Here is a 55,043-nt window from a genome sequence, read left to right on the forward strand (position 1 = left end):
GCCCGCGGCATGGCGCTGCTCGGCAAATACACGCTGATCGGCGAGGGCGTGCGCGGCTCGCTCGCCAAGCAGCTGATTTCGAAGTTCGATCTGTCGAAAGACCGCGACGTCCAGAAGTTCGGCATCGGCCTGAAAGAGCTCTGGCAGGTTAAGCCCGAGAACCACCGTCCGGGCCTGGTGCAGCACTCGTTCGGCTGGCCGCTCGGCATGAAGACCGGTGGTGGTTCGTTCCTGTACCATCTGGAAGACAACCTCGTCGCGGTCGGCTTCGTCGTGCACCTCAACTACAAGAACCCATACCTCTTCCCTTTCGAGGAGTTCCAGCGGTTCAAGACCCATCCGGCCATCCGCGGCACCTTTGAAGGCGGCAAGCGGCTGTCCTATGGTGCTCGCGCCATCACCGAGGGCGGCTACCAGTCGGTACCGAAGCTGTCGTTCCCCGGTGGCGCGCTGATCGGCTGTTCGGCCGGCCTCGTGAACGTGCCGCGCATCAAGGGCAGCCACAATGCGGTGCTGTCTGGCATGCTGGCGGCTGACAAACTGGCAGAAGCGATCGCGTCGGGCAGGGCCAATGACGAGCCGGTCGAGATCGAGAACGAATGGCGCCAGACCGACATCGGCAAGGACCTGAAGCGGGTCAGGAACGTCAAGCCGCTGTGGTCGAAGTTTGGCACGGCGATCGGCGTGGCACTCGGCGGTCTCGACATGTGGACCAACCAGTTGTTCGGTCTGTCGCTGTTCGGCACGCTGAAGCACGGCAAGAGCGATGCGCAGAGCCTCGAGCCGGCAGCAAAGCACACGAAGATCGATTACCCGAAACCCGATGGCGTGTTGACCTTCGATCGTCTGTCCTCGGTGTTCCTGTCGAACACCAACCACGAGGAGGATCAGCCGGTGCATCTGCAGGTCAAGGACATGAGCCTGCAGAAGCGCTCCGAGCACGACATCTATGCCGGCCCGTCGACGCGCTACTGTCCGGCTGGCGTCTACGAGTGGGTGGAGAAGAACGGCAAGCCGGTCGTCGTCATCAACGCGCAGAACTGCGTGCACTGCAAGACCTGCGACATCAAGGACCCGAACCAGAACATCAACTGGGTGCCGCCGCAGGGCGGCGAAGGCCCGGTCTATCCGAACATGTGAATTTTGCACAGCATCGGCTTATAAAATAGATGATGTCTTCTCCGGCAACCGTTTCGTATGTTGCCTTTAGGCAGTGCACCTCATTCTGGTGCCTCGAAAATGGAGCCCACCAGTTGCCGGCGAGCCTTTCTCCGCAGCGCGCTCCAAGCCAGCCCCTTGCCCAGATAGTCAAAAGGGGTCGGCGGCCATTTCCGCGGCGTCCGGTTGACGATCCAGAAATCGGTGAGGTCGCTGCTGACGTCGTTGAGCATGTGCGAGACGGTCTGGCCGTGCAGATGGTTGATCGCCAGCCCATGGCCCCAGCACCCGCCAACATAGATCACGCGCCGGTCGCCGAGCGTCGTCAGGTGCGGCACCAGGTCCATCGTCCCGGACATGTGCCCGCCCCAAGTATGGGCGATGCGAATATCGCTCAACTGCGGGAAAATCCGCTTGAGATGCTGCAGTGAAACTTCTCCGCCCTCCGCGCTGGCCGTCGGCTCCATTTCGCCGAACATCGAGTGCCCGCCGTAATAGATCCAGTAGAACTGGATACGACCGTCGGCGGTGGGCGCCATGTAGTGGAACAGGTCGAGCGTACTTTCGATCGCATTGCCGCGCTGCCAACCGATCGCCTGCCATTGTGCGGGCGTCAGGCGCTCCGTCACCGCGCCTCGTGCGAAGACCGGGGATTGAAACCGGCGTAACTCGCGTCCGACAGGGCCTTCAAGCATGTGGGTGAAAGCGTTGGTCGCGATCACCACCGTGCTTGCAAGAATCTCCCCGCGCGGAGTGACGATCCGGACGCCCGATGCCAGGCGCTCGATGTGAATGGCGGGGCTGTTTTCGTAGACACGCGCGCCGGCGGCCTCCGCGAGGCGTTTCAGTTCGCGCACCTGCTTGCAGGGGTTAAGCAGGCCAAGATTGGGATCGAACAATGCCGCCTTGAAATTCGGATTGCCGGCAAATTCCGCCTGCAAGCTAGGCCCGTCCATCCACTGCAGCCCCTGCATGCCGAACTCGGAGTACATCGCCTGCAGGGCGCGGGCGTCGTCTACCCAGCGTTCGTCGAAGGCCACCCGCATCAAACCCGGATGCCGGTAGTCACACTGGAGCCCGTTGCTCTCGATGATCTCGCGTGTATAGACCATCGCGCGCAGACAGTAATCGAACGCCGCCTTCGAGCGCTCGAGGCCGTATTTTCGGCGGATAGTGAACTGATCCATACCGAACTGCGGCATGATCCAGCCAGCGGCGCGGCCGCTGGCCCCGAAACCAACGATCTCGCCTTCGATCAGCACGATGCGGCCGGTACCGTCCTTCGCCGCATGCCAGGCAGTGGACATACCGGCGATCCCACCGCCAATGATGGCGACATCGCAATCGATCCGCCCATCCACGGCATGGTTCGGGGCATACATGCCGTAGTCATGCAGCCAGAAGGATTTTCCCGAATGGGGCGCTGATCCGTGAGCCTGCATGATCACAGTGCCTCGTGTCAGTTTGACTGGGGGAGATAGGCGACGGCCGTCGTCTCGACGCGGATCGCCGGGCTGGTAAAGCCGACTACTTCCATGCCCGCGACCGAGGGCCCCTCCTCGCCGTAGAAGGCCTGGCGATGCGGGAACAGCGTCTCGTTGAACTCGTCCACACTGACATTGTAGTAGATGGTTTCGCTGACCACATCGCGCGGCGCGCCGCCGGACTTTGGCAGGATGCTGCCGAGGATCTCGTAGATCCGCTTCATCTGCGCGGCCGGGTCGTCGGCATGGATTTCGTTGCCTTCGTCATCTGTGGACGTCAGGCCACCGATGAAAAGATAATCGCCGGCACGAACGGCCATTGACATACAATAGTGCTTCTCCATCTCAGGAAGCATGTGGAAAAATAGCGGTTTCTTTGGCATGTCAGTTCCTGGTCGAAAATTAAGATATGATCAAGGCAGTGTGGCTTCACTCGATGCGGCGTTAGCCAGTGAGACCGGGCGGCGCCTTAAAGCGACGTGAGGACGTTGGGTTTGAGGCAGAGCGCATTTCAGTTTCCACCTTGTCCGCAGTTAGCAGGCCGGACTCGATTGCGCCGTCCATAAAGCCTACCCAATTTCGCCCGAGATAGTCGCCGGCGAAATGGACATGGCCGTCCGGCGTCTTGAAGGCCTTTGCGATCCGCACGTTCTGTGTCGGCCGCGCCATGTGCCAGGTGCCAAGTGAGAACTCGTCGTTTGCCCAGTCGTGCCCGGTGGTCGAAACGGCCTTCAATTCGGGGTGAAGGCTGGCAAGCACCGCGTTGACTTCGTCGAGGTTCTTCGGGTCGAAAGCCGCGCCATCCGTGCCGAAGCCGACGTAGATGCGGGTTTCGCCCTCTACACGGATGGGGTTGAGGAGGCTAAGTGGTGTGCCGGGCGGAGCGATGACGGCATGGCCGGTGGCTTCGCCTTCCGTGCGGAACAGTACTTTCATGCCCTTTGCGGCATGTTCCTCGTGCGAAAGGACTAGTTTGTCCTGCGCAAGCGCCGGCGTGAACCGGATGTTTTTCAGACAGTTCATCGGGACGGCGCAGACTAGTTTCTTCGCCGTGAAGCGACGGCCGTCACGGGTCGTTGCTGTGACGCCGCGCTCGTCCTGCACCACGTCGGCGACGGGGGAGTTGAGGCGGATGTCGAGATTGGCGCGTTCCGCCATATAGGTGATGAGGGATGTAACGCCACTGTCGACCTTGTAGCGGGCGAGGCAATCGATCATCAGCCCAATATCCCAGCCGGAAATGGACCACCAGCGCAGCTGGGACAGGTATCCGGACTGGTCCAGCGGCGCGTTCGTCTGGGCACTCACCTCAGCGGCGAAGGCTGCTTTCTCGAGCGGCGATAGGCCCATCCGGTCGAGTACGTCCTGAACGCTCAGCGTGTCGAGTTCCTCAGCCTCTGCGATCGCTTCGAGACTGTAGGGCCTGTCCATGCGCGGACCATCCGGCGTATCGCCGGCGAATTTCTTCCAGGCACTTTGAAGGATCGCCCGGAACTCACGGAACTCGATGTCCTGCGGCTTGCCGTCTACCCAGATGGTGAGCGGCGGCAACCAGGGATCTTCATGCAGCTTCAGGCCGGAGCGAACGAATTCTGCCCAGACATAGGGCTGGAACCAGTGGATCCACGTACAGCCCAACTCAACCTTATGGCCGTCGAGGTCCGACGTCCAGGCGCGCCCGCCGATGCGATCTCGCGCCTCAAGCACGGCGACCTTGTGGCCGTTGTTCTTCAATTCGCGGGCCGCCGTGACGCCGGCGAAGCCGGCACCAAGCACGATGACGTCGAAATCGGTTTCTTGTTCCATGCAAATTCCCCCTCAATGACGGCATGCCGTGATCGGTGACGGGCTCGCCGATGCGGCAGTCGCGATCTTGTGAAGCCCGTAAGATCGCCTCCTCAAGCGCCCGAATTTATTATTCAAAGTTATATTACGACTGGGTATACGGCAAGCACCGTTCAATCTCTGCGCGCCATTTAGATGTCGCCGTTTCTAATAAAAGGTTAGCGCGGAAGGCGGGCGATGAGGCTGGGAAACTTGAGAAAATAACTTTTCAATCAATCTGTTGACGCAAATCGCTTTGAGGGCCACCCAAAACTCTCTCTGGCCGGATGGAATAATGAAAGCATTTGGCGTTTGGGGGCTTACCTTGTCTTGATATTTCACGGTATGAATAATTAATGTGGTGAAACCTACTCGAAACAAGGGTCCAGCAAATGAAGCGCTTTCGTATTGGTCAGATCGTTCCGAGCTCCAACATCACGATGGAAACGAAAATACCGGCACTATTGCGGGCTCGCGAACTCGTGTCGCCAGAGCGGTTCACTTTTCACTCCTCCCGCATGCGGATGAAGCATGTAACCGCCGAGGAATTGAAGGCCACAGGGACAGCGACCATTGCCCCTCGAACTTTCGGACGCGCGCGTCGATGTTATGGGTTATGCCTGTCTGGTAGCAATCATGGCAATGGGGCATGGCTACCATCGCCAGTCACGGGAGCGCCTGCACAAGGCGACGGTCGACAACGGCAATCCGGCACCAGTGGTGACGTCGGCCGGTGCGCTGGTCGAGGGCATCCAGGCGATGGGCGCGAAGAAAATCGCGCTCGTCGCGCCTTACATGAAGCCGCTCACTGAGCTCGTCGTGGACTACATCCGCAACGAAGGCATCGAGGTCAGCGTCTGGCGGGCGCTGGAGATCTCTGACAACCTCGCGGTGGCCGCCCACGATCCGATGAAGCTGCCCGGCATCGTCCGTTCGATGGACACAAGCGATGTCGATGCCATCGTGCTGTCCGCCTGCGTTCAGATGCCCTCGCTGGCGGTTGAGCGCGCCATGGATCGTCAATGCGCCGATGAACTGCCGCATCTTCGAAACATGGGTCGACACCCAGCTTGCCCCGACGTTGTCAAAAGGCGATGTCGTCATCCTCGACAATGTCGGTTTCCATAAAAGCGAGCGTGCCGAACAGTTGGTCAAGGCGAAAGGGGCGTGGCTTCTCTTCCTGCCGCCTTATTCGCCGGACCTGAACCCCATCGAAATGGCATTCTCAAAACTCAAAGCGCTTCTGCGAAAGCGAGCCGCTCGAAGCTTCGATACGATTACGCAGGCGCTCGGCGACATCATGGGCCTCTTCTCAGTCGCAGAATTCCTCCGTGAGAAGGCCGAAGGTTACATCGAACTGCGCCACTCGCTCGGCTACTCTTTTCAGCAAACACGCCGGCACGTTGCAGGCTTTCGCCCGCTGCGTTGAACGCGCTCAGTTCGATCCGCCCGCCACCCGGATGATGGCGAGGTCGCCCCACAGCAATCTTGGCTCTCTACTCACGAGGGGATGCTGCAGCGCCAATGCGATGCAAGCTATGCGTGTTTTCATGATATTTTCAAGCAGCCCCATCAGCAAAGCGGACACCACAAACGCCAGATGTATACCGGTCAATACCATGAGCTGGGAGCTCTCGTATTGGCCCGCGTTCAGAAAAATTTGAAGCAGATGTATCGACGAGATAGCAACGATGGATGAAGCGACCTTGATCTTCAAGCTCCCGGAATCAAGCTTACCCATGAACGAGACCTCGCGGTCGTAGTGTTTCTCCGCTTCATCAAATCGACTTACGAAGTTCTCGTAGCCAGAAATCATCACCATAACGATCAGCCCGCCGACCAATGCGCCATCAATCAGCCATAATATAGACAGGATCATGTCTTCTGCGCTGTCATCCAAAACAGAACCCGCTAGCTTGATGAATTTCCATCCGAATGAAACGCTATAGAGCGCCAGCGCTGCAGCTAATCCAAAGTAAAAAATAACGAGTATCCAGCGTCTATACAGAATGACGCGCTCGATGAGCATTTCCAATGACTTCATAACTATACATATCTACTCGGTTTCTGGAGAGGATGCATCGTCGATTTTATATTTGCTTCAGGAGATTAAAGGTTCGGCGCCCGTTCTCTGATTGCAAAGGGAGGCGGGAGTGCCGGTGATTCAGACACTCCCTAAAAGCTCAGCTAGGCTCTCTTTCAGGCATGGCAGAAGAATGATGCGACGAAATCAGCCATTTGCCGTTCTTGAATTCGTAGGTGAAGGTATAACGCGCAGGGACCTCGGTGCCGTCCTTCAACGTAAAGGTGTAGATGCCCGTGTCGATGGCATCGTTGCAGCCGAGTTTGATCGTCCGGCTGTCGATTTCCCCCTTGGGATGCTTTTGCAGGAATTCAGCGAAGTATTCGGCGCGTTCCTTCTGGGTCAGGCGTGGTTTGTTCGAAAGCGTAGGCAGAAGAAGGGCATCAGCTGCATAATTTTCTACGACCTTTTCGGGATCAAGCGTCGATAGAGAGGCATTCCATCGATCAAACAGATGCTCGACCTGTGTTTTAGTGATCGGCGTGCATTCGGTGGCAAGGGCCGGCGTCGCCAGCAGAGCCGCGAAGGAAGCGGCGAGTAAGTGTCTTTTCATCTCAGTCTCCATCAACGTTTGTTTTCTATCCGCAATGCGGAGGCGCGACGTAGTTATCCCAGCCTATGCAGTCCAGATCGTTCCGAATGATTTGTGGTCGCCGGGCGCGAACAGTGCGCGATATGGATAAGTTGAGCGCAATTGGGAGCTCTTCGGCGGCGGAAGTCGGCTCGGCGGAGCGATATCCGGTTGCTTAGTCTTACTGAGTCACAAATCCTGGGATTCTCGCTGAGCAATGCTGTGCTAGCGTAAGCGATTCGTAGTCAGCAGGAGAACGCTGAGATGAATGGCCTGAGCATGGGAAGTGAAGCAGCCTTTGCGGCTTATGTCCATAAGCCGGTCGATGTGATCGGGCACGCCGATCGGGCGGAGCCGCTCAACGATTATTGCCTCGGACTAATGCTACCGGTGGACCGCAAGAGTGTCGAGGCTCTGGCGGCGGCGACGGCGCCAGCGCGGGCATCGGCCAACCGTGTCTGACGAGGCTCTCCTGGCGCGGGTTCGTGACTTGGTGCTGCCGCTGATCGAGCAGAATGGGCGTATTGAGGCTTAGATCGTGGATGACACCGGGTTCCCCAAGAAGGGCAAGCATTCGGTCGGGGTTGCGCGGCAATATTGCGGCCAGCTCGGCAAGCAGGACAACTGCCAGGTCGCGGGCAGCCTCTCGATCGCCAACGTCGCGGCGAGCTCGCCGATTGCCTATCGGCTGTATTTGTCCGAGATCTGGGCCGATGATCCCGCGCGGCGGCGCAAGGCGAAGATCCCTGACAGCGTCGCGTTCCAGACGAAGCCCGTAATCGCGCTCGACCAGATCCGCGCCGCTCAAGCGGACGGAGTTGCGCCCGGCGTGGTTTTGGCCGACGCCGGCTATGGCGCGGACGGCGCATTCCGCACCGGCCTGTCGGCGCTCGGCCTCGACTATGTCGTGGCAACCGACACTTATTAGTGTCTGGCGACCCAGCGAGGAACCATTGCAGCCCAAGCCCTGGCGTGGAAAGGGTCGGCCAACCCCGCTGATGCGTCGCAGTCCTGAACACAGCCCGATATCGGTGAAAGCGATGGCACAGGAGCTGCCGCACGAAGCCTGGCAGACCATTGGCTGGCGGGAAGGAACGAACACTGATCTCAGTTCCCGCTTTGCCGCCGTGCGCGTCAGGCCCGCCTCCAGGGGTTACAATTTGACTGCCCCCGTGCCGAGGAATGGCTGCTGATCGAATGGCCCGAGGGCGACACCGAGCCGCTCAAGTACTGGCTCTCCACTCTCGCCGCCGACGCTTCGCTCGCAACGCTCGTCAGCACCGCCAAGCTACGCTGGCGTATCGAGCGCGACTATCAGGAACTCAAAGCAGGAACTCGGGCTCGGCCATTACGAGGGGGCGCGGCTGGCGCGGCTTCCATCATCATGCAAGCCTTTGCATTGCCGCTAACGGATTCCTCATCTCCCAAAGGGAGAAGATTCCCCCCTCAGCGCCGAACAAAACCAAAAACCGCCCGGAACCTAACGTTCCCGAAGGTTACCGACCCCGCGGATCCCCCGATCCGACCCGAACGACACACGCCAAATTCGATCGCAACCGTCCGTAGGCACTTGACCGTCGCACTCAGTCGCAACCTTCAGAGATGTCCATGCTGCACCAGGATCAATGCCGCTAAAATCTACAAACTTGTGACGCAGTAAGATTAGCAGGCTGTTTAAAAAGAAGCTGGCCTGGAGGCTTTCGCCGTGATTTCACTCACGTCGAGTTTTGGAGTCATGCATGCGCGGCGGCGATGTGAGGGCGGGTGAACTCTTCAGCTATGTCGATCTGGAGGATCGAGTTCGTCGTGATCATCCACTGCGCAGAGCACCGCCCGCCTCATGTCCGTGCCCGGCGTGGGACCGCTATGGCAGTCGAGGCTTTCGCGCCCACCATGGTGACCTTCAATGACGACCAAGAACGAAGATTACAAGGATTCCGCTCTGGCTGCAGCGTAGCAGGTGATGAGCTAAAGTCAGGACGGATCGTCGGCGTGTGAGGAGGTCAGCGAACGGTAAGGACGAAAATCGGTGAGAGTAGGGCTCGTCGAGCTGACTTTGCACGAGGTCCGCGTAGCTCCATACCGGCCAGCGGTCGTATCCGTGGCACCCCTGGTCACGGTGGCTCGTTCAAGTCCGTGAGATGCTGTCCAAAGGGCGCTGATTTTCTGCAGTTATTCTGGTGCTTCCTCTAATCGACTTCTAGAAATCCCTCGAGGATCGATCTGCGAGTCATTGTTGGCGCAGCCTACCGGTCCCGCACGTCGATCTTGCAAGCCTGAAGGCTTTGGCAGGATTGTCGAAAGATGCTCTTGCGTGATCACAATCTGCGTTAATGGGCGCAGCATTGGTCTCTCACGGAACGAGTCGGAGAGATATCCAGCCCCGCCAGTCCATGACATATCAGTTCGATCTGTTTTCGGCCCGGGAAGACAGCGGGGACCCTGCATTGGCCGGAGGAAACACACCAGGCGCTGACGGCGCTCATGGTGTGCGCGTTCTTCGATCACGCAAACTGCGTGGGGGTGCCTCACACCAGAAGGAAGCCGGTCATGATGCATGAGAAGATCGGCCCGCATGAGCGGAAGGCCGTCCTATAAGTTCGGTTGTCCACGGCTCACCAGGTTCTCCACAATCGCGAAAGCGGCGCCCTCCAATATTCCACGCGCGACCGGCTGGCAGCGCCTGGATAGGCGCACATCGACACTACCAACGGGGCGGGCGTCAACCAAGTGCTCATCTGCTGCTTTTTCGGCAGCAGGGAAGAACCGTTTCATGACGCCTTCCGTCCAGTGGAGGAGTGTTACTTGCCGGGGCGGCAGCAAGTTCTTTGGACGTACGCCCGGCGGCTTCGGTTATACTGCCTCCGGCCATTAACCTCTGCTGGTGTCCAAATATGGCGGACCTCGGATTAATTATTCAATAGTATAAAAGATTTCCGCTACGAATCCCCATGTACGTGGACAATTCTTGATGAGGTTGACAATTTCAGCATTGTTAATTATTCAAGAATGGAATAAACATGGGACATGGTACGATAGAGATGTGCTTTTTATCTATTGAACAACCATGCCACCCCGACGCTGGCTCGGTTGGGCGCTCGCAGCAATCGGTGGTCCGCGCGGCAAGGCGATCGTGCCACTAGAAAGTCCAAACCTTGATCATCCGCTTGGCCGTGTTTCCGATGGCTTGAATGCCGCGCCGATTGCGGGGTCGCACGACCCCTTTCGACAGGTCAACTTCGGTCGTCACCGGCGAAGCGGCCTGGATGCGCCCGACGAATTCGGAGGCCGTGCATTACCTCGCAAGCCTCGCTGCCAAAGTTGATAATACACCTCTGGAAGAATTAGGATTTATGGGAATACCCACTTGATGATGTGTGAGATGAAATTCCGACGCCATCCCCGACACGATAGTGGCTTGGATGGACTTTCAAGATTAACAAAGAAACCTCTTACCACGCGATAAACCGATAATTTCGAGAGGTATAATAAGTATGTCAAACAAGGTTGGGGCACCTCGGGAGATCAATACGGGCGAGTCGCGTGTGGCGCTGACACCTGACAGCGCCGTGCAACTTGCGAAACTTGGCTATAGCAGCATCATCGAAACGGGTGCTGGCGTTGCGGCTGGTTTCTCCGATGATGCCTATCGCGCCGCAGGCGTTGAGGTGGCCCCGTCGGCAGAGGCGCTGTGGGCTTCGGCAGATGTGGTCGTCAAGGTACGGCCGCCCGAACCGAGCGAGGTCGCGTATCTGTCTGCGGACAAGACGCTGATCTCGTTCTTTTATCCCGGCCAGAATACCGAGCTGCTGGAGCTTGCCAAGGCGAAGGGCGCCAACGTCATCGCCATGGACATGGTTCCGCGCATTAGTCGCGCCCAGAAGATGGATGCGCTGTCGTCGATGGCCAATATCGCCGGCTATCGCGCGGTGATCGAGGCCGGCAACAATTTCGGCCGGTTCTTCACCGGCCAGGTGACGGCGGCCGGCAAGGTGCCGCCGGCAAAGGTCCTGGTGATCGGTGCGGGCGTTGCCGGTCTTGCCGCGATCGGTGTCGCCACCTCGCTTGGTGCACAGACCTATGCCTTTGACGTGCGTCCCGAGGTTGCGGAACAGATCGAGAGCATGGGAGCCGAGTTCGTCTATCTCGATTTCGCCAATGGTGAGGGGGGAGGTCAGCAGGATGGCGCTGCCACCGGCGGCTATGCGGCCCCGTCTTCGCCGGAGTTCCGCGAGAAGCAGCTTGCCAAGTTCCGCGAGCTTGCGCCTCAGATCGATATCGTCATCACCACGGCGCTGATCCCCGGTCGCGACGCGCCCAAGCTGTGGCTGGCCGACATGGTCGCGGCGATGAAGCCGGGCTCCGTCGTCGTCGACCTTGCCGCCGAACGTGGCGGCAACTGCGACCTGACGGTCGCCGACCAGAAGATCGTTTCGCCGAACGGCGTCACCGTCATCGGCTATACGGACTTCCCGAGCCGCATGGCCGCGCAGTCCTCGGCGCTCTATTCCACGAACATCCGCCACATGATGGCCGACCTGACGCCCGGCAAGGACGGCACGGTCGTGCACAATATGGAGGATGACGTCATCCGCGGTGCGACCGTCGCCTTCGACGGCGCGATCACCTTCCCGCCGCCGCCGCCGAAGATCGCGGCCATCGCCGCGCAGAAGCCGAAGGAAAAGGTGAAGGAGCCGACGCCGGAGGAAAGGCGCGCCGCGGAAGCGGCAGCCTTCAAGGCGCAGACCAAGAGCCAGCTGGTGCTGCTCGCCGTCGGAACGGCGCTGCTGCTCATCGTCGGCGCCTATGCGCCGTCCGCCTTCATGAGCCACTTCATCGTCTTCGTGCTTGCCTGCTTCGTCGGCTTCCAGGTCATCTGGAACGTCTCGCACTCGCTGCACACGCCGCTGATGGCCGTCACCAACGCCGTCTCCGGCATCGTCATCCTCGGCGCGCTCCTGCAGATCGGCTCGGGTAGCTGGCTGGTGGTGGTGCTGGCGGCGCTTTCGGTGCTGATCTCCACGATCAACATCGTCGGCGGCTTCCTCGTCACCCGGCGCATGCTCGCCATGTTCCAGAAGTCGTGAGCGGGAGGAAACTGTCATGACCATCGGTATCGTTTCGGCCGCCTACATCGCGGCAGCAGTTCTCTTCATCCTCTCGCTCGGCGGCCTTTCGGGCCAGGAAAGCGCCAAGCGCGCCGTCTGGTACGGTATCGTCGGCATGGCGCTTGCCGTCATTGCCACGGTCTTCGGGCCTGACGTCGGCAACTGGTTCATCGTCGTGCTGATGATTGCCGGCGGCGCGGTGCTCGGCGCCTATGTCGCCGCCCGCGTGCAGATGACGGAGATGCCGCAGCTCGTCGCGGCGCTCCATTCCTTCGTCGGCCTTGCCGCCGTCTTCATCGGCTTCAACGCCCATATCGAGGCGGCGCATGTCGCCGGTCTCGATGAGGCCGCCCGCTCCGCGCTGACCGGGTTTGCGGCGATCCTCGCCCACAAGGAACCGGTCGAATTGTCGATCATGAAGGTCGAGGTCTTCCTCGGCGTCTTCATCGGCGCCGTCACCTTCACCGGCTCGGTCATCGCCTTCGGCAAACTCGCCGGCAAGGTGGACGGCAAGGCGAAGAAGCTGCCCGGCGGCCATGCGCTCAATGCCGGGGCGGCCCTTCTTTCGCTCGTGCTGCTGGTGCTCTACGTCAATGGCGCCGGAACCTGGACGCTGCTGGTCATGACGCTCGCCGCCTTCTTCATCGGCTACCACCTGATCATGGGCATCGGCGGCGCCGACATGCCGGTGGTCGTGTCGATGCTCAACTCCTACTCCGGCTGGGCGGCCGCCGCCATCGGCTTCACGCTCGGAAACGACCTGTTGATCGTCACCGGTGCGCTCGTCGGCTCCTCGGGTGCGATCCTCTCCTACATCATGTGCAAGGCGATGAACCGCTCTTTCGTGTCGGTCATTCTCGGCGGCTTCGGCGCAACCACGGGTCCGGCCATGGAAATCACCGGCGAGCAGATCGCCATCGATGCCGATGGCGTGGCCGCAGCCCTCAACGACGCCGACAGCGTCATCATCGTGCCGGGCTACGGCATGGCGGTGGCGCAGGCCCAACAGTCGGTCTCGGAACTGACCCGCAAGCTGCGGGCTGCCGGCAAGAATGTGCGTTTCGCCATTCACCCGGTTGCCGGTCGTCTGCCGGGCCACATGAACGTGCTGCTTGCCGAGGCCAAGGTTCCCTACGACATCGTGCTGGAGATGGACGAGATCAACGAGGACTTCCACGAAACGGATGTCGTCATCGTCATCGGCTCCAACGACATCGTCAATCCGGCGGCCCTGGAGGATCCGAACTCGCCGATATCAGGCATGCCGGTGCTCGAAGTCTGGAAGGCCAAGCAGGTGTTCGTCTCCAAACGCGGGCAAGGCACCGGTTACTCCGGCATCGAGAACCCGCTGTTCTACAAGGACAACACTCGCATGTTCTATGGCGACGCCAAGAAGAGTATCGACCAGCTGCTGCCGGCGCTGGCATGAGCGGGGAATTCGCGATGAAAAAAGGGATCCCCGAAAAGTTGGAGCTCGATACGACCGCCTTGTGGCAGGAAAGGCCCGCGCCAAACAATGCAAGCGCGGCACGCACCTCCAACGGGATCGCTCCCGCCACCTAGGCCATCTCGCTCGCGTCGTAGCCGCCCGCTACGGGCAGAGTCGAATATGAAGTTCAGAGGTTTTGGCAGTGAAAGTTGGTGAGTGACTGAAAACTGCGCTTTGAAAGACGATGCTTCGACGAACTAGTTCGTTTGATTGGCCGTTGCAATTCCGAAAATGGGCTGTGTGTTACATTTTTGCTTTTGTGAGATCAGTTGTAGGCAAAGCAACACTGCTCAAATCACCGTCCAGTTCCATAAACTTGATTATGCGATATGATATAACATAACATGTGGATGATTGATGAAAGCAAGTATGCTTCCCCCTTTTGAAAAGGCCTGCCTTCGGTGGGTGGCTCAAGGAAAGACACTCGCCGAAATCGCCTTGCTTGAGGGCAAGAGCATCTCTGAGATCGAGCTTTCCCTTGAGCGCGCCCTTGTGTCGCTTGAGGCAAAATCAATTGCGGAAGCCCTTAGGAAAGCAAACCTTTCTGAGTCCGATTGATTTGACAGGATCGCGATGTGGGTACCGCGTGAATGTGGGGATTGCCTCAGGTCTGTAAGCGCGAAAGCCGTGCGGCGAAGGTTGGGTCCCAAACGGAAGCAAGCCAATCCCGCTCCCTTTTGATGGCGTCCTGGCCCGGTTCCGGATCTTCCACGATCAACCCACGAGGGGTCCGCTAGCAAGCTGCGGCCGCTTCCGCTTCGCGTCGCGGTGATCGCGCCCGGACCCCGTGCCTTTTGAGGAGCCATCGAGCGGGAATTGGCCCGCTCCCGAAGGAGCCTCTCACATGTCGCACGATCTCTCTCTCGCCCAGTCCCACGCCTTCCAGCTCTCCCGTGACCTAATGGTCCCGGTGACCCTCTTCGAGGTCGACGGCGAATACGGCGTCCTTCCGTCCGACGAGATCGACGCCGACGACGACCTGGCGGTCGTGCATGAGTACATGCCCTGGCCGGCCCATTGAGCCGGCTTTACGCCCTTGGCGTGCCGCTTGCGAGCGGCAGGCCGCAAGGGAAGCTCCGCCGCGGCCGAGCGCTGGCTTGCATGATCCGACAATTGCATGCCCGCGCCCTTGCGGTCTTTGCTCTTCGCGGCCTGCCGAAAGGCGTCGGTGAACCAACGGGCAGGCAAGGATTATGGAGGCCGATCGCTGGGCGATCGGAAGAAAGATGAAGAGAAGAGAGATTGAAGCGCTGCGCGAGCAGGTCAGTTGTGCGGCGGTGCTTGAGCATGCCGGGTTTGCAATAGACGCGAAGGAGAGCACGCGGCGGGCGGTCAAGTTCCGGCGCGGCGGCGAGATCATTATCGTCACCTATGAAGGGCGCGGATGGTTCGACCCTCTGTCCGAAGCGAAGGGCGATGTGTTCCGGCTCGTCGAACACCTCGATCATGTCGGTTTTCTCGAAGGCGCCGGGCGGGTTGCAGATCTCGTCGGGTTTCAGATCACGGAGCCGGAGTGGCAGCCCGGAAGGGATGGCGAAAGATGTGACCTCTCGCTTCCCGATCGTTGGCAAGCTCGCCGCCGTCCCTGGCCGGATTCATCGACATGGCGCTACCTCAACGCTGAGCGTTACCTTCCAACCTTTTTGCTCAAAGCGGCGATCAAAGCGAACCTGCTGCGGGAAGGTCCACAAGGCAGCATGTGGGCGGCGCACAGAGACCATGCCGGGGTTCTGACCGGCTGGGAGTCGCGCGGTCGGCAATACCGGGGTTTTGCCTCCGGAGGAATGCAGGTCCTTTTCCGTCTCGGTTCAGACAGCGCATTACGCCTGGCTGTCACGGAAGCCGCAATCGACGCCATGAGCCTCGCGGCGATCGAAGGTTTGCGGGAGGGCACACTTTATCTCAGCACTGGTGGCGGCTGGTCGCCGACCACGGAGGCGGCGATGCGGGAGTTGGCTGCAAGGCCTGGCGTCCAGATGGTTGCGGCGACCGACGCCAATCCTCAGGGCGACATGTTTGCCGAGCGACTGCGGGCGCTCGCCGAGGATGCAGGCTGCGACTGGGCGCGGCTTCGGCCGCCCGAGGAGGATTGGAATGAAACCCTGAAGATCAGGGAGGAGGAAAAGAGGGAAAGGAAAGAAGGAGAAGGCGTGCCGGATTCGCGCCGCCCGCGTCAAGGGAGGCTGCGCCCGGCTTAAGCCGGCCCTTGACCCCGGCAGCTGCGATGCCGGCGGCCCGGAAGTGGTCATGAAGGACTGAAGAGGATGGCAAGGTCGTAAGGACAGTGCTGCGCTTCGGTCCGCCTCCGAAGGAGCCGCAGATGAACCCCTCTCCCGCAGTCCGAAAAGTCTTCCAGGGCACCGCAAATCGTTCGCAGATGTTCCGCATGTTCGACCGTCATCACCAACGGCCCAACCGCTGGGACGACGACGCCACGCCGCTCTATGCCGGCGAGTGGTTCGAGATCGGCGAGGCCGAGCACGACTATATGTTCGAAATCCTGCCGCCGCTCTGGATCCGCGGTTCGATGTTCGCGATGCGCGAGTTCCTCACCGGCTCGGTCACGAGTGTCTTCTTTGCACTCCGGATTGACGAAGCGATCCGCTATTTCCACGGCTATTGCGACCTTGCCGATCAAGCCTCCGTCGAGGCCATGCGCGTTGCGATTATCGAGCGCGAGAGCCGCCCGGTCCGGGCCATGACGCGCGAGGAACGGCTCGAGCATATCTGGAGCAGCACGGCGGACGACTATCGCGGCTATGCCGGCGAGCGCTGGCCGGAGGCCTCGCGCGGCAAACGCACGGTGATGCTCTACGGCGGGAAAGGCGGCACGTTTCTGAAGCTGCTGGAAGACCTCAGCGACGACGAGATCGCCGCGAAGCTGCCGGTGCAACTGCGCCACCTCCCCGCGCCGATCGCGGCTTGAGAGGAGCAACCATGCTCACCTTTCCGGTTGCATCCGTGCGCGAGGTGATCGCGCGTGGCCGCGCCGATGCCGAAGCCAATGGCGGCTTTCGCAACCCCTATTATGGACTGAAGCCTGGCAAGGACGAACAGCCGGGCGTCTTTCTGGTCGGAGATCAGGGGGTCTATCTCCTCTCGAACGGCAAGCTTGCCGGCGGCCAGAAGCCCTTCGTCGTCTATGCCGAGGAATGCAATCCTGCCACCAACGACGACTGGTTCGAGGTCAAGCGCCGGACGTTCGGTGGCGACGACGGTGTCGATTTCCTCGACGCCGGCCAGCTAGAGGCGATGATTGCGGCAAGCCCCAATGCCACGCATCTCCGCATCGCTTTCGTGGCCGACACCATGCAGCTGTTCTTGATCGGGCGCGACTAGCACTCGGTCGACCATAGCCGCGCCGCCCATGCAGGCGGCGGCACCTTCCACCTCTTCGCGTTCCCTCGACCGTCCCTTGCGGCGGCTCGATGACGCTCGCTCACAAGGAGCTTTCGATGAGCAACGATCCCTTCGGTCTCGATATATCAGGCAGCAGCGCATTGTCATCAGGCCTTGGTCTTGGCGTCACCGCGTTCGGCGGTTTTGCCGCCAATGACGACGAGCCCGATCCGACGCCGCCCTCTCCTACGCCTGCGCGGGCTCTGCCGGCGGCCAACCGGCCGCTCCCGCGAAAGCAGGGCCAGCGCGCCAACTTCTATCTCGACGACGGTGATCGCAAACTTGCCGCGACCTGGAAGGAAAGGGCGCGCATCAACGTTGCCGCGATCCTCACGGCACACGAACTCGAGAACCTGGACTTGCCCGCAACTCCGGAAGCCCAAGTGAGGCTGATCCGGTTCACCGGCTTCGGCGCCGGCGAACTGGCAAACGGCATGTTCCGGCGGCCGGGGGAAACCGACTTCCGTGACGGTTGGGACGATCTTGGTACATCGCTAGAATCGGCCGTCAGCGAGGGCGAATACGCGTCGCTTGCCCGATGCACGCAATATGCCCACTTCACGCCCGAGTTCATCATTCGCGCGATCTGGGCGGGCTTGCAGCGGCTAGGCTGGCGTGGCGGCCGCGTACTGGAACCGGGGATCGGAACAGGCCTGTTTCCGGCGCTGATGCCGAAAGAGTACCGCGGGTTGAGCTACGTCACCGGTGTCGAGCTCGATCCCGTCACCGCGCGCATCGTCAAACTGCTGCAGCCGAAGGCGCGCATCATCAATGGCGATTTCGCGCGTACCGACCTCAATGCGATTTACGATCTTGCCATCGGCAATCCGCCTTTCTCCGATCGGACGGTTCGCTCCGACCGGCACTATCGTTCGCTCGGTCTACGCCTCCACGACTACTTCATCGCTCGGTCGATCGATCTCCTGAAACCGGGAGCCCTGGCCGCCTTCGTCACCAGCGCCGGCACGCTGGACAAGGTGGATAGCACCGCACGCGAGCACATCGTCAAGTCCGCTGACCTGGTCGCCGCGATCCGACTGCCCGAAGGCAGTTTTCGGCGTGAGGCCGGTACGGATGTCGTGGTCGACATCCTCTTCTTCCGCAAGCGAAAGGCAGGCGAGCCGGAAGGTGACCTCTCCTGGCTCGACCTGCAGGAGGTCCGGCCAGCGATCGAGGACGAGGATGCAATCCGCGTAAACCGATGGTTCGCCCAGCATCCGGAGTTGGTGCTCGGCGATCACGCCCTGACCTCCGGCCCATTCGGCGAGACCTATACGTGCCGGCCACGCTCCGGCGAGGTGCTCGACGCGGCGCTGACGGCAGCGATCGCTCTTCTCCCGGAAGACCTCTATGACGGCGAGCCGACCGCCATCGACATCGATCTGGAGGACGAGCTTGCCGAGATCGTCGATCTGCGCCCCGACAATGCCAAGGTGCGCGAAGGCAGCTATTTCGTCGATGTCAGGCATGGCCTCATGCAGGTCGTTGACGGCGCACCGGTCGCGACGCATGTGCGCAAGGCTCGAAGCGCCGAGGGACTTTCGGAAAAGCACGTCCGCATCATTCGCAAGCTCATCCCGATCCGCGATGCGGTGCGCGAGGTCCTGAAAGCCCAGGAACTGGATCGCCCATGGCGCGACTGCCAAGTGCGGCTGCGGATCGCCTGGTCGAACTTTGTCCGCGACTTCGGGCCGATCAACCACACGACCGTTTCGGTGACCGAGGATCCCGAAACCGGAGAGGTGCGCGAAACGCATCGCCAGCCGAACCTGCAGCCATTTCGCGATGATCCCGATTGCTGGCTGGTCGCCTCCATCGAGGACTATGACCTCGAATGCGCAGCTCCGGCTCAAGGCGTTGCATCATCTCGATGTCCCATGGCTGCCCTCTCACATCGAGCAGCGCGAGGGCCGGATCGTGCGCCAGGGCAATCAGCACGATGAAGTCGATATCTTCGCCTATGCCACGCAAGGCTCGCTCGACGCTTCGATGTGGCAAAACAACGAACGCAAGGCCCGCTTCATTGCGGCAGCACTTTCCGGCGACACCTCGATCCGGCGGCTTGAGGATCTCGGCGAAGGGGCGGCCAATCAATTCGCGATGGCCAAGGCGATTGCCTCCGGCGACGAGCGGTTGATGCTGAAGGCAGGTCTCGAGGCGGACATTGCCCGGCTCGAACGACTGCGCGCCGCCCATGACGACGATCAATATGCGGTTCGCCGGCAGATCCGTGACGCCGAACGCGATATCGAGATCTCGGAGCGACGGATTGCGGAAGTCGGCAAGGACATCGATCGCCTTGTTCCGACGGCGGCCGACGCCTTTGCCATGACTGTCATCGGTGGGCTCTTCGACGAGCGGAAGGCCGCCGGTCGCGCCTTGATGAAGGAAATCCTCACGCTGGTCCAACTTCAGCAGGAGGGCGAAATCGCCATAGCCGCGATCGGCGGCTTCGATCTGGTCTATTCCGGCGAACGCTTCGGTAAGGGCGATGGCTATCGCTACACGACCTTGCTTCAGCGGACGGGCGCCGATTACGAGATCGATCTGGCAGTCACGGTGACGCCGCTTGGCGCGATCTCCCGCCTCGAACACGCGCTCGACGGATTTGAGGAAGAGCGGCAGCGTTATCGTCATCGACTGGACGAAGCCCACAGGCGGCTGGCTTCCTATCGCTCCCGCGAGGGCGGCGTGTTCGCCTTCGCCGAAGAACTTGCCGAGAAGCGCCGGCAGCTTCGGGAGGTCGAGGCCGCGCTTGCCGCGGAAGCGCGCAGTAGCGCCGAGCAAGACGCGCAGGCTGCGTGAGGGCAACGCGACCACCAAGAAGATCGGGGATCTGGGTGCAGTGCAGCATGTGCATGGCTGCATTGCACAATAAATGTTTCCCCTCTGATCAATAATCAGGCATTGTGCATATAGCTGATGCACATGGCGGTTTTCCTCCCAGTGCCGCCGCACCAGCTGTTCCCCTCTGGAGGTTTATTGACCTTCACACTTCATGGGCCGCGGTTTCCGCTGGCCCATTTTTTTTTGTCCTATCCATCCAGCGCTGACGCGCTCATTTCCGTTCGCGACGCGAGAGGAAGGGAGAAAAGAAGGGGAGGAACCCGGTCGCAGATCGGTCCACCGGTCGCCGCTTCCGCTCAACCGCCGTCTCCGCATCCCGGCCACTCGTCCTTCGCAAGGCGCTTCGCACCCCGCTTGTCCTTCGCAGCCGGGATGCTCGACCGCAGTTGCACCCGGCCGCCCGCTCCGCGGTCCGGAAGGTGTCTTCAGGAAAGAATGAAGACTGGAAGGACCGGCAGGAGCCGCGTCCCAAATCCCGGAAAAAGGAGCATCCCATGTATCTCATGAAGGTCGATCCGCGTGCGCTGAAGGACAATCCCGACAACACGCGCCAGTCGAAGTCGACGCCGCAGGCGGACGCCCTGCTGCTGGCGACGATCAGGGCCGTCGGCATCATCCAGCCGCCCGTCGTCTTCCCGGAGCGCGACGGCGGCAATGGTTTCATCATCGAGGCGGGGCATCGCCGCCGGCGTCAGGCGGTTGCCGCGGGCATCGACGAGATCGAGGTCCTGGTGGTCGAGGCCGCCAACGACAACGGCGCCATGCGTTCGATGGTCGAGAATATCGCCCGCGAGCCGCTCAACCCGGTCGACCAATGGCGGGGGATCGAGCGTCTCGTCGCGCTCGACTGGACCGAGGAGGCCATTGCGGTCGCCCTGACCCTGCCGGTGCGTCAGATCCGCAAGCTCCGGCTCCTCGCCAACGTCCTGCCGGCCATGCTGGATCATATGGCGAAGGGCGATATGCCGTCGGAACCGCAGTTGCGCACCATCGCCGCTGCCGCGCTCGATGAGCAGAAGGAAGTGTGGAAGGCGCACAAGCCGAAGAAGGGCGATACGGCGTCGTGGTGGTCGGTTGCCAACGCGCTTTCGAAGAAGCGGATGTACGCCAGGGATGCCAGCTTCGGTGACGACCTGCGAGAAGCCTACGGCATTGAGTGGGTGGAAGACCTCTTCGCCCCGGCCGACGAGGACAGCCGCTACACCACCAATGTCGAGGCTTTCCTCGGCGCGCAGCAGGAGTGGATGACGATCAATCTGCCGAAGAAGGGCGCGATTGTCGAGGTCAACAACTATGGCCAGCCCGACCTGCCCAAGAAGGCCGAACGCGTCTATGGCAAACCCGGCAAGGGCGACAGCACCGCCATGTATCTCGATCGCGAGGGCAAGGTTCAGTCGGTGCACTACCGGATGCCGGAAGCCCGGAAGCCGAATGGGCAGACCGGCTCGTCTGCCGACGGTTCGACAGGGGCCGATGATGAGGAAATCTCGGTCTTGAAGACGCGTCCTGACGTCACGCAGAAGGGCCAGGACATGATCGGCGATTTCCGCACCGATGCGCTTCACGAAGCACTCGGCCGCGCGCCGATCGAGGACGACATGCTGATGGCCTTGCTCGTGCTCGCCTTCTCCGGCCAAAACGTTCGTGTCGATTCCGGCGCCAACGATACTGTGTTCGGGGCCAAGCGCATGCAGCGCCACGCTGCCCGGCTCTTCTCCGAAGACGGCAGGCTCTCGTTCGACATGGAGACGGTTCGCGTCGCTGCCCGGTCCATCCTGGTCGAGGTCCTGTCGTGCCGGCGCAACATTTCGAACAGCGGCGTGGTCTCGCGCATCGCCGGCGAGGCGATCGGCGCCGATGGCTTCCTGCCGAACATGGGCACAGAGGATTTTCTCGTGTGCCTGTCGCGGCAGGCGCTCGAGGCGGCGGCAAAGGAGGCGAATGTGTATCCCCGTCCGCGGGTGCGCGAAACCCGTGCGGCCCTTGTCGATCATTTCAAGGACGTCCAGTTCGTGCATCCGGCGGCTCTCTTTTCGCCCGATGCGAAGGACGTTGCCGAATTGGTCAAGCATGCCGACCATCTCGACGATGATCGCGATGGTGATCCCGCGGGTGGCTCAGACACCGATGACGGTATCTCCTCGTCCAACGTTGCTGATCCGGATGCCGAGCAGTTCGAAGAGCCGGCAGACGGGTCCGAGAACACAGACGCGGACGAAACCGCCTATGGCATCGCGGCGGAATAGCCGCATTTCCACATCCAGCTTCACCGATCCCGCCGCCGGCCATCACCGGCGGCGCTTTCGTTTTCACAATCCGCAAAACCTGAAGGAGAAAGCGCATGTCTGCGTCCTTGATCTATGATCTCGCCCCAATTGGCTCCATCGTCGCCTGGTCGGACGGCACGCCGCGCCCGCCGGAACGCCACAAGAAAAAGCTGGCAGCCTGGGAGAACCGTAACAGCAAGGGTCGCTTGATCCGCAAGCAGGGCAAGCGCGGCATCGGCAATGTCAGCCTGTCGCCGGATTTTACCCTTCATGAAGGCGGCTTTGGCGCGGGCGGCGTGATTGCCATCCGCATTCACCGGACCTTCTCGCTCGACAGCGATCTCGCCTTCAAGGTGATCGAGCGGCCCGCGCTGGGATCCGTCCGTGTGTTCGACCGCGCTGGTGCAAACGCGGAACTCGTCCATCTGGCGGACAATCGGCAGGCAGCCGAGGCATGGCTGAGCCGGCATGGCTATCCCAATGCCGTGCTCGAGGAGGTGACCGCCGACGAGGTTGCCGCCGATCATGTCGAAGGGAGGGCCGCGGCATGAATACGCTCGTCTCCCAATCCTCCGAACTCTCCACCCCTGAACCTTCAGGGGTGGAGTTTGGTCGAAGTGCCGATGGCTTGCCTGTTGCGCGCATCGGCGATCTCGTCTTCGCGATGGTGCCGGCGCGTGACGGCCACTATTTCCTCGCCAGCGCCTGGCGCATGACGCGGCCTCTCTCCGACCTAAAGCGCGACGACTTCCATTCGCACCACGGCTCAGTCGAGGATGAAACCGCCTTCCGAGACCGCATGGTTGAGCAGGCGGAACATTGCCGTGAGTTTCGGGCGCTTGCTCGCCAGTCCGTCCGAATGAATTGCAGCACGCCCTGGGGCTCTTCCCAAGGGGCCACTATCTATGCCGACGGGATTGTCTCCCACACCACGGCCGGACATGGCGGCTTCAAGTTGTCCGCCCCCCACAACGCCTCGGTCCACCCGACGCTGCGGGCGGATGATGGCTGGTACGAGGAAGACGCCGCGTGGGCGATCGTGGCGCTGACCTTTCCGGATTTGTTCACGCGCTATGAGCGGAAGTGCGCTGACAAGACGGTCCGGGACACCTGGCCGGACGCTTGGGAAGCGATCCATGGTCGCTCGCTCCTGCCTGGCGAATCTCACGAGAAAGACGGCCAGGCATTCGTGCAGGTGCATGCCGGGGACTGGATCGTTATCTCGGCACTTCGTTCCGACCATCATCCCGGCATGACCGAGGTAATTGCCACCATTGGCGGTAAGCGCGACGAACGGGCGGAAGAAGGCCGTTTCCTGGTGCCGAGCGACGATTACGCTGTCGGCCGGTTTGGTTTCGTCATCGATGAGACGAAGCATGCTGCCTATGATGGCCCATCCAGCTTCGCCAGCTGGCGTGGGAGGGCCGCGTAATGTTCGGTTTCGCAAAACACGCCTCACAGCTCACCCGCATGGAAGCGGCGCGGCGGCAGACGCAGCATCAACTGGAACTGATCGATCGCCAGATCACGCGCCGAATGACCGCGCTCCTTCCGCTGCTTGGCCGGCGTCACGCGGGCTACCGTCGAGGCAAGCCGCCAGAGCCAGCTGCTTTCCTCGAACGCTACCGGTCGAACCTGGCGGCGCTGACCGCCGAGCGTCAACCGGAGGTCGATGCGCTCACGCGCAAACTTGTCCGGCAGGACGCCGCCATCGCGGCCATGCGGGCGCGCCGTCGGCTGCCCTTGCATCGGGTACGGGGTGGGAGTGTCCCAAGAGGAGGTGACCGCCCATGAGCACGATTGGCGAACTCGAGCGAAGGGCCGGTATCGGCTCCTCGCCTGAAGATCGGACAGCGTTCTGGATCCGCTTCCATCATCTCGAAGGGGCTGAATGCCTGAGGGCCGGTGTGGCGGAGCTCAACAGGCTGATTGCCGAGAAGGAGGCAACGCCGGTCGCGGCAAGCAATGGCACTGCGACGCGACACAAGAGGGAGAGGCTTCCGCCCTTGACCGAAGGGGAGGAGGAGGCGCTTCAGGCTTATGCCGCCAAGCACGGCCGGCGATGGAAGAGCGTTCTCAACCATGTCTGGATGGGTGGCGCTCCATATGACGACGGGGGCACGTTGCGCCGCCTGCGCAATTCGCACGGTCCGTCCTGGCTTCACTCCTATCGTCTGCCGAAGCCGCGCCCCGGCGAAAAGGCGGGTTCAGAGCCCCAGCCGGACGTGCCGGAAACATGATTCGCCGGTCAGTGTGCAGGGCTCCGGCGTCCAGCCCAGCCCCTGCAATACTCAATGCCGCGACCGCCTCTCTGGCAGTTGTGAGCCGGGTCCGCGGGGTGGCACTCCTCGAGCGGCTGCCTGCTTCAGGTGGGATCCGAGGGCTGCGGCTCGCTGAGGGCTTCCTGTTCAACGACGTCCATCGCCGGACCAGTTCCTTGCCGGCCTCCCTTCGGTTTTGTTGCGGTCTGAACCGGCGGCCGTCAGTTTCAAGGCCGCTATCGCGCCGCGGGGCGGCCGGACCACGCCGTCTTCTTCAAAGCAGGGCCGCGCGCCGCGCGAGGTCAATTTGACCTGCTTGCGCGCAGCCCGGCTCTGCTCGTCCTGGCGGGTCCGGACCCTGAAACGCCCGTCTTCTGCCGGCTCCTTTTGACCGCACCGAAGGGCAGACCGGCAAGGGCCGGAACCGCTTCGGAGGACAGCATGAAAGGAACAGCCCATGGCAAAGCCCGCAACCCAATCCCGCCACTCCGCCCGCGTCGTGCCGCTTCGAAAGGGCGCCACACTCGAAATGGTCCGGCTCACCTGCCCTGACGCCGCCCAGGCGATGGCGATCGCCGAAAGCTTCGGCACGGCCGTGATCGACGGCGACGGGATCCGCGACCTGCACGAACGCCTGATCATCGAAACTGCCGAGAGCCTCTCGGAAGGCCTTGGCGAACGGGCGATGCAGATCCACCTCCAGCGCATCGTCGGCGCCTATGTCGGATCCGCCCATGGCGCCGGACAATTCTATTCCCGTGCCGTCAGCGAGGCACGCGACGCCACCGCCAAGGCAGCTAATGACGCACGCGACGAGGATCTCGATGGTCCGGTTGGCTACGACAGCGCCGCCCAGCGCAAGCGCGAATTCGCAGCCGACATGGGCGTCCAGGCCCATTCCCTTCGGATGGCCGCGGAAGGTGCCGTTGCCGCCTACGAGCAGATCGTTGGAGAGGTCTGGAAGCCCTTCGATCGCCCGGTTGAAAATCCCGGCGCATCGCTCGACCGCAAGGCGGCATCCGCACAGTTGGCGGCCTTCGACTGACCGCAACGGCGGGGCTTTGGCCCCGCCTCCTCTTCTCTTTCCGATCGACAGCTGGTCCGCCCGGGCCAGCCTTTCGCATGTCGAAGGCAAAGAAAGAAGATGATCAGCTTGCCCGCCATCACGGACCCGTCCGGCTTCGGTCCTGCCGGGGTCGGGGGATTGAGCCGCAAGGGCTTCGCCCTCCTCCACATACGTTCCGGCGCGTTCGCGTGCGCCCTCCCCTCGGCCCCGGCCCTTGGACCGCCGTAACGGGGCCGCGATCGGCGCGGCCCGGAAAATGGAGGTATGGAAAAATGAGCAGGGTACCAGACGCGCAACGTGTGGACATCTATGGCCGGATCACCGACCGGATTGTCGAGGACCTGGCCCATGGCGTCAAGCCGTGGATGAAGCCATGGCACGACCGCAACATGAGAGAGCGGATCACCCGTCCGCTCCGGCACAACGGGCAGCCCTACTCGGGCATGAATGTACTGCTGCTGTGGTCGGAAGGCATGGCGCGCGGCTTCTCGTCGCCGATGTGGATGACGTTCAAGCAGGCGCTTGAGCTCGGCGCGGCCGTCCGCAAAGGCGAGACCGGGTCGACCGTCGTTTTCGCCAGCCGCTTTACCAAGACCGAAGCCGATGGCAGCGGCGGTGAGGTCGACCGGGAAATCCCGTTCTTGAAAGCGTACACGGTCTTCAATGTCGAACAAATCGATGGTCTGCCCGACCATTATCACCATCGACCGGCGCCTGTTGCCGATCCTGTCCAACGGATCGAAAATGCAGATCGCTTCTTTCGCAACACGGGTGCCGTTATCCGCCACGGCGGCACACAGGCATATTATTCACCGGTTACGGATCACATCCAGATGCCGCCATTCGAGAGCTTTCGGGACGCGGAATCATACGTTGCCACGGTCAGCCATGAAAGTTGCCATTGGACTGCGCATCCCGATCGTGTCGGCCGCGATCTCAGCCGTTATGCTAAGGACAAAACGGAGCGCGCCCGAGAGGAGCTGATCGCCGAGCTCGGCAGCTGCTTCCTAAGCGCCGACCTCGGCATTGTACCGGAGCTCGAGCCACGGCCCGATCACGCGTCTTACCTCGCCTCGTGGTTGACCGTGCTTTCCGAAGACAGGCGAGCGATTTTTCAGGCGGCCGCTCATGCGCAGCGGGCAGTCAACTTCCTGCACGGTCTGCAGCCGGATGCTGCCGAGGAGAAAGTCGCGGCCTAGAAATCAGAGTCGGTCGTTGTCGCCGCCAACGGCCGACATCTCTCTCGGCTCTCTATCCGTTGGCGTTCCCTGTTCTGGTGTCAGGTCCAGCTTGCCCCAGATCGAGGTTTTGCGGTCAGTCGATTTGAGCTTTCGCGATTGCTTGATTTCGATGGTAAACGGCTTTGTCTGCTGATGCATATATCCTCCAGGCGACGAATCGCGCGCACACGATACCGGGTTGTTTATTGGAGGCAACTCCCAGGCCGGCCGGTCCGTCGTCGCCGAACTAACGGCCCGGACATTGGGAGAGAGCAACGGTCTCACCACAGCAATGGTCCGCTTGGGTGGGGCGGTGGCACGTTGCCATCGCCGCGTTCCTCGGATCCATCGGCATAGGCCACGTCCTCCGCGGGCTCGATGAGGCATGTCTGATCGGAGAGCGGCTTCGCCTCGATCGTCTTACCGCAACGGCCATCCAAAACTTTCTTCCCCTGCCGGAACCCACCCCACTCGACAAATCGAGTGGGGACCCCAGGTCGCCGCCATTCCTCGCGCGGCAACAAAGTTTCTCCCGGCCGCCCTCCATTCCATTCCGGCCCTGCGGGTGCGGTCCGATCGTCCCCGATCCTTGCGACAGCCATCGAGGCCGCGAAGGGCGCGGCCCGAAACCAACGAAAGGAACACCACAATGGCAACCATCGGCACCTTCACCTCCACCGAAACCGGCTTCAACGGCTCGATCCGCACGCTCGCCCTCAACGTCAAGGCCCGCATCGCCCGCATCGAAAACCCCTCCGACAAGGGCCCGCACTACCGCATCTACGCCGGCAACGTCGAGCTCGGTGCGGCCTGGCAGAAGCGCTCCGAGCAGGACCGCGATTACCTCTCGGTCAAGCTGGACGACCCGAGCTTCCCCGCTCCGATCTACGCAACCCTCACCGAAGTCGAAGGCGAGGACGGCTACCAGCTGATCTGGTCCCGCCCCAACCGGGACTGAGATCCGGAACGGCCCCGCCCGCGAGGCGGGGCCAATCGGCCGAATTGAGAAACCGGAAGCGGGCGTCGAGCCCGCTTCCGGTTTTCCTGGTGCCATACGGGACCGGAAATGTCTGTTCAGATCGCTTCAGTGTGCCGTGCCGGCATGGCGGCCTCAAGGACGAGTGGTCAACCCCCAATTTTGCCTCCGCTGCGGTTCCCGCCGCTCCAACAAAATCGGCTCCCCCACCCGCCGCCGCTGGCGGTCGCGTACGCGATCCCTGACCCCGCCATCCCGTCCCGCCCCGCATCGTCGTCTTTCACGAACTCAAGGAGATGAGACGATGACGATCGAACAGCACATCGAGGAGCTGCGGCTGGAATTGAAGAACGCATGGGACGTGGCCGAGCGGCGCCAGATCGAGACGGAGCTGCAACTCGCCGAGGCTGATCTCGCCGTCATGCTTGCGGAACAGGAGGGTGCCGTCGACGTCGAGCCGCCATTCTGAGGCGGCTCATTTGTCCTCTTATCTGAGCCGGTCCGCCGGATCGACCGGCCTCCCGGCTGTCAGGGATTTCACCCCTCAACGCTCCCCTCCGGCTCCCGCCGGATACGGTCGCGGCCCCTGCGGGTCCGCGGGTCTGTTCTCTTTCTTCCGTCCTAATTTACTCCAGCAAATCCGGCGTCAAGGACGGCGCGGTCTCCCCCAATTTTTCCGCCGCTCCCGTTGCACTTCTCTTCAGAAAAATCGGCTCCCCCGCTTGCTAGTCGCGTACCACGATCCTTGACCCCTCTTTGCTACAGAGTGGCCGATCTCCGTCATCAACGAAGGAGATCACATTATGACAACCGATCAGAACCTCATGCTCTACACCAAGCTTGCCGGTTTCCGGCTCGTCGTCCTCGCAAACCGGTTCGGCTGCGACAGCGAGTTCTCGCGAGACCTTAATGACCGCCTGGTTGAAGGGCTGGAGGCAGCAATTGGCCGCGTGCGGATCATCATGTCGTTGGAGCGGAGCGTTCTCGCCGGAGAGGACGAGTTCGCCGAGTATCAGTTGGATGGGGAGACCGAAATATTCGGGCGCTTTCGCATCAGCTTGCTGGACGATCTCGAAATCGATTTCGACACGTACGAATACCGCATCAACGGCGGCGATTGGGCGATCGCTTTGACGGCGGACTATACCGGCGTCGACATCGACTATCCGGAGCTGATCGCACTCACCGACGACGAACTCGGCTCACTTGCGCCGATCATCGAGGGTATCACGTCGGAAACCGGGATCGCGGTGAATGCGTCCCGTGCCAGCTACATCAGGTGCGGGGGATCCTGATCGGTCCTTCGGTGCGGTCTCGATAATCCGAGGAGCGCGAGGGCAGCGTCTCAGTTGAGACTCTTCCTTTCGACTCGGCTGTCATCTCTCATCGGGGATGTTGCAGCCCGTCCGTCACGACGCAACCTGCCGCCGCCAGAATTTTCCCCGCCGCGGCGCGGCTCCTCGCGAAACAAAATTCAGTCGACGCCACGTCCTCCACTTCGTTGCGGCCCCTCGGGGTGCGTCCCTCCTTTCCGGTCTGCCGGCTATCCCCGCGATGACCGCAATTCGAAAGGAGAAATACCATGCAACAGCTCGCCCAATTCCTCGCCGCCACCGGCCGCCGGCTCCGCACCCTCGGCAAGGTGCTCAGCCACTTCTTCCGCAAGGGAAAGCTCGGCCTCAAGCTCGCGATCAAGATCCCGTTCCTCGTCGAGATTGAAGTATCGTTCGAGACTGACTGGAACCGGCGCCGCTGAGGCGCTTTCGAAGCCCGCTTCGGCGGGCTTCTCTCATTTCGACATCGAAGCGCGCGGACGATAGCCGCGTTTTCGCTTTTGTCGGAGCAGGTCGAGAAACAGTCGGACTGCTTCTTCTTCCCGACCGAAATGGTGGACCATCATCTGTCCCTTGGTGCCAATGCGGCCCCACTTGCGCAGCAGGCAGACGTCTCCGAAGAGGTTGGGTTCGATTGACATGGCGTAGTAGCGGGCCATGTTCTTCGAGGCGTCCGAGCGTTCGACATAGAGATGATAAGGCTGCGAGATCATGGGCGAAGAATCGCTGATCGCGGAAAGCCCGTCCAACGACACTTATGAATCAATCGCCATGGATCGATTCACATCGGTGATGATACCGGAAAAGCCGTAACAGGCTTGGGCGAGTCGCCTTCGCGCACGGCTCTACTCGCTCACGCTCCCCGAACCCGCCGGGCGGTTTCGGCCATTCGGTGACGATCCTCTCGCTGTTCTCAGCCGCACCATCCGTGTCTGGCACCGTCCCAGCGCCTGGCGAGGCCCTCGTCGACGAGACTGGCTCCGAGCGAACGCCCTGCTCGCATCACCGTGCGAAGCTTGCGGCCGTACTTATCCCCGTCACGCAGGCCGGCCGACAGCGAGAACTTGCCGTCATTGAGCAGCGCCAGCAGGCGTGCTTTCGCTGCCTCGCCTTTGATCCTTTCTGCCTCGCACCGCGGTGGGCTGAGCTCCGGCGTGTCGATATCCGCGATGCGGATTTTCTCGCCGTCAAACCAGAAGGTATCGCCGTCGACGATGCAATCCACCCGGCGATCGGCGCCACAGAACGAAAACGCGGCCGACAGGGAATCTGATGTCGTTGTCCTGGCCGCAGCCAGGAGTCCGGACAGGTTGCCGCCGCCATTGAAGGCAAGCCAGCCGCCCGCAGCAATGAGCACGACGCAGAGGATTGCAGCCAGTGGTTTGCGCGGGCGACTCGGTCCCGATCGGGGTGACCTTCCCTGCCAGCGATGTCGATCGTTCTTGCTGCCGGGCTTGCCCGGCTTTCTGAACGGAACCACGTTCGATTTCGCCACCCTCGGTCCTCTCCTGTTCGCCTCAAACTATCTCGCCGTCGGTTTCATCTGCGTTTACGGGCGGGGATTTCAGTGGGAGTGCGAGATGCGAGGCGCAGTCGATCCCGCCTCCCCTGGCGGGCCGCTATGCTGAGGCTCCTGCGGCTGCGCTTTCACCCGCTCCTCGCACGACGAGAATTCCCGAAATCCCGCCCTTTCGTGCGGCCGCTATGCTGATTTCTCCGATGCTCTTCATTGTCCCCGATCGCCCTTGCTTGCTGCGCTGCGCGCCGGCTCGACCAGGGCGTTCAGTTGTGCTTCTCGACTTGTGAACCTATTCTCTCCTACACACGCCTTCCCAGATGAGGCACAAACAGGGAGCCGCGTGGGTCGTCACGCGGCTCATTTGCATTTATGCCTGATCGAAGAATTCGACGGCGCCGGTGTCGAGATGGTAGTACGCGCCGACGATCTTGATGCGGCCTTCCGCCAGCGGTTTGAGCAGGAGGGGATCGCTCTCCTCGCGCAGATTGCGCACGACGCGGCGAACATCCTGTTTGACGGCGTTTTCGAGTGCATCACCCTGCTGGCCACGTGCCTCCAGGACCGCTGGAATGATAGGCTCGATCATATTGTCGATCTGGCCGGGGAAGCGCGCATTCGTTTCGACCACTAACATGGCGGCCTTTACCGCGCCGCAGCTTTCATGCCCCATGACGACGATCAGCGGTACGCCGAGTTCTGCCACGGCATATTCGATCGAACCCATCGCCACCGTATCAACGGTATTGCCCGCGTTGCGAATGATGAACAATTCACCGAGGCCACGCCCGAACAGCAGTTCCGGCGGGACCCGGCTGTCTGAGCAAGAGACGTAGGCGCAGAACGGCGCCTGACCCTTGGCCAGCTCAAGACGGCGCGCCTCGCTTCTATCGGGCAGGACGATCTCGTCACGCAGGAAGGCTTCGTTGCCACGCTTGAGGAGGTCGAGTGCTCCATCAGGCGTCAAGGCTGACTTGCCGTCCTTGACGGGCGCGGGTTCAAGGGGCGTTGTTTTGCCGCTCGTCGTTTGAGCGTGCGCGGCGGCAGGCAGCACAGCGACGGCGGAAGCGGCAGTCGCTGTCATAAACAGGCGGCGGGATACATTACACATCGATAGATACTCTCCGTTAGACGGCGCAGTCGCCGTCAGGGTTGAAAAATCAACGAGCATGTTCGGAGAGACGGAAGTTTAACCCCAAGACTGCACCGAGCACGCTCGATGCGGTCCGACATCAAAAAGGCAAGCCTTGATCAGAGGGGCCCGGTCCGCAACCACGATGTAGGGAGTGGGAATAGCGTTTCAATAGCCGTCAGCCGAAACGGAGCTTCCAAAAAACCGACGTCGGGCGGCATTTTAAAAAGCGGAAAATTTTGGATGCAAGGCTCTTGAAGGGGCAGGGCGGCGTTCCCAATTGTCGATCAACCCGCTGGTCCGGGCCCCTCTGGTGAGAGCCGTCGGCGCTTTCATGATGTCGGACCCTTCCGACATCATGCGCCGACAGAGGTTCTGTTTCTTGGAAACATCGTTGTTCTTCGTGGAGTGGCTGGGCAAGCCGCTCTGGATGTGGGCTGGCTTTCTCGGCCTCGTGATCGCAATTCTGTCGTTCGATCTCGGCGTGCTCCATAAGGAAAATAAGGAAATTGGTGTCGGCGAAAGCATCAAGCTTTCCGTGCTCTACATCTCGCTCGGCCTCGCCTTCGGCGGCTGGGTATGGTGGTATCTTGGAGCGGAATCCGGCCTTGCCTACATGACGGGCTTCGTCGTCGAAAAGACCTTGGCCCTCGACAACGTCTTCGTCATTGCCCTCATCTTCTCCTTCTTCGCCGTGCCGCGCCTGTATCAGCACCGCGTGCTCTTTTGGGGCATTCTGGGTGTCATTCTCTTGCGCGCCATCATGATCGGCGTCGGCGCGACGCTGGTCGCCGAGTTCTCCTGGCTGCTTTACGTCTTTGCCGCGTTCCTGATCGCGACCGGCATCAAGATGCTTGTCATGAAGGATGCCGAACCGGACGTGTCGAAAAACCCGCTCGTTCGCTTCATGCGCAGTCGCTTCAACGTCAGCGACAGCCATCACGGAGAACGATTTTTCGTGAAGCAGGCGCATCCGCAAACCGGCAAAATGGTCTGGTTCATCACGCCCCTGTTCATGGCCCTGGTCCTGATTGAAGTCGCCGACGTCATCTTCGCCGTGGACTCGGTTCCCGCGATCTTTGCGATCACGACCGACCCGTTCATCGTCTACACGTCGAATATCTTTGCGATCCTCGGTTTGCGCGCCCTCTACTTCGCGTTGGCAGCAATGATCCACCGCTTCAAATATCTGAAGCCGGCCCTTGCGATCGTCCTCGTGTTCATCGGCTCGAAGATCTTCGTCGCTGACATGCTGGGTCTGGAAAAATTCCCGGCCGCTCTCTCCCTCGGCGTCACCTTTGCGATCATCGCGAGCGGTGTCGTCTGGAGCCTGCTCAAAACCCGCGCCAAGCCACAGCCTTCCCGCTGATCTGCCCGGCACACCGCTCGGCCACCTCACAACTCAACGAACCTGAAGGAGCACATCCATGTTCTCAGAAATTGTCGCTGCGATTTTTTCAATGTTTTTCATCGAACCGCTGCAAGCCGAAATAGCGGAGCGTGTGGCGGCGGCCAAGGCGCCCACCGAGATCGTGCGCGCCTCGCAAGATTGCCTGGCGGCAGAGGCGCCCCGCCTTCTCGATCGCGCAACGAGGGACATGGGTTGGGCGGTTTCCAATGCCGTCAGCGTTTCGCTTGGCTGGAGTGATCCATTCGATCTCTTGGACAGGAGCGCGCCGGGTTGCGCAGCATTGGTGACGACTCTGAAACAGAAGGCGGAAGATAGCGCAGTATGACGGGACGGAGCGAACAGCGGCCGCAGAGCGAAGGGATTGCATCCACCCGCCTCCGCGAATTGGCCGCTATTGGCCAAGCTGAAGGCAGCATTGAAATCGGAAAGGCTTTGTCCCTCATGGGGCAAGCCGGCACTGCCCTCATCATCCTGCTTCTGACGCTGCCGGCGCTGTCGCCCATTCCAGGACCGTTCGGGATGATCTTTGGAACGGCGCTTGCGCTGGTGGCGCTTCAGATTGCTTCCGGATGCGAGACCATCTGGCTACCGATAAGCCTTAAAAGACGCCGACTGTCATCAAGCACGATCGATGTCACCCTTCGCTACGCGGGTCCTTTGATCGCTTGGGCGGAGAAAATCATGCGCCGCGACCGGCTTGCTGTTCTGACCAGCAAACCAGTCCAGATGTTGTTGGGCTTCCCCATTTTCCTGCTGGCAATCGCCATCGCCCTGCCCATACCCTTTGGAAATTTCCTGCCGGCCTTCGCCTTGATCGTCATTGCCGTTGCCCTCTTGGAACGCGATGGGCTCGTCACGCTGATCGGGCTGATCTTGTCTGTCGCAGCTTTGGCGGCAACGGCGGCTTTGGCATATGGCGTCCTTGCCGTACTTCCTTGAAGGGGAGACCTGAAACCCTGAACTGAAGACGCCAAAAAAACGAAAGTCACAAGTTTTGCTGCAACACGATCACAGCACTGGGAAGGTACTCGGAGAAAGTTCACTGTTGTTCGAGCTTATGAAACCTGTTCGTTCCGACACAGGCCTTCATGTCGTCACGCCGAAACCAGATCGCTCGCCCGCATCTGAGCGGCGCGTTCCCCGCTGTGAAGACGATCTGCTCATCGGCGCGCATGCGAAGCACCTCGTGTGGCTGGATCAACGGTCGTGCGGCCAACTGCTTCGATCGCGTCCGCGACGATCCTTTCATTTGCGAACTACGGCTGACCTGGTCGATCTCGACTGTCGTCATGCCGCAGCGGCGGGAAATGTAGTCCGCCGTTTCCGGGTCGTTGATCGCCGCGAAACTGATCCAGCTCGCGCTCTCGAACCATTTGCTTGAGGCGTCCCGCCCCCCATAGGTTTCGCGCATCTGGCCGATCGACTGATAGATCATGGTCAGCGTGATGCCATACTTCCGGCCGGCGTCGCGCGCAGTTTCCAGGATCCGCATATAGCCAAGCCGCGCGACCTCATCGAGAAGAAACAGTGCTCGGCCGGGCATCACCCCATTTCGGTTGTAGATTGCGTTGAGGAACGAGCCGATAATGACGCGCGCGAGGCCCGCATGTGTCTCCAGAGTCTTCAGATCGATGTTGATGAAGACGTCGGTGTTTCCCTCGGCAAGATCCCCCGTCGAAAACGTCTTTCCGGAAACCAGCGCGGCATAGTTCGGATAGGACAGCCAATGGGTTTCCTTGATCGCATTGGCGTAGACGCCGGAGAAGGTTTCGGGCGTCATGTTCACGAAGGCCGCGACGTTCTCCTTGACGAAATCCGAGTCCGAATTGTCGTAGATTTCCTGCAGACGTTGGCGCAACTGCGGCTCGGGCTCGGAGAGATTGGCGCGAACCTGGCGAAGCGTCTGGTTCTGTTTCTCCGTATGGCCGGACAGGCAAACGTCAGCGATCATCGCCGTCAGCAACTGCAAGGCGGAAGCACGGAAGAAGTCGTCGCGAACACCGCGCGTGCCGCCGCTATCGCTCATGATCCATGAGGCGACGGAGGCGATATCCTCTTCCTTGGTGCCGCCGAATTGTCCGATCCAATCAAGCGCATTGAAGCCAGTCTCCGGCTTCTTCGGGTCAAGGACGAACAGATCCCGGTTCGCGCTGCCTCGGTGCACTGACACCATAGGGGCAACTTCGTTCGACGGGTCCAGGACGATTAGCGAGCCGCCCCATTTCAACGCCGTCGGGATCGTCACCGACGTTGTTTTAAAGCCGCCCGAACCCGCAAACACGATGCCGTGCGACGAACCGAACGAGCCGTCGAAGCACAGCAGCGGCGACTGGCCACCGATACCCCATGTGTCGGGATCGTCAGCGCGAAACGCGCGCGTTCCTACGCTGTCTTTGTCGACGCGATATCGTTCGCCGATGACTATGCCGCCGGCGTCCGAAAACAGGTTCGCCGCCTCCTGCATGTTCATCCAGTCGGCCTCGCCGTGCAGCGCCCGTTTGCCGCGTATGCGTTTGGGTTCAGCACTGGCGAAGGCCGCGTTGCCGGCGAGCGCGACACGTAGGGCGAAGCAGGCGGACATCGCTACCGCCGCCGCGCCGATCAGCATCGCGGGATCGACATAGGAGAGGATCGACTTGCCGACCGGAACATGGCTCCCGAATGCCGACAGCCTGATCGCCTCGCGAGCGATGGCGACAATGATTGTCGCTACACCGCCGGCAACGACGCCCCATCCTGCTGTCTTGATCCTGATCGCGCCGGCGCTCGCAAAGAGGAAGACAATGCCGATTGAGGCCGCGGCGACATACGGCAGGGCAATGCCCGCGCGACCGAGCGTCTGCCGAGCAGCCTCCGTCTTGCCAAAGCCGGACAGCCAGTGTTCGACCCCGGTCAATCCGATCGTGACCAGGAACATCAGCGCGACAGGCGCGATGAAAAGAATGATCCTATTCATCGCTGTTGCCAAAGGCCTCCGCGCCGATCGCCATTAGGCGCGAGCGTTCGGTGTTGTCGGATTTGAGCCGTTGGCTCAGCTCGATCAGCGCGCCGAGCAGAAGCGCTCGCTTCTCGTAGCGAAGACCGGCTTTGACGATCAAACCGCCGAGCTCGATCTTTTCCCGCGTATCTTGTCTGCGGGCGTCGGATGTGGTCGTGCGCGCCATCCGCTCAAGCCTCAGCAGACCCGCCCGCAGCCGCGCCAAACGCGTCCTGCGTGGACGATGCGCTGCTTTCGCCGGCGTTACCTCCCCTTTTCCCTCCGGTCGTGGCGGCCTTTCCTCCACGAAACCGTTTGGCCAAATCCTCGAAGGCCGCCTGCAACACTGCCTCGTCGACCTCGATCTCGCCAAGACCGGCCTTAAGGGCGATCCGGCCGATACGCTCGGCCTCACGGGTCTCGGCGGCCTTGAGCTGCTCCTGGAGTTTGGCGATTTCGTCGCGGATTCTTGAGGACGGCTTCTTCATTTCCTGATGTCTCCTTGATGAGAATTCGCGTGATACGGAGCTCAGTCTTTCCGATCGGCGTGCGGAACGCACTAGGTGGATCATGCAATCGCCAGCGGCGATGCTTTCGTGAATGATCCCGGCCGTTCCGAAGGAGCGGATCCGAAGGGCGCAATTATACGTCGCTGATGCGACGCTCTGCTTTGGCCTTGGGCCGAGGCCTTCCGCTTCTGACGAACCTGTTGATTTCGTTCGCAACCGGGAAAGAACTCGCCGTGGCCGTCCCTCACTTCTCCGTCAGCGTTGTCGCCCGTGGCTCCGGCCGCAGCGCCGTCCTGTCGGCGGCCTATCGGCACTGCGCCAAGATGGACTACGAGCGCGAGGCCCGCACGATCGACTACACCCGCAAGCAGGGATTGCTCCACGAAGAGTTCGTTATTCCCACCGACGCTCCCGAATGGCTGCGGACGATGATCGCGGATCGTTCAGTCGCCGGCGCCTCCGAAGCCTTCTGGAACAAGGTCGAAGATTTCGAGAAGCGCTCCGATGCGCAGCTTGCCAAGGACGTCACCATTGCTCTGCCGCTCGAACTGACGGCCGAGCAGAATATCGCGCTCGTGCGGGATTTCGTCGACCAGCACATTACCTCGAAGGGCATAGTTGCCGACTGGGTCTATCATGATGCGCCGGGCAATCCGCATGTCCATCTCATGACCACCTTGCGGCCGCTGACCGAGGACGGTTTCGGCGCCAAGAAGGTCGCGGTGACAGGACCGGACGGCAATCCGATCCGCAACGATTCCGGCAAAATCGTCTATGAGCTCTGGGCCGGCAGCATCGACGATTTCAACGCGTTTCGCGACGGATGGTTTGCTTGTCAGAACCGGCATCTGATGCTGGCCGGTCTTGACCTTCGCGTCGATGGACGGTCCTTCGAAAAGCAGGGGATCGATCTCGAACCGACTATCCACCTTGGCGTCGGGACCAAAGCGATCGAACGGAAATCGGACGGGGCCTCGAAGCCGATCGAGCTTGAGCGCATCGACCTGCAGGACGCGCGGAGAGCCGAGAACGCGAAACGGATCGACCGGAGTCCGAAACTCGTCATCGACATGATCATGCGCGAGAAGAGCGTCTTCGACGAGCGTGACGTCGCCAAGATCCTCCACCGCTACATCGACGACCCGGACCTGTTCCAAAGCCTCATGGTCCGGATCATCCTGCACCCGGAGACCTTGCGTCTTGAACGCGAGCGGATCGACCTCGCCACCGGCTCCAGGCTGCCCGCCAAATACACGACACGCGAAATGATCCGGCTCGAAGCGGAGATGTCCAATCGCGCGATCTGGCTCTCTCAGCGTTCGTCGCATGGCGTTCGCGACGCAGTGCTCGCCGCGACTTTTGCCCGTCATGACCGCCTGTCGGAAGAGCAGAAAACCGCGATCGAGCATGTGGCAGGACCCGAGCGGATTGCGGCCGTGATCGGCCGCGNGACGACGATGATGAAGGCCGCGCGCGAAGCCTGGGAAGCTGCCGGCTATAGCGTTGTCGGCGGCGCACTTGCCGGCAAGGCGGCCGAGGGACTGGAGAAGGAAGCCGGGATCATCTCTCGGACACTTGCGTCGTGGGAGCTTCGCTGGAACCAAGGCCGTGATCAGCTCGATGGTAAGACGGTGTTCGTTCTCGACGAGGCCGGCATGGTGTCATCGCGGCAGATGTCGCTGTTCGTCGAAGCGGTGACGAAAACCGGCGCCAAGATCATTCTCGTCGGCGATCCCGAGCAGCTTCAACCGATCGAGGCAGGAGCCGCCTTCCGCGCCATCGCCGATCGTATCGGCTATGCCGAACTCGAAACCATCTACCGCCAGCGCCAGCAATGGATGCGGGATGCCTCGCTTGATCTTGCCCGTGGCAAGGTCGGCAAGGCGGTCGAAGCCTACCGCGCCAATGGCAGGATAATCGGGTCGGACCTGAAGGCCTACGCGGTCGACAACCTCATCGCCGCCTGGGACCGCGATTACGATCCAGCGAAGACTTCGCTGATCCTCGCTCATCTGCGCCGGGACGTGCGCATGCTCAACCAGATGGCGCGCATCAAACTCATCGAACGCGGGATTCTCGATCAGGGGTCCACGTTCAAGACCACCGACGGCGAACGTAACTTCGCCGTCAGCGACCAGATCGTGTTCCTGAAGAACGAGGGATCACTGGGCGTTAAGAACGGCATGCTGGCCAAGGTCGTCGAGGTGGGACCAGGACGGATCACCGCGCGGATCGGCGATGGGGAGAATGCCCGCCATGTGCTGGTCGAACAGCGCTTCTACAACAACCTCGATTATGGCTATGCCACGACGGTCCACAAGAGCCAGGGTGCGACAGTTGATCGGGTCAAGGTGCTGGCGTCATTGTCGCTCGATCGACATCTCACCTATGTCGCCATGACGCGTCATCGCGAGGACCTGGCCGTCTATTACGGCCGCCGATCCTTCGCCAAGGCCGGCGGCCTGATCCCGATCCTGTCGCGCAGGAACGCCAAGGAAACAACGCTCGATTACGAGAAAGGCAGCTTTTACCGGCAAGCCCTACGCTTCGCCGAGGCTCGGGGCCTCAATCTCGTCAACGTGGCCCGCACGCTCCTTCGCGATCGGCTGGAATGGACGATCGGGCAAAAGCAAAAGCTCATCGATCTTGGTGCGCGCTTGGCCGCGGTTGCCGGCAAGCTCGGGCTGATCATCGGCTCTGTGAAATCTCCACTCCAGGACACTGTCAGGAAGGCAAAACCCATGGTTTCCGGCATCACCACCTTCGCAAAATCAGTCGACCAGGCGGTCGAGGACAAGGTCGCGGCCGATCCCGGCTTGAAGAAACAGTGGGAGGAGGTTTCGACCCGTTTCCACCTCGTCTATGCGCAGCCGGAAAGCGCGTTCAAGGCTATCAACGTCGACGCGATGTTGAGGGACGAGGGCGTTGCGAAATCCACCGTTACAAACATCGCATCGAACCCTGAACACTTCGGCGCGCTGAAAGGCAAGACCGGGATCCTCGCCAGCCGCGCCGAGAAGCAGGAGCGAGAGAAGGCTGAGACCAACGCGCCGGCACTGGCCCGCAATCTCGAGCGCTATCTGCGTCAGCGTGCCGAAGCCGAGCGCAAGTTCGAGGTCGAGGAGCGGGCGATCCGCCTCAAGATCTCGATCGACATTCCGGCGCTCTCGGCAAACGCAAAGCACACCCTCGAACGAGTGCGCGATGCGATCGACCGGAACGACCTGCCGGCCGGTCTCGAATATGCGCTTGCCGACAAGATGGTGAAGGCCGAGCTCGAAGGTTTCGCCAAGGCTGTATCGGAGCGTTTCGGCGAGCGGACCTTCCTGTCTCTGGCCGCCAAGGACTCCAACGGACAGACCTTCAATGCGGTTACGTCAGGGATGACGGCCGGACAAAAGGCCGAAGTGCAATCGGCATGGAATTCGATGCGGACGGTGCAGCAGCTGGCCGCGCATGAGCGCACGACGGAGGCGTTGAAACAGGCCGAAACCCTGCGTCAGACGAAGAGCCAGGGGCTCTCTCTTAAATGACGGCGCAACTGTCTGTACGTCGGATGGGACCTGCGCAAAGATCGAATGCCATCCTGCTCTTGCTGGTGGCGACAACCATCCTCGGGGGCGGTGTTGCTGCGGCCATCATCGGCGGCTACCGCATCAACCTGACACCGAGCGAACCCCTCGGGCTCTGGCGCATCGCCGCGCTTGATCGAGTGGTGTCCGCAGGCGACCTCGTCTTCATTTGCCCGCCGCAAACGCTCGTCATGCGAGAGGCGAGACGGCGGGGCTATCTTCGCTTCGGAACCTGCCCGGGCGGGGTCGCGCCGCTCATCAAGACGGTCATCGCGCTTCCCGGGCAACACGTCGCAATCGGTGCGAGCGTAACGATCGACGGGCGCCCGATAGCATTCTCCGACCTGGCTCAGCGCGACGGCAAGGGTCGGCCGATGATGCCTCATTCCGGCGGCGTCTTGCCGGCACAAAGCGTCTTCCTCCATTCACCGTTCAGGAGCTCCTATGACTCCCGCTACTTCGGACCCCTTCCCGTCTCGGGCATCCTCGGCCTGGCGCAACCGGTGCTCACCTATGCACCGTGAGCACATTCGGCCGATCCTGTTGATTACCGATTCAATAATTGCCGGAACGGTTGCTTGGAGCGGTCAAGTCCTTCTCCTTCCGCTCGCATTCACGTTTCCGACCCTCTGGGCGCTTGCGCGAACGAGACGGACGGCTGCGTGTGTCTCAGCCGGCTACTTTCTCGCTGCATCACGGGGTCTGCCGCAGGGCGTTGCGACTTTCTATTCCTCGGACCTCTGGCCTGGATTATTGCTTTGGCTATGTGCGTCCACCGGCTTCGTCATCGTGCACACCGTCCTTTGGACCAAGAGGGAGGGTGCTCGTCCGCGTCGCTATCTCCTGGCAGCGGTTCTCATGGCCATTCCGCCATTGGGCATTACCGGCTGGGCGCATCCGATCACTGCCGCGGGCGTGCTGTTTCCAGGATGGGAATGGTGGGGCCTGGCTGCCGCGACAGCCGGCCTTATGGGCCTCGTATCCCGCATGTGGCCAGCTGTCGCGATTGTCCTGGCAGGCTTTTGGATCTGGTCCGCCGCAACCTGGGACGAGCCGACGCTACCCCAACGCTGGCAAGGCGTCGACCTTGAAATGGGCGGATCACTGGGGCGCGACGCCAGCATGCAGCGCCACCGTGATCTGATTGCCACTGTGACAGATCGGGCATCGGGCGGCGCTGGCATGATTGTTCTTCCCGAAAGCTCTCTGGGCTTCTGGACGCCGACCGTCGAACGGCTCTGGGTGCGAGTTATGCGGGGGACTGACATTTCCGTTATCGCCGGCGCGGCAGTTGTCGATGCGGAGGGATACGACAATGTTCTGATCGCCATCTCCGGCGACGGCGCTCGGCTACTTTATCGCGAGCGCATGCCGGTGCCGGGCTCGATGTGGCAACCTTGGCGTCCCTTGCTCGGTGAGAGCGGCGGCGCGCGGGCGCACTTCTTCGCGAATCCGGTCGTGACCGTTGCCGGCGATCGGGTCGCACCGCTGATCTGCTACGAGCAGCTGATCGTCTGGCCCGTCCTGCAGTCCATGCTCCACGATCCGGACGTCGTCGTTGCTGTCGGCAACGGCTGGTGGACCAAGGGCACATCCATCGTGGCAATCCAGCGCACCAGCACGCAAGCCTGGGCGCGCCTGTTCGACAGGCCCGTCGTTTTCTCCTTCAACATCTGATTTCCCAGGAGCCCAACATGCTCGATGCCGCCCTGATTCAACAATGCGCCGACCCTTCACTGAAGCCCGCGATCGTTGAGCAGTTCGTGACCGCTGCGGGCGCGAATGATCCACTTGCTGTCACTGTCAAATCGGGTGGTCGATTGATCCTTGTTCCGAAGGCGACGTCGCCGGACGAGGCAATGGCGATCATCCGGCAGTATGTCGGCCAGGCGGTGGTGCGTGTCGGCCTGACGCAGTTTCCGGCTGGCGTCGGTGTGAAGGACGCGGCTGATTTGAAGCCCGATCTCGTCGATCCTTGCGAAAGCCTCCGCAAGGGAACGGCGATGTTCGCAAAAGTCTTGCGAATTGTGGCCAAGTGGTACGGCAATCCGAAGAGCGCAGATGTCTTCCCCCAGATCTTCGAGGATGCCGTCTATGCCTGGAAGACTGGCGAGTTCGAGGGCGTGAGCGTGTTCCAGGCAGAAGATCCAGGTGGCCCAGTCGTCAATCAGCGCGAGCCGATCGACAGCGAGACTGATGCAGCGCCTGAAGACGCGTCCCCGCCAGCCGATGCCGAACGTCAAGATGAGAGGGAAGTTGGCACAGCGGGAATGCGGATCGATCTGTCGCGGATCGGTGGAAAATGACCAATTTGAGCCAAGGCCATACCCTCGGAAGTAAATATGGGTGAGGCCGCCAATTCGACAACGCTTTGGCCTACCTGCAGTCCACACGTAAATCGTTCGCGGCCAACGGTTTTGGACACTACCGCGAGGCCTCTCAGGATGGCAAATTAAACTGACTGAAAGAGCGTTCCAGGTCTTCGCCGACCTCTTGTCTCGTGTCGGGTTTTTGCATATATTGCGTGTCGGGTGTTTGTAGAAAGATGAGTGCCATGCACCAGCCGAAGACATTGAAACAGAAAATCCAGAACCGAGTCGCCAGAACAAAGAAGACCGACGTCTTTCTTCCGCGAGATTTCGCTGACCTCAGTGGCGAGGATCAGGTTTTGCGCGCTCTCAGGTCCCTGGTTCACGATGGGGCTCTGATGCGGCTGGGTTACGGTGTCTACGCCCGCGCGGTACGATCGCGCATTTCAGGCCGGCTGATGGTCTCTAGTTCCAACGGCTTTCACAGCGCGGCACTGCAGGCGCTTAACAAGCTTGGTGTGCCTTGGGAGCAAACCGAAAGCACCAAAGCCTATAATGAAGGCCGTTCCACTCAGATCCCGGTAAACCCGACAGTCAAAGTCAAGGCGCGGTTCAACCGACGGCTTTCCGATGGCCGCACGGAGCTTCGCGTTGAACGATAAGCCAGACCAGAAAACTCTTCTGGAAGTACAGGAATATTTTGGCCTTCCTTCACCAGCTCTGGTCGAGAAGGACTGGTTTGTCGTTCGCGCCTTGGCTGCGATACACGATGCGCAGGTCGATGGGCTGTCTCTGGCGTTCGGCGGCGGAACAGCACTGGGGCGCGCCTATCGCCTGCTCGAACGGATGTCCGAGGACATCGATCTGCGTATTATTGGCGAAAAGGCCAACTCACGCAGCGCGCTCAAGCGTCTGCGCGGCGAGGTGAATGATCGGCTTCAGGCGGCCGGTTTTGCGGTAGAAGGCCACTACGCCGTTAAGCAAAACGACCGATATGTCCGCTACGATCTGCCCTATGAACCCATAGCAAAAGGAGAGGGCGTCTTGCGCCCGGAGATCAAGATTGAGATCTCCGCTTTTCCCATTTGTACATCCCCCGAACCGCGTTCGGTCTCATCCTTTGTGACGGAAGCGAAAGGCGCTGATGCCGAGGCAACAGACGTCGCGTGCGTGAGACTGGTAGAAACAGCGGCGGACAAGTTCGTTGCGCTCGGGCGCCGAGCCGGTTTTGCTTTAACGGGGCTCGGAGACTTGGACCCCACCCTTGTTCGCCATGTCTATGATTTGTCACGCATGGACGGACACTATGATGCGGATGAGGCTGCCGCGATCGCTCTCCAAACGATGGTGGCTGAAGCGGAAGGGCGTGCTGACGACTATCCTGCCTACAAGGCGGACCCGAGGGGCGAAACCCTTCGCACGTTTGAAGTGATGGGCAAGGATGAGAAGTTCGCTCAGGGCTACGCAAAATTGCTCGGTGACATGGTTTACGGCCAAAAACCTGAATTTGCAGCAGCCTTCGAAGCGGTGCAACGCTTCGCTGATCGGGTCCGGGATGCCTAGAATTCCTTCAGGCGGGTGAAGATGTCGCCCCGGCCTTGGTTAAGGCCGTTATCGAGAAATACGCACCTGATCTTGATGACGCGGAAGTCATTGAGATTGGGCGCGACCGTTCCTGATTGCTTACGCAATGGCGCATCTGCTGAGCGGACCGTCGTGACGGTCGAAGCGTCAAAGCTCACCGCGAGGCAAGCATCGCCGCATCCCGGACGTCTGATCTCGATGTTAGGTGGTGCAATAGCTCCGAAATGACGACGGCCCTGAATTTCACGACGGGTTACCGATCCGGAATCTGATACGCGTCGACACCGTCAGGTCGGGCTTGTTTTCGCCAGGAACTCCCTTGGATCAACATCCAGCGCTTCAGAAATCTGGCCAAGGACCGTGAGGGTTGCCGACATCTCGGCACGCTCGATGGCACCGATATGGCGTGTGCTCAGGCCCGTGCGATGCGCCAGTTCCTCCTGCGTCAGTTTCTTGCCATGACGTATTCGACGCAAATTACTCGCCATGACCTCGTTGAGATCCATGACGCCAGCGGAACCAGAATCGGAACTATTGTTCTAGGAACTATAGTTCCGATTCGTCCAAGCCTGTGATATTGCCGGATGATCAGATGTTTACTCTTCAGAGGATCGTCTGACATAGGAGACAAGAGACGCGAACGCGAATATCAAACGGTCGTGCCAATCTATCGTTCTGGGAAGGACAAGAAATGGAAGATGCGGGCTCCTCGCAAACCGAAGGAGATCAGAGGAAACCTCGGTACGATCTGATGGATAAGGCGGAATTGGAGACGCTCACTGTGTCCGCCATTCGCGAACATCGCCGTCTCCTCGCCGCCGACCAGGCCGTGTACGACGAATGGACACGCGCAAGCGAGGATCCTTCAATCGCCAATTCGGTCGTGGAGACCCTTCAGGAAGAGCATTTCGCGCGCCAAAAAAGGGCGGCAGCTCAGCAGGACGAGCTTTCGGATATGCTAGACGTACTCGGTTTCGTGCCGGAAGTACCGGTCGACGATGAGGCTAGCTAGGAGGCAGCAAACCACGATCCTTGGCGATCGCTACCAGTTGTGGCACCGACTCGGCGCCGAGTTTCCCACGGGCCTTATCGAGATGATGCTGCACGGTTCGGAAAGCGATGCCGACCAGATTGGCGGTTGTGAGTGTACTCTTCCCCTTGGCAGCCCAGATCAAGCAGTCCATTTCACGAGGCGACAACGCCTGCTTCGGATTGAGTGCGGTTTTGCCGCCGATCATCATTAGCCGGTAATGGATCATCATCACCAATTGCACTGCTCTCTTCGGGTCGAAGGCGACCGGTAGGTCCACTTTCCTTTCGGAGGATGCGAAGGTCAGCATCATCGATGTGCCGTAGCTGCCTTCAACTGGAATAGTCATGCCGCAACGGATCCCATGCTCGATGGACCCATGGCGGAACCTTCTGAGCTCAGACGAGCCGCGCGCCCTCCAATCGTCCGCCGTCCAAAAAAATATGTCGCCTTTCCGTTTCGCCTGCGTCACCACTGGATCGATATTGGAGTAGTCGGCCGAGAGATAAATGCGTTCCCATGGCTTTGGATAGGTGTTGAAGGTCTTGATCTGAGCGCCTTCCTTTTGAAGATAGGCAAACCGCTCGTACCCGCAGGACCGCGCGAAGCGCTTCATGGCACCTTTGATCGTGAGCTCGTCCTGCGCCGCTTCCAACATGTCCACGAGTGAGCGAAATTCTCCATCCAACAGCGTTTCTCCTGTCTTATCGACCTGTAGGTCGGCCATGATCTTGCACGTCGAGACACTCAAACCGCCTTGCCGCCTGGCGGCCAAGCCATGGCAGTGTCAGCCACAGGCGTCTCGACGCAACCCACGCTACGGGAGCAACAAGCAGCAGTCCCTCTAGCCGTGTACGTCTAGCACTACCTGCGAAAAGCCAAGTTGCAAGTCTCCCTGAACTAAAAAGATGACAAACTCAGAAAAGTTATTGCGGGGGATAGCAATGTTGCACCGGNGCCGGTGAACTGATATGCGGCAAAAGCCGGGCGCTGTTCGTCAGTTTCTGCCGTAGGTCGACGGGAATATAATATCCTGGTCAACGAGCACATTGAACTTGTAGCCGGGGCGGATCTGGATGGTCGGCTGCACATTCAGGTTCTTGGAAATGGTTTGCTCGGCGACTCTGCCGAAGGATTCCGCGAAGTTGCGCCGAGCCGCATCCGAGGCGGTTTCCTGTGTTGCGAGCGTCGAGCTTTGCGGCATCGACATGTCGATCCCGGCCCCGATCAGTGCGATGAGTGCCGCAGAACTCCACGTGTGCCAGAGATGGCGATCGACCTTATCCTTGAAACCGCCATAGCCTTCGGCATCGGTACCGGCCATGCCGCCAATCTGCAGGGTTGATCCATTCGGGAAGATAAGGTCGGTCCAGACAACGAGGACACGCTCCTGCCCGAACGAGACTTTGGAATCGTAGCGGCCAAAGAGCTTGGCCCCCTGCGGGATCAGGAGCCGGTAACCGGTGGCGCTGTCATAGACGTTCTGACTGACCTGCGCAGTGATCCGTCCGGGAAGGTCGGAGTTGAGACCGGTGATCAGGGTGGCGGGAATGACGGAGCCACGCTTGAGTTCGTAGGCAGACATCTGCGGCACGACCCGGTTCGGCAGGTAGCCAAGGTCCTTGATGTCCTGATTGAAGAAATCTTCCTTCGAGGTTTGAGCGTTTGGATCAACGTTCTGGCCCATCAGACCGGACTTCATGGCGGCGGCATAGAGGTCCGAGGTGCTGTTGGCAGTCGTCGTCTGCCGGTCCATGTCTGCAGAGTTATTGACGGCCTTGTCGACGTCGGAAATATCCACCTTCAACGGCGAGTCCAAAGCCGTCGCCCGCGCCTGTAGCCGAGCCATGCGCTGCCGTTGCACTTCACGGATATACTGTTCGTCCTGCTCCCGTTTCAGGCGCGCTTTCCATTCCGCTTCAGATTCAAGCCTCGAGCGCGGCTCCTCTCGCTGTTCGGGCGTCCGATCGACAACGGCGGTTTCCTTCGTGACCTTCTGTTCGACGGCGGGCGTCGGCTGGAACACTTCGCGTTGTTCCGGATCACCAATAATGCCATCGGTGACACCACGCTTGAGCTGGTCGCCGAAGTTCGTCGCGGGAGCATTTGATGTGCTGTCGAGATCGTTGTTTCGATTGAAAGGGAGCCCGCGCCATGAAAGTCCGATGACGACCACGCCGACAAAGATCGCGACGATTACGATGGCAATGATCATCGGCAGCCGGTTCAGACGGCGCATGCCCTTCTGATCGTCGACCTGGCTGGCGGTGCCCAGTTGCAGAGATTGGACCATGCTCGCCTCCCCTCAATTGCGCTGCATGATCGAGAGCGGGCTTGCGGGCACAGCACCCGCAGCCGTCGCCGTGTAGGCCCGGCCAAGCGCGATGGATGGCGTCGAGAGCCTCGCGAGTACCTGGCCGTCGACGCCGTCGATCGAATAGGCGAGCTCGACGGGTTTCACGTCCTTTCCGGCTTTGCCGTCGGTGATGACCGTATAGCCCCATCCTTTCAGCGCCGCCTCGAGTGCCGCCGCATAGTCCGATGAGTCCTTCTCCATCTTGATGGTTGTCGTGCCTGAAGGACCGATCTGCTCGGCAAGCCGGCTTGCCATGTCGCCCGCAATCGCGCTTGCGGCCGGACCTGTGACGGTGGTGGGAGTCGAATTGGTGATTAGCCCGTCCTCGGCTGTCTGGCAACCGGAAAGCATGGCGGTGGCGATGATGATGGCAATACGCTTGCGCATGATTCAGCCTCCCCGCCGGATTGTGATTTTCTGCTGGCGCCAGCCGACGCCGGAGACGAGGATCGCTTTTTCGACAGCATAGTCGACGATCATCATGTCGTTCTTCATCCGATAATTTACGATGCGGTTCTGGCCGCCGCTGACGACGAAAAGAACCGGCGCATCCTGGCTCGAGACCGATTTCGAGAACTGGATGTAGGTCTTGGCGCCATCCGAATAGACCCTCTTCGGCTTCCAGGGCGCGCTGCCGCTTATCAAATAGGAAAAGTTCAGCTTGTCGGGCGCGGCGCCAGGAATGCCTGCGGTCTCCAGTCGCGAGTTGATATCGGCCAGCTTGGTTGACACGTCCTCGGGATACTCGAAACCAATGCGGGCCATGTATTGGCTCGGATGCGATTTCAGCTGGATGTGATAGGTGCGCCGCGAAGTCGTGACGACCATGGAAGTGACGAGCCCCGGTTCCGATGGCTTGACGATCAGGTGGATGGCCTGCCCGCCCGTAGCGCCGGAGGTTGCCGGCTCCACCTTCCAGCGAACGGTATCGCCAACTAGAACATCGCGAACGATTTCGCCACCCTGGAGCTCGATATCGCAGACTTGCAGCGGTGAGCAGACGACCGACGGCTGCGTCTCGCCGAAGAGGAAGATGACCTTGCCGTCCGGGCCGGTCGTGACCAGGCCAGGTGTACCGCGCCACTTCCTCGAAATGTTGGTACCCTTCACCTCGTTGTTCGTCATGCTCTGCGCCGCAGCGCCGCTGACAAAGGCGAGTCCGGCCAGGCAGCCCGCGGCTGCGATCAATCCTATTCTTTTCATGTAGGTGAATTCCCTGCCCTTAAAGCTGTGCTGTCCAGTCGAAGTCCCGGACATAGAGACCGATGGGGTTGAGACGGATGGTTGCCTCGTCCTGCGGTGCGGTGAGCGTGACTGTCGCGATCCCGCGGAACCGGCGCGTGCCGATTTCCTTGCCCTTCCGGTCGCGTTCGTACTCTGTCCAGTCGATCTGATAGGTCTGGTTCGAGAGCGCCACGATGTTGTTGACCTCGATGGCAACCGTCGACGATTTCGCTTTCTCGAACGGCGAGTTGCTCCGGAACCAGTCGTTGATCTTCTGCGTCGACGGATCGGAGGTCCGAAGCAGCGCGTAGGTCCGGTCGATGTATTGCTTCTGCACCACCGCGTCCGGCGTGATCGAACGGAAGCTGGTGACGAAATTGCCGAGCGTGGCGCGCACAACTCGGACGTCGGCATATTCGATCTGTTCGGGGAAACCGGCGGTTACTGCGGTACCGAGTTTATCGACCTGGACAATATAGGGCACCAGCTTGACCTGGGTGCTGAGATACATCGCATATGCGAAGCCAATCACTGCCATAGTCAAACCAAGGATGCCGACGAGCCGCCACGCGGCGGCGGACTGCACATACGAACCATATCGCTCGTTCCATTCCTGACGCGCGGCAAGGTAGGGGTTTTCGGGGGCGCGGTTCGCTGCCATCGATCGATCACTTTCTGATTGCTGTTAGTCTTTGCGTTCGGGAGGTGATTTTGGTCCGCTGTTCCCACTGCGCGCCTGATCGAGCTTGGAATTGGCGAGACCCAGGATAGACCCGGCATAGGCGCCGGGAGAGCCGATGGCCTTCTCCTTGGCAGCTGAGCCGGCAGCTTTTCCCGCCGACCCGATCCCTGCACCGAAGCCACGAAGAGCGGCACCTGCGACGGATGAACCCGCCGCTCGCGCGGCCTGGGCAGCCGCAAAGCCTGCACCCGCTGCACCCGCTGCGAGAAAGCCGGCACCCGTGGCGAAAGATGCCGCTTGGCCGCCATGCCGGATCGCTTCCATGCCGCCTGAGACGGATGCGCCCTGGACGACCCCTTGCATGATGTTCGGGACGTAGATCGCGATGATGAAGACGACCACAGCAATGCCGGCGATCGCGAGTGCCGTTTGGAACTGGTCGCCAATGTCGGGCTGGTTTGCCAGTCCGATCAGAACTTCCGATCCGATCCGCGAGATCATGACGAGTGCCATGAGCTTCATTCCGACCGAGAAGGCATAGACCAAATATCGGACCGCAAAGTCCTTGGTGTAGGACGAACCGCCCAGGCCAAGCATGATCATACCGGCGAGCAGGCCAATATACATTTCCACCATGACCGAAACGAAGATTGCGGCGACGAGCGAGAAGGAAATAACCACCACGACCATGGCAAAAGCGGCCGAGATCGCCAGCGCGTTGTCCTCAAACAGACCGAACTGAATCTTCTCCGACATTTTCGTTGCAACAGCGAGCCCAGCATTAAAGACGTCGGCCGGCGAGGCCGTGCCGCCGCCAGCGCCAATCTGGAACAGGCTATCGACCACGGCCTTCGCGAAGGTCGGTCCCTGCGCCAGCACAAAAGCGAAGAAGCCGACGAACATGATCCGCCGTACGAGTTCGGCGAACCAACTGTCGAGCGATGCGGCCTGGATCGCGAGCCAGACTGCAGCAATGCCGATCTCGATCGTCGCCAGGATCCAGAACAGCGATTTCGCCGCATCCATTACCGTGGTCTCCCAACCCTTTGCGGCCGTGGTGATCTGGCTTTGCAGTGAGGTGAGCACCGAACCTTCCTGCGCGAGGACCGGCTGCGCCACCAGCACGCCCAAGGCAGTAAGCAGCATGGCGGATCGAAGTCGGTGAAGAGATATCGCTGTCATGCCGCTACCACTCGACTTTCATCTTTTCGCCGCCGGAGGTCGGGTACTTCTGCGACGAGCCGAAGAACGTTTCACGGCGCTGCTGCGCAGCCTGCTTCTCAGAAATGAGAAGCCAAATACCAGCACTGCCGGCCGCCATGAACGCTGCAGTCGCGAGGAGGATCAATTTCGTGCTCACCATTCCACCTTCATTTTCTCGCCGCCGGACGTGGACGGCGCTGTCGCGCCGAAGAACTTCTCGCGCCGCGCCTGGGCAAGGTCCTTGTCGGTTTGTTCGGTCTGAAGCCAGGTTCCCATCATCGTCATCTGCTGGGAGACGAGGCCGCGAAGCTTTTGCATTTGCGCGACCTGCTGCGCTGCAATCTCGTGACCCACCTGCAGGGCCTTCATTTGGCCGTCGGCGGTCTCAGACATCGACCGCAGAGAGGACATTGTGCCCTCTTCACTATCGAACTGGTCGGCGGTCAGACTCGCCGCTTTCAACGTGCTGGCGATCGTATCCCTGTTCGTATCGGACCACGTTTGGTAGCTCGAAGAAAAGCTTGTCGCGTCCGGCAGGTTGGTCTTGAGGCGCGAATAGCTTTGGAAGCGCTGCTGCAACACGTCGTCAGCATTGCCCATCGAAAACGAGATGCTTTGACCCTGATCGACGATCCTGCGCAGCTCATTGAGGTCGCTTTCGACCTGACCCCACATATGCGACGGGAGCGTCGCGGTGTTCTGCAGCAAGTTTTGATAGATGTTCAGCTGCGTTTCGATCTGTTGCGCCAACTGGCTGATCTGGGTGAGCTGGTTCTGGACTTGCTCGCCGGACTTCCCGACCAAAGCGACCAACTCACCGTTGTTCAGGACCTGCGTCCACTCCGTTGCGGCGCCAGTTGCGGTGCCCGCTGATGCTGGCGACATAGTGCCGGTCATCAATGCAACTGCCGCCAGACCAGCGAGCAATCTATTCGAAGTTGAGCAGGGCTTCGGCATCGTGAACTCCTCTCGTTTGAAGCCAGTGGATTGGCCAGTCGCGGCCATGTTCGGAATTGAGCGCGCGGATACGCTTCAAGTGTTCCTTGCCCGATGCGCCGACGAAGCTGAGCGCCACAGGGCCGAGCGACATGTCGAACAGCCGCCGGCCCTCTGGGGTAACGACGTAACATTCGCACTTGGGGATCGCGTTCGAAACGATCTCGATCTGCCGCTCGTTAAAGCCGATCCGCTCGTAGAATTCGCGCGTCCCTGGTTCCCGCGCGGCGCCGTTCGGAAGGCAGATCTTGGTCGGGCAGGATTCCTTCAGGACATCGATAATTCCGGAACGCTCGGCGTCCGAGATCGATTGAGTGGCGAGGACGACCGCGCAGTTCGCCTTGCGTAAAACCTTCAGCCATTCTCTGATCTTGTTGCGGAAGACTGGATGGCCGAGCATCAACCAGGCCTCGTCGAGGATGATCAGGCTGGGCGAGCCGACAAGGCGCTTCTCGATCCGGCGGAACAGATAGGTGAGTACGGGCACGAGATTGCGCTCGCCCATATTCATCAAATGTTCGACCTCGAACGTCTGAAACGCACCGAGGGTCAAACCGTCCTGTTCGGCGTCGAGCAGTTGACCCATTGGTCCGTCGACCGTGTAGTGGTGCAGCGCGTCCTTGATCTCGCGCATCTGCACTCCACTGACAAAGTCTGACAACGATCGACCGGATGCGCTCGCCATCAGCCCCACCTGGCGAGAGATAGCATTGCGATGATCAGGGGTAATTGTGACACCCTGCAGCGCCACGAGCATTTCGATCCATTCCGTCGCCCATGCGCGATCACTATCGCTCGCGAGGTCCGAGAGTGGGCAGAAGGCCAGAACCCTCCCTTTGTCTCCAGCGTCACCGCCGATCTCATAATGATCGCCACCCGCCGCGAGCGTCAGCGGCAAGAGCGAGCTTCCCTTGTCGAAGGCGAAGATCTGCGCCTCGCGATAGCGCCGGAACTGCGCCGCAATCAGTGCAAGCAGTGTGGACTTGCCCGAGCCGGTCGGCCCGAAGATCAGGGTGTGGCCAACATCGTCAACATGCAGGTTCAGCCGGAACGGCGTGGAGCCGCTTGCTACCTGCATCAGCGGAGGCGAACTCGGTGGATAAAATGGGCACGGGGCGACGGGGTTGCCCGACCAGACAGAGTTGAGCGGGATGAGATCGGCAAGATTGCTGGTGTTGATCAGGGGCTCCCGGATATTGCAATACCAATTGCCCGGCAGGCTACCGAGAAAAGCGTCGGTGGCGTTGAGCGTTTCGATCCGCGCGCCGAAACCCTCTGCCTGGATCAGCCGGCGGATCGCCTCTGCCTTTTCCTGCAGCGCCTCGCGATCGTGATCGAAGAGAACGATGACGGGCGTGTAATAGCCGTATGCCACCAGTTGCGAGGACGCCTGGGCGATGGCGTCTTCCGTCTCGGCCACCATGGTCATGGCATCCTGGTCGACCGAACGGCTCTGCGTCTGAAAGAGCTGGTCGAAGAATGGCCGCACCTTCTGCTGCCATTTCTTGCGGGTCCGCTCCAGTTTCTGCCTTGCTTCCTGCGCATCGAGGAAAATGAAGCGCGAAGACCAGCGATAGGTGAGGGGCATCAAGTCGAGGCTGTTGAGGATCCCCGGCCAGCTCTCAGCCGGCAGACCGTCTATCGCGACAACGCCGAGGAAGCGGCTTTCAACCTTTGGGGTCAGGCCATGCTCGAGCTCAGCCGTCGCGATCCAGTCGAGATACATCGGCGCATCGGGCAGTCGGATCGGATGGTTCTCACCAGTGATGCAGAAGCGAACGAATTGCAGCAGTTCGTCGTAGCGGGCGAGCCGCTCCCCTCCCCTTTCGACGACCTCGCGTGTTTCCATCCGGCGAATCGAAAGGGTGTTGGCGAGGTACTGCTCGATCTCGCGCACAGCGTTCTTGAAGACGAACAGTACCGTGTCGGCATAGCTCTTCTTACGGCTCTCCTCGTCCGAGTAGATGTATTTGCTGAGCGCCGTTTTCTTGGACTCGAGCGGCCGATATGTGAGGACGAGCGCGTGTTTGCTCTCGAAATGTCCCTGCTCGCGCCCGAAATGCGCGCGCCGCTCGGCGTCGATCGCGCGGGTAATCGGATCGGGGAAATGGCATCGATCATCCGACGGATAGTCGAATGTCGGGATGCGCACTGCCTCGACCTGGATCATCCAGCCGCTTCCGAGCCTCGACAGGATCGTATTGATCTGGCGAGAGAGTTCGTTGCGCTCCAGGTCAGTCGCGCTTTCGGAGTCCGGCCCGGCAAAATACCAGCCTGCCATTAGACTCCCGTCCTTCAATAGAAGGACGCCATTGTCGACCAGACCGGCATAAGGGACGAGATCCGCAAAGGATGGGCCGGTGGCCCGGAAGCGTTTGAGAGCGACCATGTCTTCCCTCAATACCGGCGCCATGGCGAGGAGGTCGCCTTGTAGTAATGCTTGTAGGAGATGTGGCGAATATAGACCTGCCGCATCAGCGGGTCCGCCTTTGCCATCATTCTCAAGAAACCAACGATGACGATCCAGATGGCAACGCCGAACAAGGCGGAGTATGCCGTCAGCACCACGAAAATCAGAATGACAGAAGCAAGCCCAGTGAGCAGCACAAGTTCCCTGTCCGCCCCCATCAACAGGTTCGGGCGTGACAGGGCACGATGAATGCGGTTGCGTTGCAGTCCCGATGAGGACTCAGCCATGAGCCCCCTCCCCTTCTCCGCTTGGATCGATGGAGGTGGCTCGCACGTCGGAGAGCCCGATAGAGGCGCCGGTGGCGCCGAATAGGCCGACGATGGTGGTGGCGCCGAGCAGAATGCCGGCGACGAGCACGACATAAACCAGTCGCCGCGCGAAATCGTTGAGTTCGCCCCCAAATATCAGCATGCCGCCGGCGATCGCTACTGCTGCAAGTGCGATGGCACCGGCAACCGGGCCGGTAATCGACTCCTGGATTTGTTGCAGCGGACCTTCCCATGGGAGGCCGCCGCCGGAGCTCGCGAGTGCCGGGGCGACTGACGCTAAGATGATGGGCGCTGCAAGGAGTGCTGCGGCGATAACAGCGTTCTTACGCGACATGGCGGGCCTCCTGTTCTTCCGTGAGCTCATCAGACTCGATTTCGTATTCACCGTGGGCGTAGCGCTCGACCTGTATGACGTCGCGAACCCGCCGACCCCTTGCCGTTCGCTCGATCGAGATGATGAGATCGACCGCTTCTCCGATCACATCCTGCATCGGCTGCTGACTGGCTTCAGCTGTCAGTTGCTCGAGACGGCGGAGCGCCGACATGGCGGTGTTCGAGTGAATCGTGGCAACGCCTCCTGGATGGCCAGTATTCCAGGCCTTGAGCAGTGTAAGCGCAGCGCCGTCACGGACCTCGCCGACGACGATCCGGTCGGGACGCAGGCGCATCGTGCTTTTCAACAGCCGCGCCATGTCGACTGTATCGCTTGTGTGGAG

Annotated in this window: 55 protein-coding genes and 4 pseudogenes (1 of these 59 running past the window's edge); 33 read left to right on the forward strand and 26 right to left on the reverse strand. The window is 60.8% G+C overall.

Annotated elements, in window-relative coordinates:
• Window positions 1-1,140, forward strand: a 1,140-nt coding sequence (locus tag ACTJKE_RS22865; RefSeq protein ID WP_440692554.1) for an electron transfer flavoprotein-ubiquinone oxidoreductase, incomplete at its 5' end; no start/stop codon positions are given.
• 80 nt (window positions 1,141-1,220) lie between these two features.
• Here ACTJKE_RS22865 and ACTJKE_RS22870 read toward each other — a convergent pair.
• The 3 genes from ACTJKE_RS22870 to ACTJKE_RS22880 form a co-directional block, all read right to left on the reverse strand.
• Entirely contained in the window at window positions 1,221-2,600 is a 1,380-nt protein-coding gene (locus ACTJKE_RS22870) for an NAD(P)/FAD-dependent oxidoreductase (RefSeq protein ID WP_427143581.1), read from the reverse strand.
• A 17-nt stretch (window positions 2,601-2,617) separates the two neighbouring features.
• Entirely contained in the window at window positions 2,618-2,968 is a 351-nt protein-coding gene (locus ACTJKE_RS22875) for a RidA family protein (RefSeq protein WP_440637129.1), read from the reverse strand.
• 118 nt (window positions 2,969-3,086) lie between these two features.
• The gene (locus ACTJKE_RS22880) at window positions 3,087-4,448 is read right to left on the reverse strand and encodes a flavin monoamine oxidase family protein (RefSeq protein WP_427143579.1); all 1,362 of its coding nucleotides are present in this window, start codon (window positions 4,446-4,448) and stop codon (window positions 3,087-3,089) included.
• Window positions 4,449-4,906: 458 nt separating this feature from the next.
• On the opposite strand from ACTJKE_RS22880, the pseudogene ACTJKE_RS22885 reads away from it, so the two are divergent.
• Together ACTJKE_RS22885 and ACTJKE_RS22890 are read left to right on the forward strand one after the other, a co-directional pair.
• Window positions 4,907-5,489, forward strand: a pseudogene (locus ACTJKE_RS22885) (maleate cis-trans isomerase family protein); the annotation flags it as partial.
• 7 nt (window positions 5,490-5,496) lie between these two features.
• Window positions 5,497-5,895, forward strand: a complete 399-nt coding sequence (locus ACTJKE_RS22890; RefSeq protein ID WP_440637126.1) for a transposase — start codon at window positions 5,497-5,499, stop codon at window positions 5,893-5,895.
• Between the two features lie 6 nt (window positions 5,896-5,901).
• Here the strand turns inward: ACTJKE_RS22890 and ACTJKE_RS22895 are convergent, their stop codons facing one another.
• Together ACTJKE_RS22895 and ACTJKE_RS22900 are read right to left on the reverse strand one after the other, a co-directional pair.
• The gene (locus ACTJKE_RS22895) at window positions 5,902-6,510 is read right to left on the reverse strand and encodes a YqhA family protein (RefSeq protein ID WP_427143578.1); all 609 of its coding nucleotides are present in this window, start codon (window positions 6,508-6,510) and stop codon (window positions 5,902-5,904) included.
• A gap of 139 nt (window positions 6,511-6,649) precedes the next feature.
• Window positions 6,650-7,102, reverse strand: coding sequence for an SgcJ/EcaC family oxidoreductase (locus ACTJKE_RS22900; RefSeq protein WP_064334239.1), 453 nt, complete (start codon window positions 7,100-7,102; stop codon window positions 6,650-6,652).
• A gap of 297 nt (window positions 7,103-7,399) precedes the next feature.
• On the opposite strand from ACTJKE_RS22900, the pseudogene ACTJKE_RS22905 reads away from it, so the two are divergent.
• The 13 genes and pseudogenes from ACTJKE_RS22905 (at window position 7,400) to ACTJKE_RS22965 (ending at window position 23,662) form a co-directional block, all read left to right on the forward strand.
• Window positions 7,400-8,686, forward strand: a pseudogene (locus tag ACTJKE_RS22905) (IS701 family transposase).
• Window positions 8,687-10,614: 1,928 nt separating this feature from the next.
• Window positions 10,615-12,207 carry a Re/Si-specific NAD(P)(+) transhydrogenase subunit alpha gene (locus ACTJKE_RS22910; protein WP_440692556.1) on the forward strand — a complete coding sequence of 531 codons (1,593 nt, stop codon included), beginning with the start codon at window positions 10,615-10,617 and terminating at the stop codon, window positions 12,205-12,207.
• Window positions 12,208-12,223: 16 nt separating this feature from the next.
• Window positions 12,224-13,657 (forward strand): NAD(P)(+) transhydrogenase (Re/Si-specific) subunit beta, encoded by a 1,434-nt coding sequence (locus ACTJKE_RS22915; protein WP_440692558.1) that lies wholly within the window; start codon window positions 12,224-12,226, stop codon window positions 13,655-13,657.
• A 417-nt stretch (window positions 13,658-14,074) separates the two neighbouring features.
• Entirely contained in the window at window positions 14,075-14,275 is a 201-nt protein-coding gene (locus tag ACTJKE_RS22920; protein ID WP_427143198.1) for a LuxR C-terminal-related transcriptional regulator, read from the forward strand.
• A 286-nt stretch (window positions 14,276-14,561) separates the two neighbouring features.
• Entirely contained in the window at window positions 14,562-14,738 is a 177-nt protein-coding gene (locus tag ACTJKE_RS22925; RefSeq protein ID WP_183940258.1) for a hypothetical protein, read from the forward strand.
• Window positions 14,739-14,910: 172 nt separating this feature from the next.
• Window positions 14,911-15,915, forward strand: a complete 1,005-nt coding sequence (locus tag ACTJKE_RS22930; RefSeq protein WP_427143199.1) for a DUF3991 and toprim domain-containing protein — start codon at window positions 14,911-14,913, stop codon at window positions 15,913-15,915.
• A 122-nt stretch (window positions 15,916-16,037) separates the two neighbouring features.
• On the forward strand, window positions 16,038-16,643 hold the full coding sequence (locus tag ACTJKE_RS22935) for a DUF1419 domain-containing protein (RefSeq protein WP_427143200.1): 606 nt from the start codon (window positions 16,038-16,040) through the stop codon (window positions 16,641-16,643).
• 11 nt (window positions 16,644-16,654) lie between these two features.
• The gene (locus ACTJKE_RS22940) at window positions 16,655-17,056 is read left to right on the forward strand and encodes a DUF3085 domain-containing protein (protein WP_427143201.1); all 402 of its coding nucleotides are present in this window, start codon (window positions 16,655-16,657) and stop codon (window positions 17,054-17,056) included.
• Between the two features lie 116 nt (window positions 17,057-17,172).
• Window positions 17,173-18,951, forward strand: a pseudogene (locus ACTJKE_RS22945) (lactate dehydrogenase); the annotation flags it as partial.
• A pseudogene (locus ACTJKE_RS22950) lies at window positions 18,950-19,921 on the forward strand (lactate dehydrogenase); the annotation flags it as partial. The pseudogenes ACTJKE_RS22945 and ACTJKE_RS22950, both read left to right, overlap by 2 nt.
• Window positions 19,922-20,457: 536 nt before the next feature.
• A complete protein-coding gene (locus ACTJKE_RS22955) occupies window positions 20,458-22,209 on the forward strand; it encodes a ParB N-terminal domain-containing protein (protein ID WP_427143202.1) in 1,752 nt (583 codons plus the stop codon).
• 95 nt (window positions 22,210-22,304) lie between these two features.
• Window positions 22,305-22,781 carry a hypothetical protein gene (locus ACTJKE_RS22960; protein WP_427143203.1) on the forward strand — a complete coding sequence of 159 codons (477 nt, stop codon included), beginning with the start codon at window positions 22,305-22,307 and terminating at the stop codon, window positions 22,779-22,781.
• The gene (locus tag ACTJKE_RS22965) at window positions 22,778-23,662 is read left to right on the forward strand and encodes a DUF7007 domain-containing protein (protein WP_427143204.1); all 885 of its coding nucleotides are present in this window, start codon (window positions 22,778-22,780) and stop codon (window positions 23,660-23,662) included. Before ACTJKE_RS22960 ends, ACTJKE_RS22965 begins: the two co-directional genes overlap by 4 nt.
• Before the next feature lie 23 nt (window positions 23,663-23,685).
• On the opposite strand, the gene ACTJKE_RS22970 is transcribed toward ACTJKE_RS22965, so the two are convergent.
• A complete protein-coding gene (locus ACTJKE_RS22970; protein WP_440637115.1) occupies window positions 23,686-23,979 on the reverse strand; it encodes a hypothetical protein in 294 nt (97 codons plus the stop codon).
• A gap of 41 nt (window positions 23,980-24,020) precedes the next feature.
• On the opposite strand from ACTJKE_RS22970, the gene ACTJKE_RS22975 reads away from it, so the two are divergent.
• From ACTJKE_RS22975 to ACTJKE_RS22985, 3 genes are all read left to right on the forward strand, one after another.
• On the forward strand, window positions 24,021-24,470 hold the full coding sequence (locus tag ACTJKE_RS22975; protein ID WP_427143206.1) for a hypothetical protein: 450 nt from the start codon (window positions 24,021-24,023) through the stop codon (window positions 24,468-24,470).
• A 478-nt stretch (window positions 24,471-24,948) separates the two neighbouring features.
• Entirely contained in the window at window positions 24,949-25,536 is a 588-nt protein-coding gene (locus ACTJKE_RS22980) for a hypothetical protein (protein WP_427143207.1), read from the forward strand.
• A 293-nt stretch (window positions 25,537-25,829) separates the two neighbouring features.
• Entirely contained in the window at window positions 25,830-26,756 is a 927-nt protein-coding gene (locus ACTJKE_RS22985) for an ArdC family protein (RefSeq protein ID WP_427143208.1), read from the forward strand.
• 3 nt (window positions 26,757-26,759) lie between these two features.
• Here ACTJKE_RS22985 and ACTJKE_RS22990 read toward each other — a convergent pair whose 3' ends face one another.
• Window positions 26,760-26,936 carry a hypothetical protein gene (locus ACTJKE_RS22990; protein ID WP_427143209.1) on the reverse strand — a complete coding sequence of 59 codons (177 nt, stop codon included), beginning with the start codon at window positions 26,934-26,936 and terminating at the stop codon, window positions 26,760-26,762.
• Between the two features lie 490 nt (window positions 26,937-27,426).
• On the opposite strand from ACTJKE_RS22990, the gene ACTJKE_RS22995 reads away from it, so the two are divergent.
• The 4 genes from ACTJKE_RS22995 to ACTJKE_RS23010 all read left to right on the forward strand — a co-directional run bounded on the left by ACTJKE_RS22995 (window position 27,427) and on the right by ACTJKE_RS23010 (window position 29,509).
• Window positions 27,427-27,735: a DUF736 domain-containing protein gene (locus ACTJKE_RS22995; RefSeq protein ID WP_011427435.1), complete on the forward strand. Its 309-nt coding sequence runs from the start codon at window positions 27,427-27,429 to the stop codon at window positions 27,733-27,735.
• A gap of 322 nt (window positions 27,736-28,057) precedes the next feature.
• Window positions 28,058-28,222, forward strand: a complete 165-nt coding sequence (locus ACTJKE_RS23000) for a hypothetical protein (RefSeq protein WP_427143210.1) — start codon at window positions 28,058-28,060, stop codon at window positions 28,220-28,222.
• Window positions 28,223-28,556: 334 nt separating this feature from the next.
• Window positions 28,557-29,048 carry a hypothetical protein gene (locus tag ACTJKE_RS23005; protein WP_427143211.1) on the forward strand — a complete coding sequence of 164 codons (492 nt, stop codon included), beginning with the start codon at window positions 28,557-28,559 and terminating at the stop codon, window positions 29,046-29,048.
• 287 nt (window positions 29,049-29,335) lie between these two features.
• Window positions 29,336-29,509: a hypothetical protein gene (locus ACTJKE_RS23010; RefSeq protein WP_427143212.1), complete on the forward strand. Its 174-nt coding sequence runs from the start codon at window positions 29,336-29,338 to the stop codon at window positions 29,507-29,509.
• A gap of 33 nt (window positions 29,510-29,542) precedes the next feature.
• Here the strand turns inward: ACTJKE_RS23010 and ACTJKE_RS23015 are convergent, their stop codons facing one another.
• The 3 genes from ACTJKE_RS23015 to ACTJKE_RS23025 all read right to left on the reverse strand — a co-directional run bounded on the left by ACTJKE_RS23015 (window position 29,543) and on the right by ACTJKE_RS23025 (window position 31,774).
• Window positions 29,543-29,800, reverse strand: a complete 258-nt coding sequence (locus tag ACTJKE_RS23015; protein WP_427143242.1) for a WGR domain-containing protein — start codon at window positions 29,798-29,800, stop codon at window positions 29,543-29,545.
• Window positions 29,801-30,000: 200 nt separating this feature from the next.
• On the reverse strand, window positions 30,001-30,582 hold the full coding sequence (locus ACTJKE_RS23020; protein ID WP_427143213.1) for a thermonuclease family protein: 582 nt from the start codon (window positions 30,580-30,582) through the stop codon (window positions 30,001-30,003).
• 391 nt (window positions 30,583-30,973) lie between these two features.
• Window positions 30,974-31,774 (reverse strand): carbonic anhydrase, encoded by an 801-nt coding sequence (locus ACTJKE_RS23025; RefSeq protein WP_440692562.1) that lies wholly within the window; start codon window positions 31,772-31,774, stop codon window positions 30,974-30,976.
• Window positions 31,775-32,093: 319 nt separating this feature from the next.
• On the opposite strand from ACTJKE_RS23025, the gene ACTJKE_RS23030 reads away from it, so the two are divergent.
• Genes ACTJKE_RS23030 through ACTJKE_RS23040 form a run of 3 tightly spaced genes read left to right on the forward strand, consistent with a single transcriptional unit; the run spans window position 32,094 to window position 34,085 of the window.
• Window positions 32,094-33,104, forward strand: coding sequence for a TerC family protein (locus tag ACTJKE_RS23030; RefSeq protein WP_427143243.1), 1,011 nt, complete (start codon window positions 32,094-32,096; stop codon window positions 33,102-33,104).
• Window positions 33,105-33,162: 58 nt separating this feature from the next.
• A complete protein-coding gene (locus tag ACTJKE_RS23035; RefSeq protein ID WP_427143215.1) occupies window positions 33,163-33,471 on the forward strand; it encodes a hypothetical protein in 309 nt (102 codons plus the stop codon).
• The gene (locus ACTJKE_RS23040) at window positions 33,468-34,085 is read left to right on the forward strand and encodes an exopolysaccharide biosynthesis protein (RefSeq protein ID WP_427143216.1); all 618 of its coding nucleotides are present in this window, start codon (window positions 33,468-33,470) and stop codon (window positions 34,083-34,085) included. Before ACTJKE_RS23035 ends, ACTJKE_RS23040 begins: the two co-directional genes overlap by 4 nt.
• A gap of 100 nt (window positions 34,086-34,185) precedes the next feature.
• Here ACTJKE_RS23040 and traG read toward each other — a convergent pair whose 3' ends face one another.
• From traG to traC, 3 genes are read right to left on the reverse strand one after another with little or no spacing between them, the layout of a single operon-like run.
• Complete coding sequence (gene traG, locus ACTJKE_RS23045) at window positions 34,186-36,102, reverse strand: Ti-type conjugative transfer system protein TraG (RefSeq protein ID WP_427143217.1); 1,917 nt, start codon at window positions 36,100-36,102, stop codon at window positions 34,186-34,188.
• The gene (gene traD / locus ACTJKE_RS23050) at window positions 36,095-36,310 is read right to left on the reverse strand and encodes a type IV conjugative transfer system coupling protein TraD (protein WP_427143218.1); all 216 of its coding nucleotides are present in this window, start codon (window positions 36,308-36,310) and stop codon (window positions 36,095-36,097) included. Before traD ends, traG begins: the two co-directional genes overlap by 8 nt.
• 4 nt (window positions 36,311-36,314) lie before the next feature.
• Window positions 36,315-36,611 (reverse strand): conjugal transfer protein TraC, encoded by a 297-nt coding sequence (gene traC, locus ACTJKE_RS23055; protein WP_427143219.1) that lies wholly within the window; start codon window positions 36,609-36,611, stop codon window positions 36,315-36,317.
• 254 nt (window positions 36,612-36,865) lie between these two features.
• On the opposite strand from traC, the gene traA reads away from it, so the two are divergent.
• The 6 genes from traA (at window position 36,866) to ACTJKE_RS23085 (ending at window position 44,076) form a co-directional block, all read left to right on the forward strand.
• Complete coding sequence (gene traA, locus ACTJKE_RS23060) at window positions 36,866-40,165, forward strand: Ti-type conjugative transfer relaxase TraA (protein WP_440692564.1); 3,300 nt, start codon at window positions 36,866-36,868, stop codon at window positions 40,163-40,165.
• A 23-nt stretch (window positions 40,166-40,188) separates the two neighbouring features.
• Window positions 40,189-40,728 (forward strand): conjugative transfer signal peptidase TraF, encoded by a 540-nt coding sequence (gene traF, locus ACTJKE_RS23065; RefSeq protein WP_427143245.1) that lies wholly within the window; start codon window positions 40,189-40,191, stop codon window positions 40,726-40,728.
• Window positions 40,718-41,881 carry a conjugal transfer protein TraB gene (locus ACTJKE_RS23070; protein ID WP_427143220.1) on the forward strand — a complete coding sequence of 388 codons (1,164 nt, stop codon included), beginning with the start codon at window positions 40,718-40,720 and terminating at the stop codon, window positions 41,879-41,881. Before traF ends, ACTJKE_RS23070 begins: the two co-directional genes overlap by 11 nt.
• Before the next feature lie 17 nt (window positions 41,882-41,898).
• The gene (locus ACTJKE_RS23075) at window positions 41,899-42,510 is read left to right on the forward strand and encodes a TraH family protein (protein ID WP_427143221.1); all 612 of its coding nucleotides are present in this window, start codon (window positions 41,899-41,901) and stop codon (window positions 42,508-42,510) included.
• 248 nt (window positions 42,511-42,758) lie between these two features.
• Entirely contained in the window at window positions 42,759-43,175 is a 417-nt protein-coding gene (locus ACTJKE_RS23080) for a DUF6088 family protein (protein ID WP_427143222.1), read from the forward strand.
• Entirely contained in the window at window positions 43,165-44,076 is a 912-nt protein-coding gene (locus ACTJKE_RS23085; RefSeq protein ID WP_427143223.1) for a nucleotidyl transferase AbiEii/AbiGii toxin family protein, read from the forward strand. Before ACTJKE_RS23080 ends, ACTJKE_RS23085 begins: the two co-directional genes overlap by 11 nt.
• A 308-nt stretch (window positions 44,077-44,384) precedes the next feature.
• Here the strand turns inward: ACTJKE_RS23085 and ACTJKE_RS23090 are convergent, their stop codons facing one another.
• Complete coding sequence (locus tag ACTJKE_RS23090; RefSeq protein WP_025582042.1) at window positions 44,385-44,603, reverse strand: helix-turn-helix domain-containing protein; 219 nt, start codon at window positions 44,601-44,603, stop codon at window positions 44,385-44,387.
• A 185-nt stretch (window positions 44,604-44,788) separates the two neighbouring features.
• Between ACTJKE_RS23090 and ACTJKE_RS23095 the strand changes: the two genes are divergently transcribed.
• Window positions 44,789-45,109: a transcriptional repressor TraM gene (locus tag ACTJKE_RS23095; RefSeq protein ID WP_427143224.1), complete on the forward strand. Its 321-nt coding sequence runs from the start codon at window positions 44,789-44,791 to the stop codon at window positions 45,107-45,109.
• Here ACTJKE_RS23095 and ACTJKE_RS23100 read toward each other — a convergent pair.
• The 12 genes from ACTJKE_RS23100 to trbB all read right to left on the reverse strand — a co-directional run.
• Window positions 45,102-45,815, reverse strand: coding sequence for an autoinducer binding domain-containing protein (locus ACTJKE_RS23100; protein WP_427143246.1), 714 nt, complete (start codon window positions 45,813-45,815; stop codon window positions 45,102-45,104). The genes ACTJKE_RS23095 and ACTJKE_RS23100 overlap by 8 nt on opposite strands.
• 309 nt (window positions 45,816-46,124) lie before the next feature.
• A complete protein-coding gene (gene trbI / locus ACTJKE_RS23105) occupies window positions 46,125-47,420 on the reverse strand; it encodes an IncP-type conjugal transfer protein TrbI (protein ID WP_427143225.1) in 1,296 nt (431 codons plus the stop codon).
• 12 nt (window positions 47,421-47,432) lie between these two features.
• Entirely contained in the window at window positions 47,433-47,870 is a 438-nt protein-coding gene (gene trbH, locus ACTJKE_RS23110) for a conjugal transfer protein TrbH (protein ID WP_427143226.1), read from the reverse strand.
• A 3-nt stretch (window positions 47,871-47,873) separates the two neighbouring features.
• Window positions 47,874-48,686, reverse strand: coding sequence for a P-type conjugative transfer protein TrbG (trbG, locus tag ACTJKE_RS23115; protein ID WP_427143227.1), 813 nt, complete (start codon window positions 48,684-48,686; stop codon window positions 47,874-47,876).
• A gap of 19 nt (window positions 48,687-48,705) precedes the next feature.
• On the reverse strand, window positions 48,706-49,368 hold the full coding sequence (locus ACTJKE_RS23120) for a conjugal transfer protein TrbF (protein WP_427143228.1): 663 nt from the start codon (window positions 49,366-49,368) through the stop codon (window positions 48,706-48,708).
• A 24-nt stretch (window positions 49,369-49,392) separates the two neighbouring features.
• On the reverse strand, window positions 49,393-50,571 hold the full coding sequence (gene trbL, locus ACTJKE_RS23125; protein WP_427143229.1) for a P-type conjugative transfer protein TrbL: 1,179 nt from the start codon (window positions 50,569-50,571) through the stop codon (window positions 49,393-49,395).
• Window positions 50,572-50,575: 4 nt separating this feature from the next.
• A complete protein-coding gene (gene trbK / locus ACTJKE_RS23130; RefSeq protein ID WP_427143230.1) occupies window positions 50,576-50,752 on the reverse strand; it encodes an entry exclusion protein TrbK in 177 nt (58 codons plus the stop codon).
• Complete coding sequence (trbJ, locus tag ACTJKE_RS23135; protein ID WP_427143231.1) at window positions 50,746-51,549, reverse strand: P-type conjugative transfer protein TrbJ; 804 nt, start codon at window positions 51,547-51,549, stop codon at window positions 50,746-50,748. The genes trbK and trbJ overlap by 7 nt, the downstream gene beginning before the upstream one ends.
• Window positions 51,521-53,977 (reverse strand): conjugal transfer protein TrbE, encoded by a 2,457-nt coding sequence (locus tag ACTJKE_RS23140; RefSeq protein ID WP_427143232.1) that lies wholly within the window; start codon window positions 53,975-53,977, stop codon window positions 51,521-51,523. Before ACTJKE_RS23140 ends, trbJ begins: the two co-directional genes overlap by 29 nt.
• An 8-nt stretch (window positions 53,978-53,985) precedes the next feature.
• On the reverse strand, window positions 53,986-54,285 hold the full coding sequence (locus tag ACTJKE_RS23145; protein WP_427143233.1) for a conjugal transfer protein TrbD: 300 nt from the start codon (window positions 54,283-54,285) through the stop codon (window positions 53,986-53,988).
• Window positions 54,278-54,661, reverse strand: a complete 384-nt coding sequence (locus ACTJKE_RS23150) for a TrbC/VirB2 family protein (protein ID WP_427143234.1) — start codon at window positions 54,659-54,661, stop codon at window positions 54,278-54,280. Before ACTJKE_RS23150 ends, ACTJKE_RS23145 begins: the two co-directional genes overlap by 8 nt.
• Window positions 54,651-55,043, reverse strand: partial view of a P-type conjugative transfer ATPase TrbB gene (gene trbB, locus ACTJKE_RS23155; protein WP_113334007.1) — the end only. Its footprint extends 585 nt past the window's final position; 393 of the gene's 978 nt are visible here — the last part of the coding sequence; its start codon lies beyond the right edge, outside the window; the stop codon is at window positions 54,651-54,653. The genes ACTJKE_RS23150 and trbB overlap by 11 nt, the downstream gene beginning before the upstream one ends.

Origin of the sequence: Ensifer sp. 22521 (assembly GCF_052044795.1) — a bacterium.
Classification (GTDB): Bacteria; Pseudomonadota; Alphaproteobacteria; order Rhizobiales; family Rhizobiaceae; genus Ensifer.

What these genes read in the sequence shown, in the direction of transcription:
- ACTJKE_RS22870 (WP_427143581.1), bottom strand. Translation starts at nt 2,600, where the DNA reads ATGCAGGCTCACGGATCAGCGCCCCATTCGGGAAAATCCTTCTGGCTG.
- ACTJKE_RS22875 (WP_440637129.1), bottom strand. Translation starts at nt 2,968, where the DNA reads ATGTCAATGGCCGTTCGTGCCGGCGATTATCTTTTCATCGGTGGCCTG.
- ACTJKE_RS22880 (WP_427143579.1), bottom strand. Translation starts at nt 4,448, where the DNA reads ATGGAACAAGAAACCGATTTCGACGTCATCGTGCTTGGTGCCGGCTTC.
- ACTJKE_RS22890 (WP_440637126.1), top strand. Translation starts at nt 5,497, where the DNA reads ATGAACTGCCGCATCTTCGAAACATGGGTCGACACCCAGCTTGCCCCG.
- ACTJKE_RS22895 (WP_427143578.1), bottom strand. Translation starts at nt 6,510, where the DNA reads ATGAAGTCATTGGAAATGCTCATCGAGCGCGTCATTCTGTATAGACGC.
- ACTJKE_RS22900 (WP_064334239.1), bottom strand. Translation starts at nt 7,102, where the DNA reads ATGAAAAGACACTTACTCGCCGCTTCCTTCGCGGCTCTGCTGGCGACG.
- ACTJKE_RS22910 (WP_440692556.1), top strand. Translation starts at nt 10,615, where the DNA reads ATGTCAAACAAGGTTGGGGCACCTCGGGAGATCAATACGGGCGAGTCG.
- ACTJKE_RS22915 (WP_440692558.1), top strand. Translation starts at nt 12,224, where the DNA reads ATGACCATCGGTATCGTTTCGGCCGCCTACATCGCGGCAGCAGTTCTC.
- ACTJKE_RS22920 (WP_427143198.1), top strand. Translation starts at nt 14,075, where the DNA reads ATGAAAGCAAGTATGCTTCCCCCTTTTGAAAAGGCCTGCCTTCGGTGG.
- ACTJKE_RS22925 (WP_183940258.1), top strand. Translation starts at nt 14,562, where the DNA reads ATGTCGCACGATCTCTCTCTCGCCCAGTCCCACGCCTTCCAGCTCTCC.
- ACTJKE_RS22930 (WP_427143199.1), top strand. Translation starts at nt 14,911, where the DNA reads ATGGAGGCCGATCGCTGGGCGATCGGAAGAAAGATGAAGAGAAGAGAG.
- ACTJKE_RS22935 (WP_427143200.1), top strand. Translation starts at nt 16,038, where the DNA reads ATGAACCCCTCTCCCGCAGTCCGAAAAGTCTTCCAGGGCACCGCAAAT.
- ACTJKE_RS22940 (WP_427143201.1), top strand. Translation starts at nt 16,655, where the DNA reads ATGCTCACCTTTCCGGTTGCATCCGTGCGCGAGGTGATCGCGCGTGGC.
- ACTJKE_RS22955 (WP_427143202.1), top strand. Translation starts at nt 20,458, where the DNA reads ATGTATCTCATGAAGGTCGATCCGCGTGCGCTGAAGGACAATCCCGAC.
- ACTJKE_RS22960 (WP_427143203.1), top strand. Translation starts at nt 22,305, where the DNA reads ATGTCTGCGTCCTTGATCTATGATCTCGCCCCAATTGGCTCCATCGTC.
- ACTJKE_RS22965 (WP_427143204.1), top strand. Translation starts at nt 22,778, where the DNA reads ATGAATACGCTCGTCTCCCAATCCTCCGAACTCTCCACCCCTGAACCT.
- ACTJKE_RS22970 (WP_440637115.1), bottom strand. Translation starts at nt 23,979, where the DNA reads ATGCAAGGGCAGCCGACGGCGCGCCCGCATGGCCGCGATGGCGGCGTC.
- ACTJKE_RS22975 (WP_427143206.1), top strand. Translation starts at nt 24,021, where the DNA reads ATGAGCACGATTGGCGAACTCGAGCGAAGGGCCGGTATCGGCTCCTCG.
- ACTJKE_RS22980 (WP_427143207.1), top strand. Translation starts at nt 24,949, where the DNA reads ATGGCAAAGCCCGCAACCCAATCCCGCCACTCCGCCCGCGTCGTGCCG.
- ACTJKE_RS22985 (WP_427143208.1), top strand. Translation starts at nt 25,830, where the DNA reads ATGAGCAGGGTACCAGACGCGCAACGTGTGGACATCTATGGCCGGATC.
- ACTJKE_RS22990 (WP_427143209.1), bottom strand. Translation starts at nt 26,936, where the DNA reads ATGCATCAGCAGACAAAGCCGTTTACCATCGAAATCAAGCAATCGCGA.
- ACTJKE_RS22995 (WP_011427435.1), top strand. Translation starts at nt 27,427, where the DNA reads ATGGCAACCATCGGCACCTTCACCTCCACCGAAACCGGCTTCAACGGC.
- ACTJKE_RS23000 (WP_427143210.1), top strand. Translation starts at nt 28,058, where the DNA reads ATGACGATCGAACAGCACATCGAGGAGCTGCGGCTGGAATTGAAGAAC.
- ACTJKE_RS23005 (WP_427143211.1), top strand. Translation starts at nt 28,557, where the DNA reads ATGACAACCGATCAGAACCTCATGCTCTACACCAAGCTTGCCGGTTTC.
- ACTJKE_RS23010 (WP_427143212.1), top strand. Translation starts at nt 29,336, where the DNA reads ATGCAACAGCTCGCCCAATTCCTCGCCGCCACCGGCCGCCGGCTCCGC.
- ACTJKE_RS23015 (WP_427143242.1), bottom strand. Translation starts at nt 29,800, where the DNA reads ATGATCTCGCAGCCTTATCATCTCTATGTCGAACGCTCGGACGCCTCG.
- ACTJKE_RS23025 (WP_440692562.1), bottom strand. Translation starts at nt 31,774, where the DNA reads ATGCTCGTTGATTTTTCAACCCTGACGGCGACTGCGCCGTCTAACGGA.
- ACTJKE_RS23030 (WP_427143243.1), top strand. Translation starts at nt 32,094, where the DNA reads ATGCGCCGACAGAGGTTCTGTTTCTTGGAAACATCGTTGTTCTTCGTG.
- ACTJKE_RS23035 (WP_427143215.1), top strand. Translation starts at nt 33,163, where the DNA reads ATGTTCTCAGAAATTGTCGCTGCGATTTTTTCAATGTTTTTCATCGAA.
- ACTJKE_RS23040 (WP_427143216.1), top strand. Translation starts at nt 33,468, where the DNA reads ATGACGGGACGGAGCGAACAGCGGCCGCAGAGCGAAGGGATTGCATCC.
- traG (WP_427143217.1), bottom strand. Translation starts at nt 36,102, where the DNA reads ATGAATAGGATCATTCTTTTCATCGCGCCTGTCGCGCTGATGTTCCTG.
- traD (WP_427143218.1), bottom strand. Translation starts at nt 36,310, where the DNA reads ATGGCGCGCACGACCACATCCGACGCCCGCAGACAAGATACGCGGGAA.
- traC (WP_427143219.1), bottom strand. Translation starts at nt 36,611, where the DNA reads ATGAAGAAGCCGTCCTCAAGAATCCGCGACGAAATCGCCAAACTCCAG.
- traF (WP_427143245.1), top strand. Translation starts at nt 40,189, where the DNA reads ATGGGACCTGCGCAAAGATCGAATGCCATCCTGCTCTTGCTGGTGGCG.
- ACTJKE_RS23070 (WP_427143220.1), top strand. Translation starts at nt 40,718, where the DNA reads ATGCACCGTGAGCACATTCGGCCGATCCTGTTGATTACCGATTCAATA.
- ACTJKE_RS23075 (WP_427143221.1), top strand. Translation starts at nt 41,899, where the DNA reads ATGCTCGATGCCGCCCTGATTCAACAATGCGCCGACCCTTCACTGAAG.
- ACTJKE_RS23080 (WP_427143222.1), top strand. Translation starts at nt 42,759, where the DNA reads ATGCACCAGCCGAAGACATTGAAACAGAAAATCCAGAACCGAGTCGCC.
- ACTJKE_RS23090 (WP_025582042.1), bottom strand. Translation starts at nt 44,603, where the DNA reads ATGGATCTCAACGAGGTCATGGCGAGTAATTTGCGTCGAATACGTCAT.
- ACTJKE_RS23095 (WP_427143224.1), top strand. Translation starts at nt 44,789, where the DNA reads ATGGAAGATGCGGGCTCCTCGCAAACCGAAGGAGATCAGAGGAAACCT.
- trbI (WP_427143225.1), bottom strand. Translation starts at nt 47,420, where the DNA reads ATGGTCCAATCTCTGCAACTGGGCACCGCCAGCCAGGTCGACGATCAG.
- trbH (WP_427143226.1), bottom strand. Translation starts at nt 47,870, where the DNA reads ATGCGCAAGCGTATTGCCATCATCATCGCCACCGCCATGCTTTCCGGT.
- trbG (WP_427143227.1), bottom strand. Translation starts at nt 48,686, where the DNA reads ATGAAAAGAATAGGATTGATCGCAGCCGCGGGCTGCCTGGCCGGACTC.
- ACTJKE_RS23120 (WP_427143228.1), bottom strand. Translation starts at nt 49,368, where the DNA reads ATGGCAGCGAACCGCGCCCCCGAAAACCCCTACCTTGCCGCGCGTCAG.
- trbL (WP_427143229.1), bottom strand. Translation starts at nt 50,571, where the DNA reads ATGACAGCGATATCTCTTCACCGACTTCGATCCGCCATGCTGCTTACT.
- trbK (WP_427143230.1), bottom strand. Translation starts at nt 50,752, where the DNA reads ATGGTGAGCACGAAATTGATCCTCCTCGCGACTGCAGCGTTCATGGCG.
- trbJ (WP_427143231.1), bottom strand. Translation starts at nt 51,549, where the DNA reads ATGCCGAAGCCCTGCTCAACTTCGAATAGATTGCTCGCTGGTCTGGCG.
- ACTJKE_RS23140 (WP_427143232.1), bottom strand. Translation starts at nt 53,977, where the DNA reads ATGGTCGCTCTCAAACGCTTCCGGGCCACCGGCCCATCCTTTGCGGAT.
- ACTJKE_RS23145 (WP_427143233.1), bottom strand. Translation starts at nt 54,285, where the DNA reads ATGGCTGAGTCCTCATCGGGACTGCAACGCAACCGCATTCATCGTGCC.
- ACTJKE_RS23150 (WP_427143234.1), bottom strand. Translation starts at nt 54,661, where the DNA reads ATGTCGCGTAAGAACGCTGTTATCGCCGCAGCACTCCTTGCAGCGCCC.